General features: G+C 72.1%; 45 protein-coding genes, 1 pseudogene and 1 riboswitch (1 of these 47 only partly in view). Of the genes and pseudogenes, 19 read left to right on the top strand and 27 right to left on the bottom strand.

The window, feature by feature from the left end; translation table 11 throughout:
- Positions 1-223 precede the first annotated feature (223 nt).
- Positions 224-1,009, top strand: coding sequence for an NPP1 family protein (locus AB0D59_RS11780; protein WP_362563888.1), 786 nt, complete (start codon positions 224-226; stop codon positions 1,007-1,009).
- 1 nt (position 1,010) lies between these two features.
- Here the strand turns inward: AB0D59_RS11780 and AB0D59_RS11775 are convergent, their stop codons facing one another.
- The 4 genes from AB0D59_RS11775 to AB0D59_RS11760 form a co-directional block, all read right to left on the bottom strand.
- Complete coding sequence (locus tag AB0D59_RS11775) at positions 1,011-1,472, bottom strand: SRPBCC domain-containing protein (protein ID WP_362563886.1); 462 nt, start codon at positions 1,470-1,472, stop codon at positions 1,011-1,013.
- A 73-nt stretch (positions 1,473-1,545) separates the two neighbouring features.
- On the bottom strand, positions 1,546-2,361 hold the full coding sequence (locus AB0D59_RS11770; RefSeq protein WP_362563882.1) for an SAM-dependent methyltransferase: 816 nt from the start codon (positions 2,359-2,361) through the stop codon (positions 1,546-1,548).
- Positions 2,362-2,480: 119 nt separating this feature from the next.
- A complete protein-coding gene (locus AB0D59_RS11765; protein WP_351696756.1) occupies positions 2,481-2,717 on the bottom strand; it encodes a DUF397 domain-containing protein in 237 nt (78 codons plus the stop codon).
- A 1-nt stretch (position 2,718) separates the two neighbouring features.
- Positions 2,719-3,594: a helix-turn-helix transcriptional regulator gene (locus AB0D59_RS11760; RefSeq protein WP_362563879.1), complete on the bottom strand. Its 876-nt coding sequence runs from the start codon at positions 3,592-3,594 to the stop codon at positions 2,719-2,721.
- Positions 3,595-3,923: 329 nt separating this feature from the next.
- Between AB0D59_RS11760 and AB0D59_RS11755 the strand changes: the two genes are divergently transcribed.
- Complete coding sequence (locus AB0D59_RS11755) at positions 3,924-4,532, top strand: ATP-binding protein (protein WP_362563876.1); 609 nt, start codon at positions 3,924-3,926, stop codon at positions 4,530-4,532.
- Positions 4,533-4,828: 296 nt separating this feature from the next.
- Complete coding sequence (locus AB0D59_RS11750; RefSeq protein WP_362563873.1) at positions 4,829-5,560, top strand: DUF6454 family protein; 732 nt, start codon at positions 4,829-4,831, stop codon at positions 5,558-5,560.
- Between the two features lie 44 nt (positions 5,561-5,604).
- Here AB0D59_RS11750 and AB0D59_RS11745 read toward each other — a convergent pair whose 3' ends face one another.
- The 4 genes from AB0D59_RS11745 to AB0D59_RS11730 all read right to left on the bottom strand — a co-directional run bounded on the left by AB0D59_RS11745 (position 5,605) and on the right by AB0D59_RS11730 (position 9,952).
- A complete protein-coding gene (locus AB0D59_RS11745; protein WP_362563870.1) occupies positions 5,605-5,856 on the bottom strand; it encodes a hypothetical protein in 252 nt (83 codons plus the stop codon).
- 21 nt (positions 5,857-5,877) lie between these two features.
- The gene (locus tag AB0D59_RS11740; RefSeq protein WP_362563867.1) at positions 5,878-7,782 is read right to left on the bottom strand and encodes a hypothetical protein; all 1,905 of its coding nucleotides are present in this window, start codon (positions 7,780-7,782) and stop codon (positions 5,878-5,880) included.
- A 345-nt stretch (positions 7,783-8,127) separates the two neighbouring features.
- Positions 8,128-8,586 (bottom strand): NAD(P)H-dependent oxidoreductase, encoded by a 459-nt coding sequence (locus AB0D59_RS11735; protein ID WP_362563864.1) that lies wholly within the window; start codon positions 8,584-8,586, stop codon positions 8,128-8,130.
- 52 nt (positions 8,587-8,638) lie between these two features.
- On the bottom strand, positions 8,639-9,952 hold the full coding sequence (locus AB0D59_RS11730; protein WP_362563862.1) for a lipase family protein: 1,314 nt from the start codon (positions 9,950-9,952) through the stop codon (positions 8,639-8,641).
- Positions 9,953-10,231: 279 nt separating this feature from the next.
- Between AB0D59_RS11730 and AB0D59_RS11725 the strand changes: the two genes are divergently transcribed.
- On the top strand, positions 10,232-10,873 hold the full coding sequence (locus AB0D59_RS11725; RefSeq protein ID WP_362563859.1) for a lipoprotein: 642 nt from the start codon (positions 10,232-10,234) through the stop codon (positions 10,871-10,873).
- Between the two features lie 74 nt (positions 10,874-10,947).
- On the opposite strand, the gene AB0D59_RS11720 is transcribed toward AB0D59_RS11725, so the two are convergent.
- Complete coding sequence (locus AB0D59_RS11720) at positions 10,948-12,873, bottom strand: DUF1996 domain-containing protein (RefSeq protein ID WP_362564173.1); 1,926 nt, start codon at positions 12,871-12,873, stop codon at positions 10,948-10,950.
- A 397-nt stretch (positions 12,874-13,270) separates the two neighbouring features.
- Positions 13,271-13,445: riboswitch (cyclic di-AMP (ydaO/yuaA leader) on the top strand.
- Positions 13,446-15,217: 1,772 nt separating this feature from the next.
- Here AB0D59_RS11720 and AB0D59_RS11715 point away from each other — a divergent pair.
- Positions 15,218-15,571: pseudogene (locus AB0D59_RS11715) on the top strand (C40 family peptidase); the annotation flags it as partial.
- A 15-nt stretch (positions 15,572-15,586) separates the two neighbouring features.
- Here AB0D59_RS11715 and AB0D59_RS11710 read toward each other — a convergent pair.
- Complete coding sequence (locus AB0D59_RS11710) at positions 15,587-16,645, bottom strand: NAD-dependent epimerase/dehydratase family protein (protein ID WP_362563856.1); 1,059 nt, start codon at positions 16,643-16,645, stop codon at positions 15,587-15,589.
- 247 nt (positions 16,646-16,892) lie between these two features.
- Here AB0D59_RS11710 and AB0D59_RS11705 point away from each other — a divergent pair, with 247 nt between their 5' ends.
- On the top strand, positions 16,893-18,257 hold the full coding sequence (locus AB0D59_RS11705) for an FAD-dependent oxidoreductase (RefSeq protein ID WP_362563855.1): 1,365 nt from the start codon (positions 16,893-16,895) through the stop codon (positions 18,255-18,257).
- 98 nt (positions 18,258-18,355) lie between these two features.
- On the opposite strand, the gene AB0D59_RS11700 is transcribed toward AB0D59_RS11705, so the two are convergent.
- A complete protein-coding gene (locus AB0D59_RS11700) occupies positions 18,356-19,363 on the bottom strand; it encodes a hypothetical protein (RefSeq protein ID WP_362563852.1) in 1,008 nt (335 codons plus the stop codon).
- Complete coding sequence (locus AB0D59_RS11695) at positions 19,360-19,737, bottom strand: PadR family transcriptional regulator (protein WP_362564171.1); 378 nt, start codon at positions 19,735-19,737, stop codon at positions 19,360-19,362. Before AB0D59_RS11695 ends, AB0D59_RS11700 begins: the two co-directional genes overlap by 4 nt.
- Before the next feature lie 360 nt (positions 19,738-20,097).
- Here AB0D59_RS11695 and AB0D59_RS11690 point away from each other — a divergent pair, with 360 nt between their 5' ends.
- From AB0D59_RS11690 to AB0D59_RS11670, 5 genes are all read left to right on the top strand, one after another.
- Positions 20,098-21,273, top strand: a complete 1,176-nt coding sequence (locus AB0D59_RS11690) for a hypothetical protein (RefSeq protein WP_362563850.1) — start codon at positions 20,098-20,100, stop codon at positions 21,271-21,273.
- Between the two features lie 39 nt (positions 21,274-21,312).
- Positions 21,313-21,600 carry a DUF1232 domain-containing protein gene (locus AB0D59_RS11685; protein WP_362563848.1) on the top strand — a complete coding sequence of 96 codons (288 nt, stop codon included), beginning with the start codon at positions 21,313-21,315 and terminating at the stop codon, positions 21,598-21,600.
- Between the two features lie 228 nt (positions 21,601-21,828).
- The gene (locus AB0D59_RS11680) at positions 21,829-24,333 is read left to right on the top strand and encodes a SpoIIE family protein phosphatase (RefSeq protein WP_362563845.1); all 2,505 of its coding nucleotides are present in this window, start codon (positions 21,829-21,831) and stop codon (positions 24,331-24,333) included.
- A gap of 182 nt (positions 24,334-24,515) precedes the next feature.
- Positions 24,516-27,152 carry a SpoIIE family protein phosphatase gene (locus tag AB0D59_RS11675; protein WP_362564169.1) on the top strand — a complete coding sequence of 879 codons (2,637 nt, stop codon included), beginning with the start codon at positions 24,516-24,518 and terminating at the stop codon, positions 27,150-27,152.
- A gap of 53 nt (positions 27,153-27,205) precedes the next feature.
- On the top strand, positions 27,206-28,510 hold the full coding sequence (locus tag AB0D59_RS11670; RefSeq protein ID WP_362563843.1) for a hypothetical protein: 1,305 nt from the start codon (positions 27,206-27,208) through the stop codon (positions 28,508-28,510).
- 3 nt (positions 28,511-28,513) lie between these two features.
- Here AB0D59_RS11670 and AB0D59_RS11665 read toward each other — a convergent pair whose 3' ends face one another.
- Entirely contained in the window at positions 28,514-30,349 is a 1,836-nt protein-coding gene (locus tag AB0D59_RS11665; RefSeq protein WP_362563841.1) for a glycoside hydrolase family 15 protein, read from the bottom strand.
- 170 nt (positions 30,350-30,519) lie between these two features.
- Here AB0D59_RS11665 and AB0D59_RS11660 point away from each other — a divergent pair, with 170 nt between their 5' ends.
- The 4 genes from AB0D59_RS11660 to AB0D59_RS11645 all read left to right on the top strand — a co-directional run bounded on the left by AB0D59_RS11660 (position 30,520) and on the right by AB0D59_RS11645 (position 35,060).
- Positions 30,520-30,729, top strand: a complete 210-nt coding sequence (locus AB0D59_RS11660) for a hypothetical protein (protein WP_362563839.1) — start codon at positions 30,520-30,522, stop codon at positions 30,727-30,729.
- A 190-nt stretch (positions 30,730-30,919) separates the two neighbouring features.
- Positions 30,920-32,323, top strand: coding sequence for a Si-specific NAD(P)(+) transhydrogenase (gene sthA / locus AB0D59_RS11655; protein WP_362563837.1), 1,404 nt, complete (start codon positions 30,920-30,922; stop codon positions 32,321-32,323).
- Between the two features lie 292 nt (positions 32,324-32,615).
- Positions 32,616-34,088 (top strand): APC family permease, encoded by a 1,473-nt coding sequence (locus AB0D59_RS11650; protein ID WP_362563834.1) that lies wholly within the window; start codon positions 32,616-32,618, stop codon positions 34,086-34,088.
- 12 nt (positions 34,089-34,100) lie between these two features.
- A complete protein-coding gene (locus tag AB0D59_RS11645; RefSeq protein WP_362563832.1) occupies positions 34,101-35,060 on the top strand; it encodes a hypothetical protein in 960 nt (319 codons plus the stop codon).
- Between the two features lie 10 nt (positions 35,061-35,070).
- Here AB0D59_RS11645 and AB0D59_RS11640 read toward each other — a convergent pair whose 3' ends face one another.
- The 3 genes from AB0D59_RS11640 to efeU form a co-directional block, all read right to left on the bottom strand.
- Positions 35,071-36,249, bottom strand: a complete 1,179-nt coding sequence (locus AB0D59_RS11640; RefSeq protein ID WP_362563829.1) for a HoxN/HupN/NixA family nickel/cobalt transporter — start codon at positions 36,247-36,249, stop codon at positions 35,071-35,073.
- 139 nt (positions 36,250-36,388) lie between these two features.
- Positions 36,389-37,660 carry an iron uptake transporter deferrochelatase/peroxidase subunit gene (gene efeB, locus AB0D59_RS11635; protein WP_362563827.1) on the bottom strand — a complete coding sequence of 424 codons (1,272 nt, stop codon included), beginning with the start codon at positions 37,658-37,660 and terminating at the stop codon, positions 36,389-36,391.
- A gap of 47 nt (positions 37,661-37,707) precedes the next feature.
- The gene (gene efeU, locus AB0D59_RS11630; RefSeq protein ID WP_362563825.1) at positions 37,708-39,960 is read right to left on the bottom strand and encodes an iron uptake transporter permease EfeU; all 2,253 of its coding nucleotides are present in this window, start codon (positions 39,958-39,960) and stop codon (positions 37,708-37,710) included.
- Between the two features lie 240 nt (positions 39,961-40,200).
- Here efeU and AB0D59_RS11625 point away from each other — a divergent pair, with 240 nt between their 5' ends.
- Entirely contained in the window at positions 40,201-40,902 is a 702-nt protein-coding gene (locus AB0D59_RS11625; RefSeq protein WP_362564167.1) for a phosphatase PAP2 family protein, read from the top strand.
- 46 nt (positions 40,903-40,948) lie between these two features.
- On the opposite strand, the gene AB0D59_RS11620 is transcribed toward AB0D59_RS11625, so the two are convergent.
- Positions 40,949-41,896 carry a lysylphosphatidylglycerol synthase domain-containing protein gene (locus AB0D59_RS11620; protein ID WP_362563823.1) on the bottom strand — a complete coding sequence of 316 codons (948 nt, stop codon included), beginning with the start codon at positions 41,894-41,896 and terminating at the stop codon, positions 40,949-40,951.
- Between the two features lie 147 nt (positions 41,897-42,043).
- Between AB0D59_RS11620 and AB0D59_RS11615 the strand changes: the two genes are divergently transcribed.
- Complete coding sequence (locus AB0D59_RS11615) at positions 42,044-42,427, top strand: BlaI/MecI/CopY family transcriptional regulator (RefSeq protein WP_362563821.1); 384 nt, start codon at positions 42,044-42,046, stop codon at positions 42,425-42,427.
- Positions 42,424-43,317 carry a M56 family metallopeptidase gene (locus tag AB0D59_RS11610; RefSeq protein WP_362563819.1) on the top strand — a complete coding sequence of 298 codons (894 nt, stop codon included), beginning with the start codon at positions 42,424-42,426 and terminating at the stop codon, positions 43,315-43,317. The genes AB0D59_RS11615 and AB0D59_RS11610 overlap by 4 nt, the downstream gene beginning before the upstream one ends.
- Before the next feature lie 215 nt (positions 43,318-43,532).
- Here the strand turns inward: AB0D59_RS11610 and AB0D59_RS11605 are convergent, their stop codons facing one another.
- A complete protein-coding gene (locus tag AB0D59_RS11605; RefSeq protein WP_362563817.1) occupies positions 43,533-45,878 on the bottom strand; it encodes a glycosyl hydrolase family 65 protein in 2,346 nt (781 codons plus the stop codon).
- Positions 45,875-46,609, bottom strand: a complete 735-nt coding sequence (locus AB0D59_RS11600; protein ID WP_362563814.1) for a beta-phosphoglucomutase family hydrolase — start codon at positions 46,607-46,609, stop codon at positions 45,875-45,877. Before AB0D59_RS11600 ends, AB0D59_RS11605 begins: the two co-directional genes overlap by 4 nt.
- 77 nt (positions 46,610-46,686) lie before the next feature.
- Here AB0D59_RS11600 and AB0D59_RS11595 point away from each other — a divergent pair, with 77 nt between their 5' ends.
- On the top strand, positions 46,687-47,352 hold the full coding sequence (locus AB0D59_RS11595) for a nucleoside/nucleotide kinase family protein (protein ID WP_362563813.1): 666 nt from the start codon (positions 46,687-46,689) through the stop codon (positions 47,350-47,352).
- Positions 47,353-47,436: 84 nt separating this feature from the next.
- On the opposite strand, the gene AB0D59_RS11590 is transcribed toward AB0D59_RS11595, so the two are convergent.
- The 8 genes from AB0D59_RS11590 to AB0D59_RS11555 all read right to left on the bottom strand — a co-directional run.
- The gene (locus tag AB0D59_RS11590) at positions 47,437-47,643 is read right to left on the bottom strand and encodes a hypothetical protein (RefSeq protein WP_362563810.1); all 207 of its coding nucleotides are present in this window, start codon (positions 47,641-47,643) and stop codon (positions 47,437-47,439) included.
- 291 nt (positions 47,644-47,934) lie between these two features.
- A complete protein-coding gene (locus AB0D59_RS11585; RefSeq protein WP_362563808.1) occupies positions 47,935-49,266 on the bottom strand; it encodes an extracellular solute-binding protein in 1,332 nt (443 codons plus the stop codon).
- A 511-nt stretch (positions 49,267-49,777) separates the two neighbouring features.
- Positions 49,778-51,661, bottom strand: coding sequence for a hypothetical protein (locus AB0D59_RS11580; RefSeq protein WP_362563805.1), 1,884 nt, complete (start codon positions 51,659-51,661; stop codon positions 49,778-49,780).
- A gap of 53 nt (positions 51,662-51,714) precedes the next feature.
- The gene (locus tag AB0D59_RS11575; RefSeq protein ID WP_362563803.1) at positions 51,715-53,433 is read right to left on the bottom strand and encodes a hypothetical protein; all 1,719 of its coding nucleotides are present in this window, start codon (positions 53,431-53,433) and stop codon (positions 51,715-51,717) included.
- A gap of 2 nt (positions 53,434-53,435) precedes the next feature.
- Positions 53,436-54,338: a carbohydrate ABC transporter permease gene (locus AB0D59_RS11570; protein ID WP_362563800.1), complete on the bottom strand. Its 903-nt coding sequence runs from the start codon at positions 54,336-54,338 to the stop codon at positions 53,436-53,438.
- Entirely contained in the window at positions 54,335-55,246 is a 912-nt protein-coding gene (locus AB0D59_RS11565; protein ID WP_362563798.1) for a sugar ABC transporter permease, read from the bottom strand. Before AB0D59_RS11565 ends, AB0D59_RS11570 begins: the two co-directional genes overlap by 4 nt.
- A 123-nt stretch (positions 55,247-55,369) precedes the next feature.
- Complete coding sequence (locus AB0D59_RS11560) at positions 55,370-56,692, bottom strand: extracellular solute-binding protein (protein WP_362563795.1); 1,323 nt, start codon at positions 56,690-56,692, stop codon at positions 55,370-55,372.
- A gap of 276 nt (positions 56,693-56,968) precedes the next feature.
- A protein-coding gene (locus AB0D59_RS11555) for an ROK family transcriptional regulator (protein ID WP_362563793.1) crosses the window boundary here: on the bottom strand, positions 56,969-57,671 show its 3' portion. The gene runs 431 nt beyond the window's last position; only the last 703 of its 1,134 coding nucleotides appear in the window; the start codon falls outside the window, past its right edge; its stop codon occupies positions 56,969-56,971.

The raw sequence follows: 57,671 nt of genomic DNA, 5'->3' as shown, positions 1-57,671 counted from the left end.
CCCTTTTCGGTTCGTGGGGGGCGAGCCGACGAGAAGCCTGACGTCGGGCCGGGCGGCGCGGCAAGCGCAACCGGGCTACTCACAGCAGGTCAACAGGCTCTGACAGCAACAGAGTTGACCGAGCTGTTCAATTGTCTTTGGGTCAAAATTAAGCCGTAAGGGTAGTCTCGACCACTGGCTGACTGTCAGACTCCGCTTCGCCTTTCAGAGACAGGGAGTCGACATGCCCGACCTGCAATCCCCCACCCGCAGACGGCCGCTCCGCAAGGCCCTCGCCGCCGCTCTCGGCGCCCTTGCGCTGGTCGTCGCCGTGCCCGCCACCGCGCACGCCGACGTCCTGACGCTGCTCCCGCAGAACGCCGACGGACTGGAACAGACCTTCTCCCCGGCCTACGACTACGACGGCGACGGCTGCTACACCACCGCCGCGATCGGGGCGGACGGCACCATCAACCCCGGTCTGGCGCTGGGCGGTGACGTCAACGGCCACTGCCACGACTACGCGCAGCTCGCCAACGCCAACACCTACTCCCGCGAGAAGTGCAACAACGGCTGGTGCGCGGTGATGTACGCCAGCTACTTCGAGAAGGACCAGGCGACGCTCGGGCCGCTCGCCATCGGGCACCGGCACGACTGGGAACACGTCATCGTGTGGATCCAGAACAACCAGGTGCAGTACGTCTCGGTGTCGCAGCACAGCAGCTACCAGGTGGCGGCCGCCTCGGCGATCCGGTTCGACGGCACCCACCCGAAGATCGTCTACCACAAGGACGGCGCGTCCACCCACGACTTCCGCTTCGCCAACTCCAACGACGACCCGCCGGAGAACGTGACCGGCGGCTGGTTCTACCCGCGTCTGGTGGGCTGGGACGGCTACCCGGCGGGCTACCGCGACAAGCTGATGAACGCGGACTTCGGCGACGCCACCATCAAGATCAAGGACGGCTCGTTCAACTCCAACCTGTCGTACTCCATGCCGTCCGGGATCTCGTTCGACCCGAACGCCTGAGTCAGGTGGGGCCCTCGACGAGCCGGGCCAGGTTGTCGAGGGCCATCCGGGTGCCCAGTTCGTTGTCCTCGGGGCGGACGCCTTCGGGGATGCCCTCGTGCAGGACCTCGACGTCCGTGCCACCGCCGGCCGCGGTGAGGGCCGTGGTCATCGTCATGGTGCCGCGCACGGTGTCGTCGGCGGTCTCGAAGTCGATGACCTCGACGACGAGGCGGTCCGGGACCAGCCGGGCGAAGTGCCCCTGGTAGGTGTCGGTGCGCCCGCCGGACTTCCCGGCGCGGCCGGGGTCGTCGTAGTCGAGGGACACCCGGAACTCGCCGCCCTCGCGGGCGTCGAAGGCATGGACCCGGGCGGTCATGCCGTCCGGTGCCCGCCAGGCGGCGACCGCCTCCGGGTCGAGCAGCGCCCGGTAGACGGCGGCCGGGGGCGCCTGCACCCGCCGGGTGACACGCGTGCTGGTCATGACCTCACGGTACCCGGGAGACGACCGTGCCGGGGCCGGGAAGGTGAGCCGGGCCCCGGCACGGAGACCTGGGTCACGGCTTGCGGGCGACCGCTCCGTACATCGCGATGTCCTCGTCGCGAATGCCTTCCTCGCCGGTGCCGTCCGGGTGCCACTTGTGCACCTGGACGATGCCCGGCTCGACCAGCTCAAGGCCCGTGAAGAACTGCTCGGCCTCGTCGATGGTGCGCAGCCGCATCGGCATGTTGCGGGCCGCGTACTCGCGGGCGACCCGGCCCACCTCGTCGGGCGCGAACTCGGCGGTGCCGATGGACATCGCCAGATAGCTGCCGGAGGGCAGCGGTTCCAGCAGCCGTCGTACGACACCGACCGCGTCGTCCGCGTCCAGCATGAAGTGCACGATGGCGATCACCGTGAGCGCCACCGGCTCGTCGAGGTCGAGGGTGTCACGCAGCTCGGGGGCGTCCAGGATGGCCGCCGGGTCGCGGAAGTCGGCCTCGATGTACGCCGTCTTGCCCTCGGGCGTGCTGGAGAGCAGGCCCTGGGACAGGGTGAGGACGATGGGGTCGTTGTCCACGTAGACGACCCGGGAGTCGGGCGAGACGGCCTGGGCTATCTCGTGGAGGTTCGGGGAGGTGGGTATGCCGGTGCCCACGTCAAGGAACTGGCGCATCCCCGCCTCCTCGGCGAGCCAGCGCACGGCACGGTTCATCCAGTCGCGGTTGGCACGCATGTGGATCGGGAGCGCGGGCCACTCCCGGGCCATGGCGTCACCCGCCTCCTGGTCGGCGGGGTAGTAGTCCTTGCCACCCAGGATGTAGTCGTAGATCCGCGCGGAGTGCGCGTTCTCGGTGTCGATGCGGTCGGCCGGCCATCCGTTGTCGGGCAACGCCGTGTCTCCCATTCGGGTGAGGGGTGAGGGGGGATGCGGGGGTCTGTGCTCAGCGGGACACAAGTGGGGGGTTGGGTGAACGATCAGCTATAGCAAGGAAGTTCCGGGAAGACGGCTCACATCAGGAAGTCGGCGTCACCCGCCTTCACACCGGACAGGAAAGAGGTCATCTCGCGGGGGGTGAAGACCAGCGCCGGGCCGTCCGGGTCGGTCGACTGGCGTACCGCCACCCGCCCGTCGGCGAGCTTCTTCACTTCCACGCAGGCGCCGCCGGCGTCGTCGCTCCACGGCTTGGACCAGCCGCGCGCGCCGAGTTGCCGGGACGGAATGCCGTTGTGTATCTGGTGGTGCACGTCACAGCTCCTTGCGAATCGCACCGAGGAAAACCTCGGTCTTCCTGGCGGGCGCCGCCTGGGCGCCCAACCGGTCCAGGGCCTCGCGATAGACCACGACATCCTCGCCCTTGTCCAGGTAGACGGCGCCCACCAGGCCGTTGAGATAGACGATGTCGGGCAGTTCGGGCGCCCGGAACCGGAAGAGGTGGTACGCACCCGCGCGCATCGCCGGGTGCGGGCCGTTGGCGAACGGCATGATCTGCAAGGTGACGTTGGGCAGGCGGTTGATCTCGATGAGATGGTCGATCTGGGCGCGCATCACCCCGGCGCCGCCGACCGGCCAGCGCAGCACCGTCTCGTCCATCACGACCCAGAGCCTGGGCGGCGCCTGGCGGGTGAGCAGTTCCTGGCGGCGCATGCGCAGCGCCACCCGGCGCTCGGTGGCCTCGGTCGGCGCGTGCGGGTTGCCGGCACCGAGCAGGGCGGCGGCGTACTCCCGGGTCTGCAACAGGCCGTGCACGAACTCGTTCTCGTAGGCACGGATCTGCAACGCGGCCTGTTCCAGGCTCAGATACGCGGCGAACCAGTCCGGCATCACATCGCGGTAGGTGTGCCACCAGCCGCGCTTGTTGGCCTCGCGCACCGACTGCAGGAAGGTGTCGACCTCCTGGCGGTCCGTCACACCGTAGATCTGCAGCAGCTTCTCGGCGTCGGCCAGCCGGAGCCGGGCCACCTTGGCGGCCTCCATGCGGCGGATCGTGGAGTGGCTGACGCCGATCGCGATGCCGGCCTGCTCGTAGGTCAGGCCCGCCCGGGTCCGCATCTCCTCCAGCTGCCGGCCGAGGATCATGCGCAGGACGGAAGGGGCACCGCCCCAGTCGGTCTCCGAGGTCACGCCCTACCCCCTCGCACCAGGTGTCAGGGTCACCGTCTCACGCGCTCGTGATCGGCTCACGGACTCATTCGATCACTTCTTGCCGGAAGCAGCATGCACTTCACTTCTTGCAATTTTCAACTTGCCGGTTGCGAGGCGATGTTGGCAGATGCCAGAGTGGACCTACTGCTCCGGCCGACCAAGGAGCAGGCGAAGCAGTCCAGTTGGGGGAGACTGAGCTGCGATCCGGTGTCGTCCAGGCACGGGTCGTCGTCTGCCCGCGCGCGGCCCGGGGCGGATGCGACCGCTCAGCCCCCCACGCTGCGAAGCCGGACGAAAGGCGCACGGCGATGGCCCCGCCCTCTCTCCCCCAGCCGCTCGACCGACTGCCCGACGACCGGATACCCGGTCTGCCCCGACCGGCCCTCGCGGCCGCCGCCGAGGGCCCGCACCGCCCGTCGGACCCGACGGGCATCCCCCGACCACCCGGAGGCGAACGCCTCGGTCGACTCCCTGGGCCGCAAGGCCTCGACCGGTTCGCCTCCGGGGACCGACCCGCCCCGCACAGCCTGGCGTTCGACCTGGCGCCGACGCCCCGGGCGGTGGGCAACGCCCGCCGCAGCGTCGGCGAGCTGCTGGCCTCGTGGGGCGTGTGCGAGGAGGCCTGCGACAACGCGGTCCTGGTGACCTCCGAACTGGTCACCAACTCCATAGTCCACTCGGCCGGCCGGCGGATCATCTGCCGGGTGCACGCCGCCTCCGACCGGATCCGTATCGAGGTCGAGGACCAGAGCGGGAGCTTCGCGCTCCCGGCGCCCCGGCAGGCCAGACCCGACGAGCAGAACGGGCGCGGGCTGTTCCTGGTCGACGCGCTCAGCCTCGACTGGGGCGTCACGGTCGCGCCGGAGGGTTCCTCCGCCCGCGTCGTCTGGGCCGAGTTGTCGACGGCACCGGACTGACCTCTTCGCTCTCCCTCCCCCCACATCTCAGGAAGCACGTCCTCTCATGAACCATCCCCCCACCCCTGTCCTCGCCGGCGACCCGTCCTGGACCGGCACCCGTCCCAAGCCCGGCCCCGAACAACCCCACACCGTCCCGGCCGGCTGACCTCGCTCCCTGTCCCGCCCCGCGGCCCGGGCCTCCTGCGAGGCCCGGGCCGTCGTGTGTCCATGGCGGGTGCCCGGCACGGGATGCGGCCGTCGCGGTCGCGCCGCATGATCGGGGGAAGGGGCCCGCGGCGGAAGGCGGCACCTCGATGAAACCGACGGTCGACGAGGCCATCGCCCGCGTGGCCAGGGCCGCCGAGTGGGTCCTCGTGGACACGGTTCCGCTGGACTTCGCCTGCCACCACCCGCAGGGCATGGACCGGGCCGACGGCAGCTTCTTCGTGAGCAGCGCCGAGATCCTGCGGCCGGCCAAGGCCACCACGGGCCCGCACGGGACGTCGTACACCCCGGGGACGGGCCGTGGGCACCTCTTCGAGATGAGCCGGCGGGGGCGGCTGCTGCGGCACTGGGAGCTCGGTGAGGAGACGGTGTACCACGCGGGCGGTCTCACCCACGACGGGCAGTTCGTGTGGGTCACGGTGGCCGAGGATCGGCCCGACTCGCGGTCCATCGTGTATCGCCTGGACCCTGCGACCGGCGAGGTGGAGGAGATGTTCCGGTATCCGGACCACCTCCGCGGCATCGCCCGTGACCCCGAGACCGGTCTGCTGCACGCGGCGACCTGGGGCGGCCGGCGGGTCCTGGTGCTGTCCACGGACGGCGAACCCGTCGGCGGGGCCCCCGTGCCGAGCCGCCACGTCGACGTCCAGGACTGCGCGGCGGTCACCGCCCACTCCCCCGCCGGGCGCGCGGTCACCGTCAGGGCCGTGGACTTCGAGATCGCCGACGCCGACCGGCTCCGGCTGTACGCGCTGCCCGACGACTCCTCGGCGCCGGGCGAAACGTGTCTGCTGGTCCTGGAAGCCGCACTGCGTGGCTGACGCCCGGCGCGCCACGGTGCACCCGGCGTCCGGACGGCCGCCGGTCAGTTCGTCGCGTGGATCAGCAAGGCCGTGGCCGCGGAGCGCAGTTGGGATGCCGCGGCCGCGCAGGCCGTCGCCTGCCGCTCCAAGGTGGTCCCGCTCCACTCCGGTGCCCCGGCGCAGCCGGCCAGGGTGACGGCGGCACCGCGCAGCCGTTGCGCGTAGCCGTCCATCCGGTCGGCGTCCACTCTCAGGTCGTCGACGTACGCGAGGAGTTCGGGGGCGGCGGTGGCGGGACGGGGTTCGGTCACCATGGGGCGCACCTGTTCTCGGGCTCAGCGCGGCAGCGGCGCGCCGGCGCTTCTGTGGGCCACGAAGCGTGGGCTGGTCAGAACGAACCCGGGCCGGACGGTGTCGAGTTCGAGGATCTGGAGGTGGCGGGCGAGCGACCCGTGCCCGCCGTCGAGGCGCAGCCGTACCCGGGGGCGGGCGTGGACGCGCGGTCGGCCGTCGGCGCGGACCAGGGTGCGTACGGTGCTGTCGCCCCGGCGGCCGTAGAGCACCCAGTCCGCCTCCGGACAGCGCACACCGGGGCCGGGGCCGCCCTCGACGCTCAGGCCCAGCTCCGGTGCCTCGACCCGGAGTGCGCGTCCTTGCAGGGCGACCTCGGCGGCTCCGTGCACGGCCGGCTGGGCCCAGAGCTCCTCGGTCACCGCCCGCGCCTCCTCGGTGCCGACGGCGAGCGAGACGACGTACCGCCCGGTGCGTCGCAGGTCGACGCGGCGCAGCAGGTCCCTGGCGAGGTCGTACGCGTGCGGCCGCCACAGGTCGTCGACCAGGACGGACAGGCCGAGTTCGGTGTAGGGGCCGATGGTGGTGCAGCGGTGCTCGTAGAGGGAGAGCACGGCCAGGGCGCGGCGGCCGAAGCGGGCGGGGACCATCCAGGTGACGTCCGGCAGCAGGCTGCGGGCGACGTCGGTGTCGACCGGGTAGCACAGGTGGGCGGCGGAGGAGTCGTAGTAGCGGACCGGCACGTCGACCGGGCCCGCCGAGGTGGGGACGCTGTTGGTGGGGACGGTCAGCAGGGGATAGCCCTCGGGCGGGCGGGCACGGTCCTCGAACCGGTAGACGCGGGTGCGTTCCACCGGGCCCCGGTAGGAGGTGAGGGCCTGGTCGACGTCCTGGGTGACCTGCGGGATCACCGTCTCCAGGTGGTCGATGTAGACGCGGAGCAGGTGACAGTGCGGGAACTCGTGGTCGGGGCCGGTGTAGTCCGCCCGGTACCCGTTGGGGTGCCGGTCGAAGGCGGAGCCCGTGCCGTCGAATGCCGGGACGATGTCGTGCCGGTTGGTGATGCCGGCGACCCAGGTGCGCGGGTCGGCGGGCCTGCGGTCGCCGGTCGGGGAACCGACGGCGACCACGTGGGTGACCCGGTAGGCGCGGCAGAACTCCTCGTCCTGGGCGAGGTTCAGCAGCGCGATCCCGCCCTCGCCGTGCCCGACGAGCGCGAGGTCGGCGCCGCGCGGGACGCCGTGGTCCCGGATCGCCAGCAGGATCGAGCGGGTGTAGGGCGAGTCGGTCATGAACAGGTTGCGCCAGGCGTCGGCGAAGTCCTGCGGGGAGTCGTCGCGGGGGCGGCCGGCGGCCGTGCCGGGTGCCTGGACGACGTACCGGAGCACACCGTCGGGGCCGCGCACCTCCTGGACCAGGACGCGTCCCCCGGCGTCGAGGACGTCCAGGTTGCGCAGGAAGGCGAGCAGGGAGCCCTCGGTGGAGATGCCCTGGGTCTCCCGGGCGGACGGTTCGACGGCCTCGACGGTGCCTTCGTCCCGGTCCCCGGCGGAGGGGTGGGCGGCGCTGATCCCCCGTACCGGGTCGGCGGTCAGCTCACGGCCGGCGGCGAGCGCCCAGGCCGTCTCGTCGTTGACCGGGTCCTCGCCCAACAGGCCGCGGATGGCGAGGAGTTCGGCCAGGATCGGGGCCAGTCCTGACAGGGCCCGCTGGGCGCCCCGGTCCTTGAAGAGGGACCGCAGCGCGCGGACCGCCTCCAGGTCCCGGTCGGCGCTGACCGCGGCCGTCAGCCGGCGCATGCCCGGATCGCGCCCGAACTCGGGGTGGTCGAGCAGGACGGCGGCGATCCTCAGCCGCAGGGAGGTGACCGCCACCAGCGCGGCCAGGCTCTCCCGGCCCAGCGCCTCCCCCGCCGCGCCGAGCAGCCGGCCCATGCCGTCCGGTGCCACGATCGCTGAACCGCCGAGCCCCTGCCGGTTGGTGAGCGCCCGCAGCAGCGCCCAGCGGGCGGCGCAGCCGGTGCGCGGGCGGCGGCGCGCGGAAGCCGGTCAGCGCCGGGGCGAACAGGACGGAGCTGGTCCGTGCGCACACCTCGCGGATGCCCTCGGCGACGTCCACGACGTCACGGGCGCACTCCCGCAGCAGTTCCTCCGTGGGCGGCCCGGAGGCACGCCGGTGCGCTGCCATCCGACGCTCCCTCGGATCGACGACATGGCCTGGTCCCATCGTGTGCCCTGGACCCGGCGCGCGCACCTTCGTCCGTGCGGGTGACGGAGAGCGCCACGCAGAGCCCGTCAGGTGTCGTCGGTGAGGCCGGCGGCGACGGTCGCGCCGAGTTCCCAGCACGCCTCGATGTCGGCCTTGCCGGGCTCGCCCGTCACCGTGACCGGCTGGGCCGCCCGGCGCCAGCCGAGGCCGGTGGTGATGGCGTCGAGGGCGCGCAGGGCGCCGGTGACGTCGTTGCCGCCGTGCACGTAGGCACCGAAGGGACGGCCCCGCGTCTCGTCGAGGCACGGGTAGTAGATCTGGTCGAAGAAGTGTTTGAGGGCGCCGGAGACATAACCGAGGTTGGCCGGGGTGCCGAGGAGGTACCCGTCGGCCGCCAGCACGTCGGAGGCTGTGGCGGACAGGGCCGCCCGCCGCACGACCCGGACGCCCTCGATCTCCGGGGCCGTCGCCCCGGAGACCACGGCCTCGAACATGGCCTGGCATTGCGGCGAGGGGGTGTGATGGACGATCAGCAAGGTAGGCACACCGGCACCCTGCCGTGCGCGGCCCGCCGACGGCAACCGGCGGGACCGCCGGTCAGGGCTGGACGGGCATGCTCCAGCAGTTGGAGACGGCCGGTGTGCCGGACAGCCGGGCCGTGAGCCAGGCGACGGCGTCGCCCTGGTCGGTCAGCAGCGGCCCGAAGTGGTTCAGCAGGGCGCGGCCCGCGTCCGGCAGCACGACCGGCACATAGGTGACGTCCGCGCCCTCGTCGCACCAGTCGACGGCGAGCCGCCGGGCCTGGGCGTGCGGGACGAGGTCGTCGCTGACGCCGGTCGCCAGCCGGACCGGGCTCGCCGGTGCCGTCCTGCCGATGCGCTGTTCGTCCAGGAAGGCCTGGAGGACGGGCTCCTCGCCGATGACGTCGGAGATGGAGCTGCCGTCGGTGGTCCAGGCCGTGCTGCGCTGGGAGCCGTAGGCGAGGATCGCGTCGCCGACGCACATCGTCGACAGGTCGGTGAGGGCGGCCCGGCCCGCGGCGCCGAGGTGGGCGTCGACGATGGGCTTCAGTGCCGGGTCGGACTGGACGAAGCCGTTCACCGCCCAGCCGAGGGCGCCGGCCAGGTCCGTGCCGTCGATGGCCGCGGTGACGGCGGTGAGGTCGGCGGGCGGCGCCCCCGCGTAGGTGCCGGAGAGGGTGACGTCCGGGGCGTAGTCGGGCTGGAGTTCGGCGGCCGCCGCGGTCGCGCCGCCGCCCTGGCTGTAGCCGAACAGGCCCACCCGCGAGGCGGCGGTGACCGAGGCGCCCGGCACGCTTCGGGCGGCGCGTACGGCGTCCAGGACCGCGTGGGCGCCGTCCAGCCGGTTGACATAGGTGTGCGGCCGGTCGGTCGCGCCGAGCCCGACGTAGTCGGTGACGACGACCGCGACGCCCTCGGCGAGCAGCCGGTAGACCGACAGGTCCTCGTAACCGACGGACACCGTCTGGCCGTTGAGGACCAGCGGGTACTCCAGCCCCATGGAGGCGGCGCACTGGTCACCCTGGCCCATGGTGCCGGGCGCGACGGCGACCAGCGGGCGGGCGCCGGAGCCTAGCCACGGCAGCGTCGGTTCGATATAGGCGCCGGTGACCGCGACGGGGTCGCCCGCCGAGTCGGTGGACTTGTACATCAGCCGGGTCGCGCGGCCCGGCAACGGGCCCGGCAGGCTCGGCAGGCTCAGGGCCAGCGGGAGGGGTTCGGTGCGGACGAGGGTGCCGTCGGCCGCGGGGAGGCCGGCGGGCGGATCGTAGAAGGCGGGGATGGTGACGCCCCGGGAGACCTCCGCTTGGGAGGCCGTGGCCTGCACGGTCTGGACACAGAGGCAGGCGGCGACGACAGTGGTGGCCAGCAGGCGGATGCGAACGGGCATGGGGTACCTCCTTGACGTGCGGGACGTGGGAGGTGGTGCGAGGAGCACGGAGCGGCGTCCCCGGTGCGGCCCAGGGGACGGGTGCGGCTTCCTCGACGGTAGCGAGCAGAGTGTTACCCGCGGTAGCAGCCGTCAGGTTACGGTTCAGTAATATGACGGCCAGTCAACAGGTGCTCCCCGGGCGGACCTCCGTGCGGTGGCCCCGACGAATATCCGTCCGGCCTTGTCGGTGCCCTCGATTACAGTGACCCGCCGGGGACGCCGAAGGGGAGGCAACGGGTGGGGACCCTGGGGAGAAGAGCCGTACCGCTCGCGCTGCTAGCGGGGCTGCTGACGGGGTGCGGGGTGTCGGCGCGCGCGACCGATGTCACGGTCTCGGGGCAGGCGTCCAGCGGGGCGGCCCAGCGCGGGGGCACGGTCGGCGCCGCCGGTTCGGCCTGTGCACTGCCGGTCACCTTCGACATCGCCCGCGGCTGGCGGGCGGAGGCGGTCGACGGCCTGGCCGCGGTCGCCTCGAACGGCACGGACGGCGACCTGGCGCAGAGCCTGCTGCGTCAGGGCCCGGTGACCCTGGTCTGCGAGATCGACGCCAAGCCCGCCGGGGCCATCGGCTTTCTGCGGGTGTCGACCGGGAAGCCGGGCAGCGGTGACGCCGGCGCGGTGCTGCGGGCCTTCGTGGCCGCCGAGGACGACACCAGCGAGGCGAAGTACCGGACCTTCACGTCCGGCGGACTCGCCGGGGTGCGAGTCGACTACGTCTGCACGAGCAAGCTGCTGGACGAGAGCAGGACGGAGTCCGCGCTGGCCGTGGTCACGCCCCGCGGACCCGTCGTACTGCACCTGGGCGGGCTCGACAGCGCGGAGCACGACGAGATGCTCCCCGCGTTCGAGCTCGCCCAGCGGACGCTGCGCACCGCCTGACCCCGGCGAAAGGGGTCAGGCGGAGTCGCGTCGACTCCGTCAGGCCGAGGCCGGGCGCAGGCGCGTCGGAGGGGTCAGGACGACCTCCACCGGGTGCGCCACAGCAGCACGAACCCGGCGGCCAGCAGCAGTCCGCCGAAGAGAGCCGGCCACAGGTGGGCGCCGGTCTCGGCGAGATCACCCTGGACGGCCTGCGGCTCGGTCTGGGGTGCGGTGGACGGGGTCTGCTGGCCCGCCGGAGCGGCGCCGGCCTCGGTCGCCGTGCCGGTCGCCGTGTCGGTCGGGGTCTGGGTCTCGGGCCGCTCGGTCGGCCGGCTGATGACACCGCCCCCCGTCCCCGACGAGTTCTTGGGCGAGGCACTCGTGTAGACGTGCGGCAGACCGGTGTTGCCGGAGTCGGTCTTCGTGGCGGACGGCTCGGCCGGCGGCTCGGAGGGCTGGGCGCTCTCGGTCTCGGCCGGCGGGTCGGCCGGGGCCGCCGTGTCGCTCGGCTCGGTGACCGGGCTCGCGGTGTCGGACGGCGGGTTCTCCGGGCTCGCCGACTCCGACGGGTCGGGGTCGGCGCTCTGCGACGGCGGCTGCTCATCGGCCCCCGCCCCGCAGGTGCGGCCGGAGTTGATGCAGTCGACCATCTTCCGCATCAGGCTGTCGTCGAAGACGTTGATGAAGTCGCCGTGGTCGGTGACCGGCTTGTGCAGCTGCTCGGGGAACGAGTCCACCGCGAACAGTGGGACCGTACGGCCACCGTCCTTAAGGCTCGGCGCGTCGACGCCGTAGACGATGCGCTGCACCAGCTGCGGGATCGCCTGGAAACCGGCCGGGCAGCCGCCGTCGGCCGCGGCGAACGCCACATGGGTGCGGTGGTTGGCGCTGTCGATGTTCCGGCCGTCCCAGCAGCTCTGGAATTTGAACGTGCGTACGACGTCACTGCCCGAAGGACAGAGCGGGTACTTGTCCTTGAGCTGCCGGTCCTCGAACCCGGTGCAGCTCCAGGAGGCGTTGGCGTTGGCCGGGCCGTTGACGAAGGCCTTGGCGTCGCCAGTGATGATGCGCAGCAGCCGCGGCATCTCGGTGACCTTGGAGGTCGGATTGCCCTCGAAGGTGAGCGTGACCTCCTTCGCCGTCACGATCTGCCCGGCGTTGCCCTCGGTGCCGCCGCCCGGCTTGTCGGCGTCCCGCTCCTGCTTGCCGTTCTGCAGCCGCAGCACGGGCCAGTAGTACGTGGACTTGTCGCCCTGGTCCGCACAGCTCGTGTCGGCGTTCGCGAGGTCGTCGTCGCTGGCGAAGGCGTTGTTGGACTGGTTGCCGATGTAGTCGTGGAAGTGGTGGGCGCCGTTGGAGACACCGGGCGCGACGATCACGTTGTCCGAGTTGAACAGGCCGTTCGCGTTGACACCGCAACTGGAGGCGAAGGTGCCGGTGGAGCCGCCGGGCCGCTTGGCCGGGGTCGTGACATTGGGCTGGACGGTGGTGATGTCGGCGTAGTCGGCGGCGACGGGGCCGTTGCCGCCCTGGCCGCCGACACCGGCGCTGGCGCCGGCGCTCTGGCTCGGCGTGGCACTGTCCTGCGGCGCCGTCGACTGCCCGGCGCCCTGGTTGGAGGAGCGCAGGGTGCAGGCGGCGAGGTCGTCGAGGCCCTGGGGGCGGTCGCCCTCGCGGTCGATGGCGTCGGCGATGCGCTGGAGGGATTCGGACCGCTTCTCCTTCAGCGGATCCAGGATCGTCTGGTCGGCGAGGCCGGGGTTCTGCTCGATCGCCGCGGCCGACTCCTTGAGCTGCTGGTAGGCGGCCGCGATCTGCTGGTCCAGCTGCGCGAGTTCACCGTCGACGTCGGCCCGGGCCGCGTCGGGCACGTCCGTCAGCCGGCTGCCGACGTCGGGACAGTAGACGGTGGGCGCGGACAGCACCTGGGCGGTGGCGGTCTGCCCGGACTGGTCCGAACCGCCTTCGGTGGCCGAGGCGTAGACGTTCACCGCGACCAGTGTTCCGCCGCCGAGCATCAGGGCGACCGCTGCGAAGGTCGCGCGTTGTGCGCCGGTCGGGCGTCTGCGCCTGTTGGGTCTCAAGGTCGTTCCCCTGCGTGTCGTGGTCGGCCGGACATGGAAATCCCCGGCCCTATACGCGGCGCGGCGCCACCGTGTTCAACGGCCCCGGAAATTCACGGTGACCTCACAGGAACCGGGCTCGTCGGGCGGCCGACGGCACCGCTCCGACGGCCACGCGACGGTGATCGGGGTGCGGCCGAAATGCCGTCCCGCACGGCCGGATTTCGAACGCTACGACGAACATCACAATTACGTATCGGACATTACGCACTTCAACCTTCACACGAGTGACACAAGTTGGCTAAGTTGACGGGCAAGCCGTTCGGCTCCCCCCGGCGAATCCCGTCGGGCCGCGCGGCCTCCGCCTAATCCGGTGCCCAACGGGGCGTCCCGGAGCCGGGGACCCAACCGAACCACTGGGGTGAATCGGCCAACTGCCCTCAGGGGCAAGGGCCGTAGGGCATGCCTTCCGGATCGACCCGCCCGAACCCGACAGCTAACTCGGTAGGCGGAGCACGGAAGGAGCACGACCCCCATGGCGCCCGAGAGCCGTGACGAGGTTCGACAGCGGATCGACAGCCTCTACGACCAGGCCGAGAACGCCACCGGGAACTACAACGCCACACGTGCGATGAACGGGGGCTCGCGCTCACGCGGTGTGCCGCTGTTCAAGCGGCCCCGGCGTGACGACCCGGGACTCGACAGCATCGCCCGGGAGTGGTTCGACGGCGCGCGATCGCGACTGGGGCCGAGCGTCCCGGCGGCCCTGCCCTCCGACCGGCAGCCCGCCCGGCCCGGCCCGCGGCGGCCCGTCAGCGCCATGGCAGCCGACCTGCTGGGCCAGCTGGAGGGCTCCGGCTCTTCCGTGCCGGAGCTGCCCGCGGGGCCGTCCGCGAAGAGCGACATCGAGGTCGTACGTGAGCTGCCGGAGCGTCCGAAGCTGGAACTGACGGCCGGGTCCCCCGCGGCGCTGCCCCCGGGACCGTCGAGCGCGCCCAAGGCGCTGCCCCCCGCCGCGCCGCAGCGTGCCACTCCGGGCACGTCCAAGACCAAGAGCCAGCTGAAGATCGCCAAGGCGCGCGAGATGCTGTCGCAGCGCACCGGGCAGCGCGCGATCGCCGCGCTCGAACCGGCCGCGCCCGCCCCGGCCCCGCAGCCCGCCCCGGCCGCTCAGACCCCTTGGCCCACGCCCGAGGCCCAGGTACCGGCGCAGCAGTGGCCTGCCCCCGCCGGCATGCCCGGCCAGTACGGCGACACCGGCTCCTTCGGGACCGACGCGCTGACCGGTACGGGCGCCTTCCCCGCGATGACCGTGACGGACACGGGTGCCATCCCGGCGGTGCCCGCGACGGACACCGGCTCCTTCCGCGTCATGACCCCGGGCGCCGCCCAGCCCATGTCCCCGGCGGACACGGGTGGCTTCCGCGTCATGACCCCGGGCGCCACAAGCACCTTCCCGGCCGTGACCGCCATGGACGCGGGTGCCATGCCGCCCGCGAGCCCCGGCGACACCGGTTCCTTCCGGGTCATGACTCCGGGCGCCACCGGCACGTTCCCGATGCCGGCCGACACAGGTGCCTTCCCGACGGCCGTGCCCGCGAACACGGGCGCCTTCCCGACCGCGACCTCTACGAACACCGGCGCCTTCCCGAACGCCGCGCCGGCCATGTCCGCCGTGCCCGTCGCGGGCCCGATGGACACCGGTTCCTTCCCGGGTATGGCGACGGCCGCCACCGCCGCTTACGTCAGCGCACCGCCGGCCGCCGCGGAGCCCGTCTATCCCACCGCCGGGTACGCCATGCCGGCCCCCGCCGCCATGCCGTCGGCCGACTTCGGTACCGGCGCCTTCCCCGGCGCGGCCGCCGCCGACCTGGGCGCCTACGCCACCGGAATGCAGCCCGCGGCCGCCCCCTACGCCACCGCCCCGGCGATGTCCGTACCTCAGGCGCCGATGCCCACGGCCGTGATACCCACGGCGGTGACGGACCCTCCGTGGGCGATGATGGCGTCCCCCACGGCGGTGACAGACCCTCCGTGGGCGATGATGGCGTCTCCCACGACGATGCCCGCGCCCCTTGTGGCGATGGCCACCGCAGCCCCGGTCGCCCCGGCCCCGCTTCCCACCGCCCCCGTCCCGACGGCGCCCCCGGTGGTCACCGCCCCCGTCCCGACGGCGCCCCCCGTGGTCACCGCTCCGCTCCCCACCGCGCCCCCGGCCGCCGCCGCGGCCGCCTTCGCGCCCGGCGCCGTCACCGACACCGGCACTTTCCTGGTGCCCGGTGCCGCGGCCGAGCCCGGCAAGGCCATGAAGGCGCTGGCGTTCGCCCGGGCGCAGATCGGGCGGCCCTGTGTCTGGGGAGCGACCGGTCCGGAGTCGTACGACTGCTCCAGCCTCACCCAGGCCGCCTGGCGTGCCGCGGGGGTGTCGCTGCCGCGCAGTGCGCCGGACCAGACCTTCGCCGGCACCCCGCTGACGCTGGCCGCCATCGAGCCGGGTGACCTGGTCTTCTTCTTCGACAACGACAGCCACGTCGGGGTCTACGCGGGCAACGGCCTGATGGTCCACGCGCCGAGCCCGGGGGCCTCCATCCGCGAGGAGTCGATCTACAACGCCGGGGAGTCGGCGATCCACCGGGTGGTCCGCCCGGCCTGAACCCTGCCGCCGGGGTCAGACCCTCCGCCGCCGTGTGCGCCAGCTCTCGTGGTGGTCCAGGAGGGTCTCCTCGACGGGCCGGTAGGTGAGGCCCAGTTCGTGGATGCTCCGGCTGTTGTCGACGCGGAAGCGGATGCCGAGGTGCTTGCGTATGTAGTCCTGGGTGAGGCCGAAGGACGGGCCGAGGATCCGTACCGGCCAGTGCGGGAGCGCGGTGCGCGGCAGACGCGGATCCCAGGGACGGCGGCTGCGGATGATCCTGGACATCTCGTGGAAGGACGTCATCGTCTCGTTGGCCACGATGTAACGGCCGCCCGCCGCCGGGTTCTCCGCCGCCGCGATGTGCGCGTCGGCCACGTCACGGACGTCCGCGGTGGTGAAGCTGAAGTCCGGGGCGCCGTAGCAGAAGTAGCCCTTGAACAGCTCGTCCAGCAGGAAGAGGCTGCCGGACTCGGAGGCGGGCGTGAGCGAAGGGCCCAGAATCAGGCCGGGGTTGACGGCGACCATGCGCCAGCGGTCCTGGGCGGCCTCGGCGTCCCAGGCGGCTCGTTCGGCGACCGTCTTGGCGTAGTGGTAGGGGTTTCCGGCCACCGTGCTGGTGGTGTTGAAGTACTTCTCCGTCAGGATCTCGCCGGCCATCTCGCGGACGTCGGAGTAGTCGCCGAAGATCGCGCCCACGGTGGAGGTGAAGACCAGGGTCGTCACGTCCGGGGTACGGTCCACGCTCGCCAGCACGTTGCGGGTGCCCAGCAACGCCGGGTCCACGACGTCGCGTTGACCGTCCTTGATCCGCTCCGGCATCAGGAACGGCGAGGCCACGTGGAAGACGGTCGCACAGCCGCGGAACGCCTCGTCGAAGGAGCCGTCCTTGAGCAGGTCGGCCTCGAACAGGGCGAGTCGGCCGGGGAACGCCTCCTGGAGTTCCCACAGGGGCCGGACCTTGGCCGCGGCGGAGCCGCGCCGGACGGTCGCGTGCACCCGGTAGCCCCGCTCCAGCAGCCTGCGCACCAGATGGCTGCCGACGAATCCGCTGCCGCCGGTGACCGCGACGGTCGTCTCCTCGCGTGCGTCCACGCTCTCACCCCTCGCCCTGTGGCCACCGCGCCTCGGTGCGCCGCACAGGACAGGTTGGTGCACGCCCGGGGCGCCCGCCAAGCACCGGGAGGAGAGCTGTACCGTCTCCTGGCCATAAGCGGGACCCGACACAAGCCATAAGGTCGGCTTATGAGGTCATAGACCGGACCCGCGTACTAACTTAGGACTGCCTTAGCTTAGGCTTCCCCTTCGAGATCGATTGTCCTCACTCGAAGGGAACCTGATCATGCCGCGCCCCCTGCGGGTAGCCATCGTCGGAGCCGGCCCCGCCGGGATCTACGCCGCCGACGCCCTGCTCAAGTCCGAGGTGGCCGCCGAGCCCGGCGTGTCCGTCGACCTCTTCGAGCGGATGCCCGCCCCCTTCGGCCTGATCCGTTACGGCGTGGCCCCCGACCACCCGCGTATCAAGGGCATCATCACGGCCCTGCACCAGGTGCTCGACAAGCCGCAGATCAGGCTCTTCGGAAATGTGGACTACCCGACCGACATCAGCCTCGACGACCTGCGCACCTTCTACGACGCGGTGGTCTTCTCGACCGGCGCGACGGCCGACCGCGAACTGCGCATACCCGGCATCGAGCTGGACGGCTCCTACGGCGCCGCCGACTTCGTCTCCTGGTACGACGGCCACCCGGACGTGCCGCGCACCTGGCCGCTGGAGGCCGAGAAGGTCGCCGTCCTCGGTGTCGGCAACGTGGCCCTGGACGTGGCCCGCATCCTCGCCAAGACCGCCGACGAGCTGCTGCCGACCGAGATCCCGCCGAACGTCCACGACGGCCTGAAGGCCAACAAGGCCCTCGAGGTGCACGTCTTCGGCCGCCGTGGTCCGGCGCAGGCGAAGTTCTCCCCGATGGAGCTGCGGGAGCTGGACCACTCCCCCAACATCGAGGTCATCGTCGACCCCGAGGACATCGACTACGACGAGGGCTCGATCGAGACCCGGCGCGGCAACAAGCAGGCCGACATGGTCGCCAAGACCCTGGAGAACTGGGCGATCCGCGATGCCGGCGACCGCCCGCACAAGCTCTTCCTGCACTTCTTCGAGTCGCCGACCGAGATCCTCGGCGAGGACGGCAAGGTCACCGGCCTGCGCACCGAGCGCACCGCCCTGGACGGCACCGGCAACGTCAAGGGCACCGGGGAGTTCAAGGACTGGGAGCTCGGCGCGGTCTACCGCGCGGTCGGCTACCTCTCCGACAAGCTGCCCAAGCTGCCCTGGGACATCGACTCGGGCACGGTTCCGGACGCGGGCGGCCGGGTCATCGAGGAGAGCGGCAACCACCTCCAGTCCACGTACGTCACCGGCTGGATCCGCCGGGGCCCGGTCGGTCTGATCGGCCACACCAAGGGCGACGCCAACGAGACGGTCTCCAACCTGCTGGACGACTACGCGGGCGGCCGGCTGCACACCCCCGAGTCGCCCGCGCCGGAGGCCGTGGACGCCTTCCTCGCCGAGCGGAACGTCCGCTTCACCACCTGGGAGGGCTGGTACAAGCTGGACGCCGCCGAGCGGGCGCTGGGCGAGCCGCAGGGCCGCGAGCGCGTGAAGCTCGTCGAGCGCGAGGACATGCTCCGGGAGAGCGGCGCGTGACGCGACGCTGAACCGCTCGGAGGAACTCCTCGAAGGAACCTCTCGAAGAACCTCTCGAAAAGGGGGGCCGACGATCGCCGTCGGCCCCCCTCCGGCGTTCACCGGCGGGCCGCGAGGTCGCGCCCTCCCACGATCGCGAGCGCCGCCGTCAGCAGGGCCAGCGCGCCCGTCTGGACGAGTCCGCCGCGGAGGAACTCGGCGGGCACGGGGACGCCGATCCACAGGGCCAGGGAGGCGGCGCGCACCCCGAGGATCAGCAGGCCGAGCGCGGCGAGGGCGAGCGCACCGCCGGGTGTGCCGGAGCCGGGCCGCCGGGTGCGCAGCAGGAGCCAGGCGAGCCCGCCCGCCAGGAAGCCGGTGGCGGGGCTCCAGGCCAGATCGGTGACGGTGGTCACGAGGACGTTGCAGGCGCCCATCACCACACAGCAGGCCAGGAAGACCAGTCCGGGCGAGCCGGCGGGCAGCCGGGCGGGCGGTGCGTCGCGGTGGTACGCGGCGCACAGGGCCAGGGCCGACAGCCAGGCCAGCAGTCCGGAGGCGGTGGCGAACGCGGGGTCCGGCCGGGCCGTCTCGTCCATCAGGGGGACGGCCAGGGGCCACAGCGTGGGCAGCGCGGCGAGCAGTGCCGCGGTCCGGGCGAGCCGGTGCCGGTCGTGCAGCAGCGCGAAGTAGGCGACCGCCCAGAGCAGCGGCAGTGTCCACTGGGCCGCCGCGACCGCCCCGTGCAGCAGCCCCTGATCGGTGAACTGGGCGAGGAACCAGTGCCGTTGGGTCGGCCCCCGGGTGGTCGACGAGGTGAGGTCGAGGGCGTCGTCCACGACGGCGGCGGCCGCCTGGACGAGGACGGCGGACAGCGCGAAGAGCCGGACGGCCGATCCGAGCACCTCGTAGCTCCGGGGCGACCCGGCCGCGCCCATCCGGCTGCGTACGGCGAGGGCGGCGATGCTGGCCACCTCGCCCAGGGCGGGCCGGCTCTGGTCCTGGGTGTCACGGTCGATGTCGCACAGATAGGTCTCGACCATCTCCTCCTCCCGCTCGCGCCGGTAGTAGGCGGGCAGCAACCTCAGGACCGTGCGGTAGCGGGTTTCGAGCAGCGAGGGGGTCATGCCAGGCCTCCCGCGAGTCCGGGTGCGGTGGGGGGTTCGGGGGCGGCGCCGGCCGGCTTCGCGGCCCGGCGGCCCTCGGCGATACGGCGCTTGGCGGCGCCGGCACCGGCCGCCATCCGCTCCGCCTCGGCGTCGAGGGCGGCCACGCCGTCGTCGGTGAGCCGGTAGTAGCGCCTGAGGCGGCCCTGCTGCACCTCCTCCCGGTCCAGCACGATCAGGCCGTCGGCGGTGAGCCGGTCCAGCACGCCGTACAGGGTGCCGACGCGCAACTGCACCTCGCCGTCGGAGAGTTCCGCTATCTCCCGCAGGATGCCGTAGCCGTGCCGCGGCTGGTCGGCGAGCGCGGTGAGGACGAAGAACGCCGCCGGGGTCATGCTCTTCGATGCCATGAAGCCAGAATATATCGGCTGCCGATATATATCGAGCCCATGCGGCATCGGCTGCTACGGACGGCTCACCGTCAACCCGGTGAGGAAGTCCCGCACGGTGAACAGGACCGGCACGGTGAACGGGGCCCGCCTCTAGGCGGATGGACGAGCGGGCCCCGTTCGCCGCACCATTGTCCGGAATCCGCCTGGTCAGGGACACGGGTGAACCGGAGTCGTACGACGCACACGGTGCACACCCCGGGTGCGGGGCGCATTCGCCGTGCGCGGGCGGCCCCCGCCCTGTGGGACACGCTCCCGGGCGGTGATACTGGAACGCACACCTTGCTCCCATCAGCAGATTGGCCCATGTCGAACTCCGCCCCCGACCGCGCCGTCCTTCCGCCGACCGTCTGGCCCGCTCGCGGCCGCCACACGGGCCCGGACTCCGAGGAGGTGATCCGCCGGATCCTGCGCCGCCGCAAGGAGACCGGCGCCCTCGACGACTTCGCCGAACCCACCGTGCCCGCCGAATCCGCCGTGCCCGGGGAGGCCACCGTGCCCGGGGAGGCCGGTCCGCGGATCTTCGAGTCTCGTTGGCGCGTCGACGACGGCACGGTGACGGTGCGCGCCCGGCTGACCCTCGCAACGCGGCAGGCCGGACGGGAGTGGCGGCTCGTCGCCGAGGCCGAGCGGCCCTGGGACGAGGCGTGGCCCTCCCCGGCGACGATGTTCTGGCCCGACGGCGACGAGGCCGGTGACGGGGGCGAGGCCGCCTGGGACTACCACCCGGCCGTCGCGGGCCTGCGGCTGCGCACGGTCAACCCGCTGCCCGCCGACGACAAGGACATGCGGCGGGTGCTGCGCGACGCCGCGAAGGACGCCTGGTGCGTCAACCTCGTGGTGCACGAGGCGATGACGCCCGACGCGCTCGGCCGGCTGCCGCTGGTCCGGCAGCTGCCGCCCGGTCTCGCCCACCGTGTCGTGGAGCACCGGGCGACACCCCAGCAGTTCCGTGCCGTCAACTGGGCGGTACGCGACCTCGGCGTGGAGGTGCCGCGCGGCGGTGCCGTCCTGCTGCCCCCGGACCCGGCACCGTCCGGCTACGACGCGCGGGAGTACGCGGTGCGCAGCGTCTTCCTGGACGGCTCGGAGTCCACCGAGCTGATCGCCGCCCTCAGCCGGTTCGCCGCACTGCCCAAGCCCGCGCCGCAGGGCGCCGGGGAGGCGCTGGCCGATCTGCGCGACAACTGGACCCTGATGACGCTGGAGGAGGAGCTCGCACGCGAACGCGAGCGGGTCGCGCAGTACGCCGAGGCCCTGGAGGCCATGACCAGGTCCCGCGACCTGTACCGGGAGGCCGCCGAACGGGCCGACGAGGCGCTCGCCGCCCTCCGCGACACACCGTCCCCCGCCCTGCCCACGGCCCAACCCGCCTCCCCCCTGCAGCAGTTGACCCGGGTCTTCAAGGGCCTGCGACCGCCGAAGGAGAATGCCGAACCGACGGCCATGCCCGACGACGAAACCGGGAAGACGGACCAGTGAGAACCCCGGGCCGGACCGGGGCGGGACGACAGGACAGCCATGGACACCACCCCGACCGTGCTCGTGATCTGCGCGATCGTCGCGGCGGCCCTGCTCGCCGGGGCGGTCACCGTGCTCGTACGACTGATCCGTACCCGGCGCACGCTGCGCCGGGCCGGGCTGCCCACCGGACCGCGCTGGGTGTTCTGGGGCGCCGTCCTATATCTGGTGCTGCCGACCGACCTGCTCCCTGATCCGATCTACCTGGACGACATCGGCGTCCTCCTGCTGGCCCTGCGCTCGATGCGCGCCGCCCGGGTGCTGCCGGCGGAGGATCCCGAACTCTGAGCCGCCCGGGGCACGACGGGGTGATGCGGGCCGCGTGCACCGGTGTCCGCTCCCTCCACGACCGCCCGGGAGGACGACCGCCCGGGAGGACGACCGCCCGGTCGGCGGGGCCGGGCCGGCACTCAGCGAGGACCGACCGGTCGGTGCCGCCCGGGTGCGTTCCGTGGGCGTCGTGGCGCATTCTTGCTGTGTCCCCCACCCGGCGGTGCACGGACGAGGTAGGACCGGATGACTGGGAGCGGCGAGCACCTGGGCCGGGCGCGTGAACGGCTGACCGCGCTGCTGGTCGACGCCTCGACCGGCGCCCTGGACGCGGCGGGCGGCCACGTCGCCGGGGTGTACCTGCGCTCCGGCACCCCCGGTCTGCTGCGGCTCGCGACGCTGGTGGGGCTGCCCGGCCCGCTGTTCAGGCCCTGGTGGCGGCTGCACATGGACCGGCCGTTCCCGGTCGCGGACGCCTACCGGCTCGGGGTGCGGGTGGTGCTGCCGAACGCCACCGAAATGGTGCGCCGCTATCCCCAGTTCGCGGCCGGTCTGCCGTTCCAGTTCGGGTCGGTGTACACGCCCGTGCCCGGGGCGGCGCCGTCCTTCGGGGTGCTGACGGTGCTGCGTCCGGCGGTCCCGGACACGGAGGACGAGCTGCCCGGCCTGGACCACCTGGGCCGGCTGGCCGAGGACCTCGGGGCCGGGCTGCGCGAGCTGGTGGCCGAGGAGGGGGAGGCGGCGGTCGCCTGGGAGGGCGAGCCGGTGTGCGTACGCCCGCCCGCGACGTGCCCGGGGACGGCCCGGGCCGGCCGTTTCACCTGGAACCCGGCCACCTCGGCGGTACGCGCGGACGACCGGCTGCACGCCCTGCTCGGCGTGGCGCCCAAGGACTTCCCCGCCACCGGCGCCGAGCTGGCGGCGGCCGTGACGCCCGCCGACGCCCACCAGGTGCTGACCGCGCTCCGTGAGACCGCGGCCGGCCGGCCGCCGGAGTCCCCGCTGCGGGTGCGGGCCGCGGACGGCGCCACGCGCCTGCTGGAACTGTGGTCGCCGCCCGGCGCCGCGGACCCGACCCTGGTCTCCGGGATCGTCGTGGACCCGGGCCCGGTCGGGTCCGCCGACGGAGTGGCCGATCTGCTCCCCCAGGGCGTGTTCTGCCTGGATCGCTCGGGGCTGCTCCACTACGTCAACCCGGCCGCCGCCCGCCTGACGGGCCGGCCGCCCGCCGAGCTGCTCGGCCGGCCCGTGTGGGAGGCCATGCCGTGGCTGAGCGGATCGCCGTACGACGACCACTGGCGCGGTGCGCTGCTCGCCCCCGACCCGGTGCACTTCCAGGTCCGCCACGGGGACACCGGGGAGGGCGACTGGCTCGCCCTGTCCCTGCACCCGGGTCCCGACCTCATCACCGGCACGGTCGTCCCCGTCAACCGGATCGACCCGGCCGTACACCTGCCCAGCCCGCCGGAGCCGGGTGCGGCGGGCGGTCCGGCCTCCGTCGGCGGCCCCTCGGCGGCCCCGCTGTACCGGCCGATCGCCCTGGCCATCGCGCTGACCGACGCGGTGACCGCCCGGCAGGTGTCGGCGGTCGTGATGCAGGAACTGCTCCCGGCCTTCGGCGGCGGCCGGCTGGCCATCTACCTCCTCCAGGACCGGCATCTCTACCTGGCCTGGGAGTACGGCTTCCCGCAGGGCTTCCTCGCCCCCTTCGACGGGGTCGGTCTCGACGCCCGCATCCCCGGCGTCGAGACCCTCACCACCGGCAGACCGCTGTTCTTCGAGTCGATGCGGCAGCTGGCGGACACCTACCCGGACCTCGCCCTGGACGCCGCCGTGGGTGCCCGCGCCTTCCTGCCGCTGATCGCCTCCGGGCGCCCGGTCGGCACCTGCATCCTCGGCTTCGACGTCGAGCGCGGCTTCACCACCGAGGAGCGCACCGTCCTCACGGCGCTCGCGGGCCTGATCGCCCACGCGATGGAGAGGGCCCAGCGCTACGACACCGAGGCGGCCCTGGCCCGCGGCCTCCAGCAGGCGCTGCTGCCCCGTCGGCTGTCGGTACACCCGCAGGTGGAGACCGCCGGCCGGTATCTGCCGGGCACCCAGGGCATGGACGTGGGCGGCGACTGGTACGACGTCGTCGAGGCCGGCGACGGACTGGCCCTGGTCATCGGGGACGTCCAGGGGCACGGGGTGCAGGCGGCGGCCACCATGGGACAACTACGCAGCGTGGTACGGGCGTTCGCGTTCGGCGACCGGCCGCCCGACGAGGTGCTGAGCAGTACCAACCATCTGCTCATCGACCTCGACCCGGGCCAGTTCGCCAGCTGCTGCTATCTGCGCCTGGACCCCGCCACCGGGCTGGCCCGGGTCGCCCGGGCCGGTCATCCGCCGCCCCTGCTGCGTGCCCCGGACGGCCGCACCCGCGTCGTGGACATCGCCGGCGGCGTCGTGCTCGGCGTGGACCCGCGCGCCCGGTACCCGGTGACCGAACTGGAGCTGGAGCCGGACGCGATCCTGGCCCTGTACACGGACGGGCTGGTGGAGCGGCCGGGCGAGGACATCGACGACGGCATCACAGCGCTGCGGCTGGCCCTGGCGAGAGCCGGGTCGGCGCCGGGCCGGCGCGGCGGCCGCTCGCTGGCCGGGGTGGCCGACCGGCTCACCGCCACGGCCCGGCACGCCGCCGACCGCCCCGACGACGTGGCACTGCTGCTCGCCACCCGCCGCCGGACGTCCCGGGACCGCCGGTGACACGGCACGACCGGCAATCGAGCCGGATACCTCCTGAGACCCTCTCGCCTCGCAGGGCCGGGCAGTGTAGACATGGGCTCATGGTCCGTCTGCCCGGCCGGTCCGACACTCGGCCGCCCCCTTCCGGGACTCCGCGCGCGCCGCTCGCAGAGCGGGAGCAGACGGCGACCCGGCCCGGGCACATGCCCTCCGGGCGGCGGTGGTCGGCGCACAGCGGTCGCACCGTGGCCGGGCAGGTGTTCATGCTGCAGGTAGTGATCGTGCTGCTGCTCGTCGTGTCGGCGGTGGTGGCACAGGTCCTCCAAGTGCGGCACGACAGCACCACGGAGGCCCGCAACCGGTCCCTGGCCGTCGCCCAGTCCTTCGCCAACGCGCCCGGCACCGCCGCCGCGCTGCGGCTGCCCGACCCCACGGCCGTGCTCCAGCCCAAGGCGGAGGCGACCCGCAAGGCGACCGGCGTGGACTTCATCGTCGTCATGAACACCGAGGGGATCCGCTACACGCACCCCAAGCCGGACCGCATCGGGAAGAAGTTCGTCGGGAACATCGCGCCCGCGCTGGCCGGCGGCACCGTCACCGAGGAGGTCAAGGGCACCATCGGGGAGCTGGTGCAGGCCGTGGTCCCGGTCAGGGACGCCGACGGCAAGGTGGTGGGGCTGGTGTCGGCCGGCATCACCACCGCGCACGTGGGCGGCGCCGCCGACCAGCAGCTGCCGCTGCTGCTGACCTCGGCCGCCGCCGCGCTGGCCCTGGCGACGGCGGGCACGGCACTGGTCAGCCGCCGGCTCCGGCGCCAGACGCACGGTCTCGGACCGGACGAGATGACCCGCATGTACGAGCACCACGACGCGGTGCTGCACTCCGTGCGGGAGGGGGTGCTGATCGTCGGCGGCGACGGCCGGCTGATGCTCGCCAACGACGAGGCACAGCGTCTGCTGGACCTGCCCGCGGACGCCGAGCGCCGCCGGATCCGGGACCTCGGCCTGGACAGCGACACCGCTGAGCTGATCGCCTCGGGCAGGATGGCCACCGACGAGGTGCACCTGGTCAAGGACCGGCTGCTGGCCGTCAACCAGCGCCCCATCGAGGTGCGCGGCGGCCCGCCCGGCAGCGTCATCACCCTGCGTGACTCCACCGAGCTGCGCGCCCTCTCGGGGCGCGCCGAGGTGGCCCGCGAGCGCCTGAACATGCTGTACGACGCCGGGGTGGGCATCGGTACCAGCCTCGACGTCACCCGCACCGCCGAGGAACTGGCGGAGCTGGCCGTGCCCCGGTTCGCGGACTATGCCGCCATCGACCTGTACGACGCGGTCCTCAGGGGCCAGGAGCCGAAGCCGGGGGACGCGCTGCGCCGGGTGGCGTTCAGCGGGCTCCACAAGGACGCACCGCTGTACCAGGTCGGCGAGCGGATCCGCTTCGTGCCGTCCTCGCCGCAGGCCCGTTCGCTGGACACCGGTGAGTCCGTCGTCGAGCCGAGGCTGCGGGACGCGCCCGGCTGGCGGGCCCAGGACGTGGAGCTCACCGGCCGGATCCTGGAGTTCGGCATCCACTCGCTGATCACGGTGCCGCTGCGGGCCGGGAACCTGGTGCTGGGGCTGGCCAACTTCTGCCGTTCGGAGAAGCTCGCGCCGTTCGACGCGGAGGAGCTCGCCCTCGCGGAGGAGCTGGTGGCCCGGGCCGCCATCTCCATCGACAACGCCCGCCGCTACACCCGCGAGCACAGCATGGCGGTGGCCCTTCAGCGCAGCCTGCTGCCGCGCAGCCTGCCCGAGCAGACCGCCCTGGAGATCGCCTACCGCTATCTGCCGGCGCAGGCGGGCGTGGGCGGCGACTGGTTCGACGTCCTGCCGCTGTCCGGGGCCCGGGTGGCGCTGGTGGTCGGGGACGTCGTGGGCCACGGGCTGCACGCGGCGGCGACCATGGGACGGCTGCGCACCGCCGTGCACAACTTCGCGGCGCTCGACCTGACCCCCGACGAACTGCTGAGCCTGCTGGACGAGTTGGTGGGCCGTATCGACCAGGACGAGACGCCCACGGACAGTACCGCCCCGGTCACGGGCGCGACCTGTATGTACGCGATCTACGACCCCGTGTCCCGGCGCTGCACGGTGGCCCGGGCCGGTCATCCGCCGCCGGCGCTGCTCAGGCCCGACGGCAGTGTGGAGTTCCCGGAGGTGCCGGCCGGTCCGCCGCTGGGGGTGGGCGGGCTGCCGTTCGAGACGGCCGACCTGGAGCTGCCCGAGGGCAGCAGCCTGGTCCTGTACACCGACGGGCTGGTCGAGGACCGGCAGCGGGACATCGACGAGGGTCTCGAACTGCTCGCCGGGGCCCTGGAGTCGGCGGCCGGAGGCACTCCCGACGAGACCTGCGCGGCCGTCCTGGAGCGGCTGCCGGCCCGTCCCAGCGACGACGTGGCACTGATCGTCGCCCGCACCCGGGCGCTCGGCACGGACCAGGTCGCCGAGTGGCAGGTGCCGGCCGACCCGGCGGCCGTCTCCGAGGTGCGGTCCAAGGTGACCCGTCAGCTCGCGGACTGGGACCTGGACGAGCTGTCGTTCACCACCGAACTGATCCTCAGCGAGCTGGTCACCAACGCCATCCGCTACGGCCGCGCGCCCATCGGGGTACGGCTGCTCCGCGACCGGACGCTGATCTGCGAGGTCTCCGACGCCAGCACCACCTCGCCGCATCTGCGGTACGCGGCGAGCACCGACGAGGGCGGCCGGGGCCTGTTCCTGGTCGCGCAGATGGCCGAACGCTGGGGCACCCGGTACACGCCCGCCGGCAAGGTCATCTGGGCGGAGCAGCCGCTGCCCTGACCCCTCGCACAATTGTGTTGAGGACACGTCATCCGTGGGTGATGATCTCCGGTATGTTCTCGCGCCGCAGCCGCCGCCCCAAGTCCGCCGACCTCGTCAAGGCCTGGGAGTGCCTGGACTCCGGGGATCTTCCCGGAGCGGTACGGCAGTTGCGGGCCGCCGGGGAGGACGCGCCGGTCGTCGAGGTGGCCCTCGTGGTCGAGCGGGCCGCCCGGGCGGCCGGCTTCGACGACCTCGAACAGGCCGCCGCCGCGCTCGCCGCCCGGCCCGACCATGCCAGGAACCTCTTCGACTTCGGGTACGCGTGTGTCGAACGCGGCCTGTCCTTCCTGGCGATCCCGCCGCTGCGCACGGTGCTGAACCACAACCCGGGTGCGCCGGCGGTCCTGCGGGAGCTGGTGTCGGCGTACGAGCGCGAGGAGCGCCACCAGGAGGCGATGACCGAACTGGCCCGGCACGAAGGCGAGTTCGCCGACTGGCCGGACCGGTATCTGCTGGTGTACAACGCGCTCATGGCGGGCGAACTCGACTTGGCCCGTCGTCAGCACGCGCTGCTGGCCGAGCCGGAGGACGCGCAGTGGCTGCCCACGCGGGACCGCCAGACCCGGATGCTGGAGCGGGCCGCCGCCCTCGGCGAGCCGTCGGGGCTGCGTGACTGGCAGTACGTGATCGGCGGCCAGGTGCTGGGCACGCTCTCCCCGTTCGGCTTCGCCGCCGGCATGGCGGGCCGCTACGCCTGGCTCCAGGACAGCCCCGCGCTGTGTCTGGCCGGCCTGCGCCGGCTGGCGATCCTGCTGTCCACGACGCGGGTGAACCCGCGCTCGGTGTCCCTGCTGCCCGACCGCGGCTCGCGGATCCTGGGCCTGGCCGCAGCCGAGGTGCTGGACCTGCCGGCGGTGCCGTTCGAGCCGGACCGCCCGGACACCGTCGTCGTGGCGTACGACCTCAACGAACTGGCCGGACATCCGTCGGGCCCGGAGATCATCGGCGCCCTCTTCGAGCGCGCGCCGGGCCAGGTGCTGCACGAGCACGCCAGCTGCTGGACCGACACCCCGTCCGTCACGGCCGACAGCATCGGTCTGCTGCACCAGTCGGTGGTGCCCCCGTGGGGCGAACGGCTGCGGGTCGGCGAGAACGGCGAGGCGGAGCGGGAGCCGGCCGACGAGCGGCCCGAGGAGGAGCCGGCCGCCGAGATCGCCCGGGCCAAAGCGACACCCGACGAGGGCGACGGCGAGGGGCCCGCCGACACTGACGAGGCGTTCGCCGCGTTCGCGGAGTCCGTCCGGGACAGCTGGCTCATCGGCGACCGGGCCCGCGTCAAGTCATCGGGCCCGGTGCGCAGTTCACGTTTCGCGTGACCGTCAGCCGAGCGCCCGGTCCAGGTTGAAGGCGGCGCTGATCAACGAGAGATGGGTGAACGCCTGCGGGAAGTTGCCCTGTTGCTCGCCGGTGCGGCCGATCTCCTCGGCGTACAGGCCCAGGTGGTTGGCGTAGGTGAGCATCTTCTCGAAGGCGAGCCGGGCCTCGTCCACGCGTCCGGCGCGCACCAGGGCCTCGACGTACCAGAAGGAGCAGATGGAGAAGGTGCCCTCGTCGCCGCGCAGGCCGTCGGGGCTGGCCTGAGGGTCGTAGCGGTAGACGAGGGAGTCGGAGACCAGGTCCTCGCCCAGGGCGTCCAGGGTGGAGAGCCACTTGGGGTCGGTCGGGGCGATGAACTTGGCCAGGGGCATCATCAGGAGTGAGGCGTCCAGGACGTCCCCGCCCTCGTACTGGACGAAGGCGTGGCGCCGCTCGGACCAGCCGCGTTCCATGATCCGCCGGTAGATGGCGTCCCTGGCACCCTGCCAGTGGGCCAGGTCGGCCGGCAGGCCGCGCCGGTTGGCCAGCCGGATCGCCCGCTCGATGGCGACCCAGCACATCAGGCGCGAGTAGAGGAAGTTCTTGCGGCCGCCGCGGGTCTCCCAGACGCCCTCGTCGGGCTGGTCCCAGTGGTCGCAAACCCAGGCGACGAGCCGGGTGACATCGTCCCACTGACCGCTGGAGATGGGTTGGGCCCACTTGTCGTAGAGGTAGATCGAGTCGATGAGGGCGCCGTAGATGTCCAGCTGGAGCTGGTCGGCCGCGGCGTTGCCGACGCGCACCGGGGCGGATCCGCAGTGGCCCTCCAGATGCGGGAGCTCGCGCTCGGGCAGGTCGGTGCGGCCGTCGATGCCGTACATGATCTGCAGCGGCCCCGAGGCGGCTCCGTCGCCGGGGGTGATGCAGGTGGTCAGGAACTTCATGAAGGCCTCGGCCTCGCCGGTGAAGCCGAGCCGCAGCAGGGCGTAGACGGCGAAGGCGGCGTCGCGGACCCATACATACCGGTAGTCCCAGTTGCGTTCGCCGCCGAACTGCTCGGGGAGGCTGGTGGTGGGTGCGGCCACGATGGCGCCGGTGGGCGCGTAGGTGAGCAGCTTCAGGGTGAGTGCGGAGCGGTGCACCATCTCGCGCCAGCGGCCCCGGTAGCGGGACCGGGACAGCCAGCGCCGCCAGTAGCGGACCGTGGCCTCGAACTGCCGTTCGGCCTCGATATGGGCGCAGCCGCGGGGCGCGATGTGCTCGCCGGCCTGATCGAGGGCGAAGACCGCGGACTCGCCCTCGCCGAGTTTGAAGTCGGCGTGGGCGTCCGCTCCGTCGCTCTCCATGGCCACCGTGGCGGTGAGCGCCAGGGACAACGTCTCGGACTCGAACAGGGCGGTGCCGTCGAGCAGGCGCAGGGTGTGCGGGTCGGCGCCGTAGTTGAAGCGGGGGGCGACCCGGACCCGGAAGGGGACGGTGCCACGCACGCAGATCACCCGGCGGATGAGCCGGTGCCGCTCGCAGTCCCCGGAGTCGCCGGCGACCGGCATGAAGTCCTGGACCTCGCCGACGCCCTCGTCGGTGAAGAACCGGGTGATCAGCACGTTGGTGTCGGGGAAGTAGAACTGCTTGGTGCGGGCCGGTACGGCCGGGGCCAGCGCGAAGTGGCCGCCGCGCTCGGCGTCCAGCACGGCCGCGAAGACGCTGGGGGCGTCGAAGGCCGGGCAGCAGTACCAGTCGATGGTGCCGTCGCTGCCGACCAGGGCCACGGTGCGCAGGTCGCCGATCAGCCCGTGCTCGGCGATCGTCAGGTAGCGGGGGCTGCCGGGCGCGTTCTGAAAGAACCGCTGTTCGATCATCGAGGCGGCCTCCCCTGGACGGATGTATAGGCACATTACATCTTAAAAGGGATAATTTCCTTTCCGTGTCGGGTACCCGGTGCGGCAAGGATCCCGGGCCGCTCGGGATGCGGGGTGCGGCCGGGCGGGCAATTGTGAGAGTGTGCACCCCGCTCCGCGAAGGAGGGACCATGTCGACCACCTCAGAACCCGAAGCGTCACGGTCGTCCGACGACCGCGCCACCCCGGACTCGCTGCTGCACAGCGCCCCCGGCACCGGGGTGGCGCCCGAAGACCTGGTGATGGCGTCGGGCCGGGACGTCACCCCGGCCACCCTGGAATGGGCCAGGAAGAAGATGGAGCGCGAGGGGCCGAACTGCATCGAGAGGCTCCTGCCCTGAGGAGAGTCGGTTGACGTGGGGCTCGGGCCGGGTCCAGGGCCGAGGGGGGAACACCCCGGCCCAGGACCCGACGCCCTGAGGCGGCCGGGGCCCGCCGGATGCGCAACGGCGCAGGTCCGTACCGGATTTCACGCGAAGGTTGCCCGTTCTCTCTTTCGAAGCGGCGGTGCCTGCTGACAGACTCCGCAAGGTGCCAGACTTCGACATGCTCGTCATCGGATCCGGACCCGGCGGCCAGAAGGCCGCCATCGCAGCGGCCAAGCTGGGCCGCCGGGTCGCCGTGGTCGACAGCCCCGAGATGGTCGGCGGTGTGTCCATCCACACCGGCACCATCCCCTCCAAGACCCTGCGCGAGGCGGTCCTCTATCTGACCGGCCTCACCCAGCGCGATCTCTACGGCCAGAGCTACCGGCTCAAGGAGGACATCACCGTCGCCGACCTGACCGCGCGCACCCAGCACGTGGTCAGCCGCGAGGTGGACGTCATCCGCAACCAGCTCTCCCGCAACCACGTCACCCTCTGCTCCGGCACCGGCCGCTTCGTCGACCCGCACACCGTCGCCCTGCGTGAACCGAGCGGCAACGAACGGCTGTTGACCGCGGAGCACATCGTCATCGCCACCGGCACCCGGCCGGCCCGTCCGGACAGCGTCGAGTTCGACGGGCGCACCATCATGGACTCGGACAACGTGCTGTCGCTGGAGCAGGTGCCGCGCTCCATGGTCATCGTGGGTGCCGGCGTGATCGGCATGGAGTACGCCTCGATGTTCGCCGCACTCGGCAGCAAGGTCACCGTGGTGGAGAAGCGCGCGGGCATGCTCGACATGTGCGACATCGAGGTCGTGGAGTCGCTCAAGTACCACCTCAGGGACCTGGCCGTCACCTTCCGGTTCGGCGAGACCGTCGCCGCCGTCGAGCGGCACCCCCGGGGCACCCTGACCGTACTGGAGAGCGGCAAGAAGATACCGGCGGACACGGTGATGTACTCGGCGGGCCGGCAGGGCCTGACCGACGGACTCGACCTGGACAAGGCGGGCCTGGCCGCGGACCGGCGGGGCCGGATCAAGGTGGACGAGCACTTCCGCACCGAGGTGCCGCACATCTACGCCGTCGGCGATGTCATCGGATTTCCGGCGCTCGCCGCGACCTCGATGGAACAGGGCCGGGTCGCCGCGTACCACGCCTACGGGGAACCGGTCGGGCAGATGGACAACCTGCAGCCGATCGGGATCTACACCATCCCGGAGATCAGCTTCGTCGGCCGGACCGAGGACCAACTCACCGAGGACTGCGTGCCGTTCGAGGTCGGGGTGGCCCGCTACCGGGAGCTGGCCCGGGGGCAGATCATCGGCGACTCGCACGGGATGCTCAAGCTCCTGGTCTCCCCCGACGACCGGCGGCTGCTCGGCGTGCACTGCTTCGGTACCGGAGCGACAGAACTGATCCATATCGGTCAGTCGGTGATGGGGTGCGGCGGCACGGTCGACTACCTGGTGGATGCCGTCTTCAACTACCCGACGCTCGCGGAGTCGTACAAGGTGGCGGCCCTGGACGCCACCAACAAGCTGCGGCAGCTCGACCGGCTGGAGGACTGAGGGGCTCGGGGAACCACCGCTTCCGGAGTGGGGGGTTGGCCACCCCAAGTGGCATATGTGATTACCGGTCGGTCAGCTTGAAAGGTCAAAGGGTGCCGCTATAGTCACACCCACACACGCGGTGTGACCGTTCGCCGACTCTCGGCATGCGGCCTTCACCACCCCTTTGTCTCTTCCGACCGGCCCCCTGCCCGAGGCCATCCCTCACCGGCTGCGAGGCGGGTCGTGCACCCCCGTACCACCGCGGGCCTGCACTCCCGTGCGCCCTGCACGACCGGAAAGCAGCACAACCATGAGCAACAACAGGGGCAGAGGGCTGCAGGCCAACGCCCTCGGCACGTTCGACACCGTGGTCATGGCCGTCGCGGGCAGCGCACCGGCGTACTCGTTGGCCGCGACGACCGCGGTCCTGGTGGGGGCGGTGGGGCTGGCCAGTCCGGCCGCGCTGCTGTGGTGCGCGATACCGATGCTGGGCATCGCGCTGGCCTTCAGCTACCTGGGCCGCATCGATGTGAACGCGGGCGCGAGCTACTCCTGGGTGGGCCGCACCCTGCACCCCTTCCTCGGCTTCGTCAGCGGCTGGGCGCTGGTGGTGTCCGCGACCATCTTCATGGTGGCCGGTTCCCTGCCCGCCGGCTCGATGACGCTGTCCCTGTTCGACGCGGGCCTCGCCGACAACGTGGCGCTGTCCACGGTGGTCGGAGCCGCCTGGTTCCTGGTCATGCTGGCGGTGGTGCTCGGGGGCGCCCGGCTCACGGTCCGCGCCCAGCTGCTGATGTCCGGCATCGAGCTGGCGATCCTGCTGCTCTTCGCGGTGCTCGCCCTCTTCCACACCGGCAACGCCCGCGCCTTCCACTGGTCGTGGCTCGGCTTCAGCCACTTCGACGGTGTCTCCGGCTTCGCCTCGGGCGCGCTGATCGCCGCGTTCTACTACTGGGGCTGGGACGTCACCAGCAACCTCAGCGAGGAGACCCGCAACTCCCGCCGTACGACCGGACTCGCGGGCCTGATCGGGGTGGGCATCGTCTTCGCGCTTTTCGAGGTGTTCACCATCGCCGTGAACGTCATCCTGTCCGCGGACCAGATCGCGGAGAACGACGCCAACGTGCTGGCCGTCCTCGGCGAGGAGATCTGGCCGGGCTGGGGCGGCAAGCTGCTGATCGTCGCCGTGATGCTGTCCACCATCGCCACCCTGGAGACGACCCTCATCCAGGTCACCCGCTCGCTGTTCGCCATGGGCCGCGACCGCACGATGCCGGCCGCGCTGGGCAAGGTGCACCGCACCTGGAACACCCCGTACGTGGCGATCGCCGTGGTCGGCGCGGTGGCGCTGGTGATGTTCGTCGCCTCCAACGCGTTGGGATCGGTGGGCGAGATCCTCTCCGACGCCATCTCGGCGATCGGCCTCCAGATCGCCGTCTACTACGGTCTCGCGGGCCTGGCGGTGGTCGTCGCCTACCGCAAGATGCTCTTCAGGTCCGCGGGCAACTTCCTGCTCGGCGGGCTGTGGCCGCTGCTCGGCGCGGTGTTCATGTTCTGGATCTTCGTCGAGTCGCTGAGCGAGCTGAGCAGCGCGGCGATCACGATCGGCGTCGGCGGTCTGGCCGTCGGCCTGATCCCGATGTTCTGGTACTGGAAGCAGGGCAGCGACTACTACCGGCCCGCCAGGCTGGACGCCACCCACACCGTCGAGGCCGACTACGTACCCGACGACCATGCCACCGCACAGGCCCAGGCTTACGAAGGCCTCCCCACGGATTTCTGAGGTACGAGCCCGATGGCGAGAGACCGCTTCGTCCCCGATTTCGACCCGGACTGCGGGGACACCGCCCTTACCTCGGCCCGTCAGGACATCGTCATCGGCCGCTGGCAGGGCCTGAGGGACCTGCTGCGGGCCACCGGCCCGGACTGGCTGGTCCGGGGACACCGGGTGCGTCTCCTTGCGCAGGCCTGCGCGGGCAGTTCGACGGCGGAGTCCTGGCTGGCCGCGGAACCGCACGGCGCCGACGCGCTGGCGCTGCGGGCGGCGACCGAGACGGCCCGGGCGTTCACTCTGGCCATCTCGGCGGGCCGGGGTGCCCCGATCGACCGGTCCAGGATCGACGCCGCCGTGCTGGCCTGTCTGGCGGCCACGGAGGCCTACCCACAGGACCCCACCCCCTGGGTCTCCCTGATCTCGGTGGCACGGCTGTATCCGACCGGGGTGCGCCGGCAGGAACTCGCCCGCTGGTGGGACGAGTTGCACCGACGCGACCCGTACAACGTGGAGGGCCATCTCCAGGTGCTCCACTACTACTCCGCGCGCTGGCACGGCACGCACGGCCTGATGTACGACTTCGCCCGGGACGCGGCCGGGGTGGCCCCGCCCGGCTGCCCACTGCCGGTCCTGGTGCAGTACGCCCGCGTCGAGGAGTTCCGCTTCGCCCTGGACGAGTTGAAGGGACAGCAGACCTCGGTGGGGCACGGCCAGCACTGGAAGCACGACGGCGCGGTCAGCGACGTACGGCGCACCTGGGAGCGCTGGATCACCCAGCGCGGCGACGGACCCGTCGCTCCCGGCGAACTGCGTGACCTCAACTACCTGACGCACGCGGCCTGCCAGGCGGGGGTCACCGACATCGCCTCGGCCCTGCTGCGGATCCAGGGGCGGCGGGTGACCCGCACCCCGTGGTCGTACACCGGTGACGCGGAGAAGCAGATCGCCAAGTGGCGGGCGGACCTGAAGATCCGCAGCTGACGGCGGCGGGCTACGCCTCGGTCCGCTCGGCGGACGGCGCGAGGCCCGTCGTCCACTTCTCCTCGATGCGGGCCGCCTTCCAGACCAGCAGGGCGATCACCCAGGTGACGAAGAACAGGCCGACGATGACGAAGCCGACGGTGTTGAGGTCGAGGCCGGAGACCCAGTCCCAGAAGGCGCCGTGCAGGTCCAGCTTGTCGGCGAGGAGGCCGAGGAGTTCCACCGTGCCGATGATGAGGGCGACGGCGACGGACAGGCCGGTGATGGTGAGGTTGTAGTAGACCTTGCGGACCGGCTTGGAGAACGCCCACTCGTAGGCGAAGTTCATGAACGAGCCGTCGATGGTGTCCAGCAGCGACATCCCGGCCGCGAAGAGCACCGGCAGGGTCATGATGGCGTACCAGGGCAGTCCGGAGGCGGCGCCGGAGCCGGCGAGGACCAGCAGGGCGATCTCCGTGGCGGTGTCGAAGCCGAGGCCGAACAGCAGGCCCAGCGGGTACATCTGCCAGGGCTTGCTGATCGAGCCGGTGACCCGGCCGAGGAACCGGTTCATGAAGCCGCGGTTGTTCAGCTGCGTCTCCAGGGCGGCCTCGTCGTAGGCGCCGGAGCGCATCTGCCGGAAGACCTTCCAGATGCCGGCCAGGATGACGAGGTTGATGCCGGCGATGAGGTAGAGGAAGGTCCCGGAGACCGTCGTACCGATGAGGCCGGTGACCTCGTGGAGGTGCGAGCCGTCGTCCTGGACCGGTCCGGCCAGGGCCTTCATGCCGAGCGAGAGCAGCAGGGAGAGGCCGAAGACGATGCTGGAGTGGCCGAGGGAGAACCAGAAGCCGACCGACAGCGGCCGCTGCCCCTCCCCCATCAGTTTGCGGGTGGTGTTGTCGATGGCCGCGATGTGGTCGGCGTCGAAGGCGTGCCGCATGCCCAGGGTGTACGCGGTGACGCCGATGCCGATGCCGAAGTCCGCCGATTCTCCGGCAGATGCGGTGCCGACGCTGAAGTGCTGCGGGGCGATGATCCCGACCAGGGTGCCCCAGCCGATGACGTGCAGGGCGAGCACGAAGGCGGCCATCCCGCCGACCCTGATCCACTCCTGCCGTGTCATGGAGCCCCGGACACGGCGCCAGGCCGAGCGCTTGGTCTCGGCCTGGGCGGGGAGGGACGGAGCGGAACCAGGGGCGGCCGTCATCGGGAGGTGCGTCCTTCGGTCGAGCATCTTGAGCAGCTGCGGTCGGCAGCCTTGTGTCATCTTCCCGTACTTGCAAATCGTTCGCACTAAAGGCAGCGGCAGACCTTTGTCATGAGAAGGCAAAGGGAAGGTAAGGCGCTCAGGCGGCCAGCAGCCCGCTGCCCAGCCAGTCCTTGCCGCTTCGCACGCCGGGCAGTGCGAAGAAGTAGCCGCCGCCGGTCGGCGAGATGTAGTCGACGAGAGGTTCGTCGATCAGCCGGGTCTGGGTGGCCTCGAACTGGCGCCGGACGTCCTGCTGGTAGCAGCAGAAGACCAGGCCCATGTCGAGGTTGCCGACGCCGTCGACGCCCCGGTCGTAGTTGTAGCCGCGGCGCAGGATGCGGGAGCTGTCGGTCCTGGCGGTGCGCGGGTTGGCGAGCCGGATGTGGGCGTCCAGCGGGATGGCGTTGCCCTGCGGGTCCTTGGCGTAGTTCGGAACGTCGGTCTCCTTCGCGCCGTCCAGCGGGGCGCCGGTGTCCTTGCGGCGGCCGAACATCAGCTCCTGCTCGCTGAGCGAGACCCGGTCCCAGAACTCGACGAGCATCCGGATGATCCGGATGACCTGATAGCTGCCGCCCGCCGTCCAGGCCGGCTCGCCCTGCCCCTCGCCGACCCAGATCAGCCGGTCGGTCTCGCGGGCGGAGTTGACGTCCGGGTTGGCGATGCCGTCCTTGAAGCCGAGCAGGTTGCGCTGGGCGCCGGTGGGACGCGGGGCGTTCTGGAAACCGTCGATCCGCCACTTGATCTGCATGGCACCGCGGGTGTGCTTGGCGATGTCGCGCAGGGCGTGCAGCACGGTGTCCGTGCTGTCGGCGCAGATCTGCAGCGAGAGGTCGCCGTGGCACTCGGCGGGCCTCAGGTTGTCGTTCGGGAAGGTCCGCATCGGCGTCAGCCGGGCCGGCCTGGCCTTCGCCAGGCCGTAGCGGTCGTCGAAGAGGGAGGCGCCGACGCCGACGGTGACGGTCAGCGCGTCGGAGGGGACCTCGGGGCCGAGGATGCCGTTGTCGGCGGGCGGCGCGCCGACGCCGAGGTCGGTGGGGGTGCCGCCGGCGGTGAGGAAGCGCGCCCGCTCGGTGATCGTCCTCAGCAGGTCGGCGAGGTCCTGCCGGGTGTCGGCGATGACGTCCAGGGAGACGAAGGTGGCGGCGGCCGGGGCGGGGGTGAGGATGCCGGCCTGGTGGATGCCGTGGAAGGGGACCTCGGCGGTGCCGCTCGCATCGCTGGTCGCGGCCTCCGCGCTGCCGCCGGCCTGGCCGAGCGCGAAGCCGCCGCCGGCCAGGACCGCGCCCGCGGCGCCGGCGCCCAGCGCCGTCCGCACGAACGAACGGCGGCCGGCGCCCCTCGGGCAGGACGGGGTCTCGGCAGCGGACATCGGAGGGTTCCCTTCATCGTACGAGTGCTGGTGCGGTGCGGTGTTCATCAGGCGGACTTCCTGATCTCCAGGAGGTCCGGCACCGGGGAGAGGTCCTCGAGGAGCTGGCCGGTGGCTCCGCTGATCCGCTGCCGGGTGACGGTGTCGAGCTTCTCCACCGGGGTCCAGCTCGCCCCCTGGTGCTCGGCGTCCAGGAGCTTCTGCAGGCGGGCGATGTCGGCGTCGACGGTCGGCAGCAGCTTGGGCGCACGACTGGTCAGCAGCGGCCTGAGTACGGTGAGCAGCTCGCGGGTGCCGGCCAGGTTGGCGTTCGCGGTGGCGAGGTTGGTGCCGCTGCCCTCGTCGGTGTCGGCGGTCAGCTCGAACTGGAGGGTGTTCTCCAGGATCTCGTGGGCGCGCAGCGGCAGGTCGCCGGGATCGAAGTCCTGGGCGGGGAACGCCTTCCGGAGCCCGGCCGCCGCGTCCGCGAGCGCCTGGGCGGGAGCCTTCAGCTCAGCAGCGGACTGCCCGTGCCACAGCCCGTACTCGACTCGGTGGAACCCGGCGAAGTCCTTGTCGGCCACCCCGCCCGCCAGCCCGTCGGCGCGGCCGTTGATCTTCTGGTCGTAGTCCTCGAAGGTCCCGTAGGCGGCGCCGAGGGAGGCGTAGGTGAGGTGGGCGGTCAGCCAGTCGGTGCGGGCCTGGTCGAGGTGGTTGCCCGTGATGTCGGCGTCGAGCGTGCGGGTCTGGGCGACGAGGGTGGCCAGCCCCTGCTCGACGTACGCCTGGTAGGCCTTCAGGGGCGCCGCGAGGTCCTGCCCGGAGACCGGTACGACCGCCTGGGCGCCGCTTCCGCCGCCGGTGACCGTGACCGACGCGGAGGTGACGGCCCTGCCGCCGGAGGGGACGCAGCGCCAGGCGTAGGTGCCGCCGGCGACGGTGGCGACCAGGGCGCGGGTGGTGCCGGGGGCGAGGCCCTCGACCTCGCCGTAGACCGCGTTGCTGCTCGGGTCGATCAGGTACACCTCGGCGGTCTTGCTGCCGGTGTTCCGCATCTGGAAGGTCTGCCGGCCCGGCTCGGGCGCGGTGAAGCCCTTGCCGCACTCGGTCTCGGAGACGGCGACGGTCTCACCGCCCGTGGACTTGGGCCGGGCGAAGGTGACGACGAGTCCGGCGACCACGGCGGGGACGGCGACCACGGCGACGGGGATCACCCAGCCGGGCCGACGCCACGGGGGCCTGGCCGGCCGAGGCTCCGACTGCGGCTCGGGGACGGGGCTGTCGGCGGCGGGCGTCGGTTCCGGCACGGACTCCGGCTCCGGCCCCTCGGCGGCGGGCGTCATTTCCCGCACGGACTCCGGCTCCGGCCCCTCCGCGGCGGGCGTCATTTCCCGCACGGACTCCGACTCCGGCCCCTCCGCGGCGGGCGTCATTTCCCGCACGGACTCCGACTCCGGCCCCTCCGCGGCGGGCTGCGCCCCGGGCTCGGCGACGGTCGGCCGCGGCGCCGTGGCCTGCACTCCGCGCCCGAACAGCGTCATCACGACGGCGAGATAGCCCGCGTACCCGATCACCTGGAGCCAGGTCATGGCCGGCGTGATGTTGAGGACGCCCTGGAGGAGCGTGCTGTACCAGGAGCCGGCGTCGATGCTGCCGCTCAGGTCGAAGGCGTAGGCCGTCCGGCCCGGAAGCACCCCGCCCTCCTGGAGGTCCCGCAGCCCGTAGCCGAGGACGCCGGCCGCGATCACGATCAGCACGGCCCCGGTGTAGGTGAAGAACCTCGTCAGGTTGATCTTCAGGACGCGGCGGTACAGCCCCCAGCACAGGGCCGCCGCCAGGACCAGGCCGATCCCGGCGCCGGCCAGGGGGCCCACGGACTCGCCGGCCGCCTGGGCGGTGGTCCACAGGAACAGCGCGGTCTCCAGTCCCTCGCGGCCGACGGCGAGGAACGACGTGACGACCAGCACGCCCGAGCCCATGGCCAGGGCGCCGGTCACCTTCTCCTTGATCTCGCCGGAGAGGCTGCGGGCCGAGCGGCGCATCCAGAAGACCATCGCGGTGACGAAGGCGACCGCGATCACGCTGAGGGTTCCGCCGAAGGCCTCCTGCGCGGTCGCGGAGAGGGAGGCGGCGGTGAAGGTGAGGACCGCGCCGAAGCTCATCGCCAGCGCGATCGCGGCCAGGACACCCGTCCAGACCTGTGGCAGCCGGTTCCTGGCGCCGGCCCGCACCAGGGTGGCGACGAGGATCGAGACGATCAGGCCGGCCTCAAGGCCCTCCCTCAGTCCGATCAGGAAACTCGGAAACGCGTCGTCCCACATCCGCCGCAGCCCTCCCCGGCAGGCCCGTCCCCGCCCTGTGGCTCGAACTTAGTGAAGGCATGCCTTACTTCCGCCGACCATGATGACTACACCCATGTAGTCAGTCGGTCATGAACCGGCAATGGTGCGGCAAAAGTCGCGAGCACACCCGAACTCGCGCGCACGGGAACACAGCTCGGCCGACGATCGTCTACATTCCAGTAGACCGTCACCGTGCACGAAAGGGCCGCCACCGGGGTCATGAACCACAAGAGGACCGCGGAGTACGCGGCGAGCGTCGGCCTCGGCGCCTGGGCGGCGTTCGCCGTGCTGGCCCTGGTCGTGGCCGGCCACCACGGCGCCCCGCTCGCCGTGGACCGCTCCCTGCTGGCCTGGTCCCTCGGTCACCGCCCGGACGTGGCGGTGGCCGTGGCCCGGGGGCTCACCGCGACCGGCACCGGGGTCGTGCCGTACGCCCTGGCCGTGCTGGCCGGGCTGCTCGCCGCCCGCACCCCGCGGCAGCGGCCGGCCGCCGCGCTCCTCTGCGTGGCCTGCCTGGCCCTGGGCCAGGCGATCCGGTTCGGCGTGCTGGAGCTGATCGCCCGGGCCCGGCCGCCACAGGCCGACTGGCAGACGCATGCCTCCGGTTGGTCGTTCCCGTCCGGCCACAGCACGACGTCCGCACTGGCCGCCGGGCTGGTGGTGCTCGCGCTGTGGATACGGGCCCCGCGCGGCCGTACGGCGTGGTGCGTGGCCGTCATCTGCTGGGGACTCGCCGTCGGGGCCACCCGGGTGTTCCTCGGTGTGCACTGGTGCACGGACGTGCTCGGCGGCTGGCTGTTCGCGGTCGGCTGGCTCGGGGTCTACCGGTGCGTGGCCGCCCGTTGGATGCCGGATCCGAGGGCCCCGGACGACGTACCGGAGAGTCCGGCGACGGAGAGCGGCGGGAGGACCGGCGGCTGAAGTCGGGGCCGGCGCCACCGAACCCCGCCCGGCGCGGGCCGCCCGGTCACAACGCCCGGCGCCGGACCAGTAGTCCGAGGACCAGCAGGCCCGGCAGCAGCGGCAGCCACACGGTCAGCAGTCGGTAGCCCAGCACGGCGGAGGCGGCCGCGGCGGCAGGGGTTCCGGAGACGGTCAGGGCGAGGGCGAGGGCCGCGTCGAGCGACCCGAGGCCGCCTGGGGTGGGCAGCAGCGCGGCGGCGCCGCTGGCGGCCAGGTAGAGCAGCGCCACCCGGGCCGGGGACAGCGGGAGTTCGACCGCCCGGGCCACCGCGATCAGGACCAGGGCGTGCAGCCCGGCGAAGGCGAGGGAGCCGCCCCACAGCGCGGCCGCGCGGACGGGGCGGGCGTGCAGGGCCCGGATGTCGGCGGCCACCGCGGTCACCGCATCCCGGCAGCGGGCCCACACCCGGACCCGGATCAGGACGACGAGCAGGACGGCCGCGGTGGTCACGGCGAGGAGCGCGGCGACGGACAGGTGCGGGATCCGCAGCAGCCCCGGACAGGCGGGGGCGAGGGCGGCGATCAGGGCCAGGCGGACCACGACACCGGCGGCCGCCTTGACCGCGAGGGCCGACGCACCGCGGCCGGCCGGGAGTCCGCAGCGCATCAGGAAACGCAGGTTCACCGCGCCCGCGCCGAGCCCGGCGGGCAGCAGATGGTTGGCGGCCGAGGCGGCGAACTGCGCCGCGACCAGGCGCCCGCCCGGCAGCCGGCGGACGACCGCGCCCTGCTGGGCGAGGGCTGAGGACGCCCAGGTCCCGACCGCCGCCAGGGCCGCCACGAACAGCCAGCCCTGGTCGGCGACGGCGAGCCGGAGCGCCCCGTGCTCCACGGTCGGCCAGTGCCGGCGGACCAGCCAGCCCGCGCCGGCCAGCAGGGCGAGGCAGAGACCGGTCTGCCAGTAGACGCCCCGGCGGCCCGTGACGGGCGTGGCGTTCACGTTCGGGACCATGGCGGCACCCACCCCTGTTCCCCTAGAGCTCGCAGGACCGTTCTTGGGCTTCAGGGACAAACAGTGACAAATTAACCGCAATTACTCGCGTAGGCCGCGCAGGTACGTCCATACGAACGGCGGCACTACGCGCTGTAAGGTTGTGCCATGGCTGGCACAAGGTCCCGCGGCAGGGCGGAGCGGCGCAGCGCCGGAGAGCTGGAGAGCGAAGTGCTGGCAGCCCTGTGGGCGACCGCACGCCCGTTGACCCCGGCCGAGATCCAGTCCGAGATCGGCGGCGGACTCGCCTACAACACGGTCCACACCATCCTCAAGCGGCTGTACGACAAAGGGCTGGTGCTGCGGGACGCCGACGGGCGGCGCGGTGCCTACCGGCCGGCGAAGAACGCGGCCGAGCTGACCGCCGAGGCCATGCACGAGGCCCTGGACCGAGGGCCCGACCCGATCGCCGCCCTCCAGCAGTTCGTGTCCGGGCTGAGCGCGGAGGAGGAGCGGGCGCTGCGCAATCTGTTCGCCGGGGGCGGGGCATGAGGTTCGACGTCTACACCCCGCTGCTGGTCTCCCTGCTGCTGCCGTCGGTCAGCGCGCTGATCGCCCGCCGGGTGGCCCCGGCCCTGGCAGCGCGCGTGCTGACCGCCGCCGCCGTACTGACCGCCGCCGCGACCACCTGGTCCCTGGTGCTGCTGACCACCGCCCTGCTGGGCGATGCCCCGCCGGTGATCCGGGAGGCCCGCGAGGACGGCCGCCCGCTGACCGACCCGGTGCCCGAGGTGATCGGCGTCGCCGCCTGCCTCACGCTGGCCGTGGTGGTGTGGCGGGTGCAGCGGGCGGTGCGCGCCGAGCGCCGGACCCGGCGGGCACTGCGCCGGCTGTGCGAGGGGCATCCGGGCGACACCGAGCTGGTGGTGGCCGCCTGCGAGGTGCCGCAGGCGTTCGCGATCCCGGGCCGGCCGGGCCGGATCCTGGTCACCTCGGCGATGCTGAGCGCGCTGGCGCCCGCCGAGCGGCGGGTGCTGCTGGCCCATGAGCGGGCCCATCTGACGCACCGGCACGGCCGCCTGGTGACGGCGGCGACCCTGGCGGCGGCCGCCAACCCGCTGCTCGGACCGGTCCGTGCGGCCGTGACCTTCCTGGTGGAGCGGTGGGCGGACGAGCAGGCGGCTACCGAGGTCGGGGACCGCGGGACCACCGCCCGCGCTCTGGCCCGGGCGGCGCTGAGCGCCGGCCGGGCCCGGCCGGCCTGCGCCCTCAACTTCACGGACCGCGCGGTCACCCGCCGGATCGCGGCGCTCCAGACCAGCCCACCGCCCTCCCTGTGGCCGGCCGCCGCGGCCGTACTCGCCCTGGGCGCACTGGCGGCGCTGTTCGCGGCCGACGCGACGGGCGACCTGGTGGGACTGCTTTCCAACGCGCTCACGTGAAGCGCCCCCTTCAGGGGCGCGGGGAACTGCGCGCCCAGCCACGACGACGGCGCGGGCAACCGATCGCAGATCGCGGCACTTCCAACGCAACGCTTATGGAACAGCGCCGTGGGGGTCCGGATGCGTTGCGAAGTGCCGGTGGGTCGTGGCTGGTCGCGCCCGCAGCGGTAGCCGCACATTGGCACAGCCCCGCGCCCCCGACGGGACGCTGAGGCTCAGCTCGGCCGGGTCGGCGCCCGGTGCAGCGGCTGGCCCGGCGTCGGTCCCGGCCTGGCCGGTGGCACCGCGCGCACGGCCGGGCTGTCCGTGCCGACCGTGACCGGCTCCCCGTGGTGGTGGACCGTGAGCGGCGGGCCGTCGAGGAGGGTGTAGGTCGCCTTGTCGGCGCCGATCTCCACGCGCAGGCTGCTGCCCCGCAGTTGCAGGGTGAAGGCCAGCCGGCGCAGTCGCTCCGGCAGCCGGGGTGCGAACCGGGCCCCGTCGTCGTAGTGGCGCATTCCGCCGAAGCCGGCCACCAGCGCCATCCAGGTGCCGGCCAGGGAGGCGATGTGCAGTCCGTCGCGGGTGTTGTGCTCCAGGTCGTCGAGGTCCATCAGCGCGGCCTCGGCGGTGTAGGCGTGGGCCAGCGTCAGATGCCCGGCCTGGGCGGCGACGACGGCCTGGCAGCAGGCGGACAGGGAGGAGTCACGCACCGTCAGCGGCTCGTAGTAGGCGAAGTTGCGGGCGATGTGCTCCTCGTCGAAGAAGGGCTCGCAGGTGTACATCGCCAGCACCAGGTCGGCCTGTTTGACGACCTGTTTGCGGTAGAGGTCGAAGTAGGGGAAGTTCAGCAGCAGCGGGTACTGCTCGGGGCGGGTGTTCGCGAAGTCCCACCGCTGGTAGCGGGTGAATCCGGCGTGCTGTTCGTGGACGCCGAGTTCGTGGTTGTAGGGGACGTGCACGGACTCGGCGGCGTCCCGCCAGGCGGCGCTCTCCTCCGCGTCGACGCCGAGCCGTGCCGCCTGCCGCGGGTGACGTTCGACGGCGTCGGCGGCGGCCAGCAGGTTCGCCCGGGCCATCAGGTTGGTGTACGTGTTGTCGTCGGCGACCGCGCTGTACTCGTCGGGGCCGGTGACGCCGTCGATGTGGAAGGCGCCGCGGCTGTCGTGGTGGCCGAGCGACCGCCACAGCCGGGCGGTCTCCACGAGCAGTTCGACGCCGGTGTCCCGTTCGAAGTCGGTGTCGCCGGTGGCGGCGACATAGCGGACCACCGCGTCGGCGACGTCGGCGTTGACGTGGAAGGCCGCGGTGCCGGCCGGCCAGTACGCCGAGCCCTCCGAGCCCGCGATGGTCCGCCAGGGGAACGCGGCCCCGTCCAGGCCGAGTTGGGTGGCGCGTTCCCGGGCGGCGGGCAGCGTGTTGTAGCGCCAGCGCAGCGCCTCGGCGACGGCGTCGGGGGCGGTGTGGGTGAGGACGGGCAGCACGAACATCTCGGTGTCCCAGAAGGCGTGCCCGTCGTATCCGGAGCCGGTCAGGCCCTTGGCGGGTATCGCGCGCTGTTCGGCGCGGGCCCCGGCCTGGAGCACGTGGAAGAGGGCGAAGCGGACGGCCTGCTGGACCTCCTCGTCACCGTCCACCTCCACGTCGGCGCGGGACCAGTAGTCGTCCAGGTAGCCGCGCTGTTCGTCGGCGAGGCCCTGCCAGCCCTCGTGCGCGGCGGCCGCCAGGGCCGCGTCCACCTGGTCGGCCATGGCGGGCAGCGAGCGCACCCCGGACCAGCCGTGGGCGACGAACTTCTCCACCCGCAGCCGCTCCCCCGGCTCCAGCACGGAGGTGACGGTCAGCCGGGCCACGTCGGTGTCGCTCTCGGCCTGTGTGGTGGTCCGCCCGGGACCGGCGACCGTGTGGTCGGCGGCGACCGCGACCCGCAGGCCGCTGCGCCGGGTGCGGTGCACCAGGCGCAGCCGGCGCCCGGAGGCGAAGTCGTCCTCCTGCTCCAGCGGTGACTCCAGCGCCACCGCGGCGCGCGGGTCGCCGTTCGTCCCGGGCAGCTGCTCGTTGGCGACCAGCTCGGACTGGATCACGATGCGGCAGCGCCGGTCGACGGCCTCGACCTCGTAGGCGACGGCGGCCACCGCCCGCTGGGTCAGCGACACCAGCCGGGTCGAGCGCACCCGAACGGTGGACCCGGCGGGCGAGGTCCACTCGCAGGTCCGCTCCAGCACGCCCCGGCGCAGGTCCAGGACCCGCTCGTGGGTGACCAGCCGGCCGTAGCGCAGGTCGAAGGGCTCGTCGTCGACGAGCAGCCGCAGGATCTTGCCGTTGGTGATGTTGATGACGGTCTGTCCGGACTCCGGATAGCCGTAGCCGGCCTCGGCGTACGGCAGCGGGTGCACCTCGTGCACGCCGTTGAGGTAGCTGCCGGGCAGACCGTGCGGCTCGCCCTCGTCGAGGTTGCCGCGCCAGCCGACATGTCCGTTGGACAGCGCGAACACCGACTCGCTCTGCGCGAGCACGTCGAGGTTGAGGTCGGTCTCGCGGACCGCCCAGGGCTCCACGGCGTACGACCGGTGGGTGATCACTCCTTGCCTCCCAGCTCGGCGAGGTCCTTCACGACGGTGTCCGCGCCGTGTGCGTACAGGGCGTCGGTCTGCCCGACGCGGTCCACGCCGACGACGTACCCGAATCGGCCGGCGCGACCCGCGTCCATGCCGGCGAGGGCGTCCTCGAAGACGGCGGCGTGGGCGGCCTCGACGTCGAGGTCGTGGGCGGCGGCCAGGAAGGTGTCCGGGTGCGGTTTGCCGGGCAGATGGCGCTCGGCGGCCACCACCCCGTCGATGCGGACGTCGAAGAAGTGCTCGGCGCCGATCGAGCGCAGCACGTCACGGCAGTTGGCGCTGGAGGAGACGATCGCGGTGCGCAGCCCCTGCGCGCGGACCGCCTCCAGATAGCGCAGGGTGCCGTCGTAGGCCTCGACGCCGTCGGTGCGGATCTTCGCCAGGAGCAGTTCGTTCTTGCGGTTGCCGAGGCCGTGCACGGTGGCGGCGTCCGGCGGGTCGTCCGGGGTGCCCTCGGGCAGGTGGATGCCACGGGAGTCGAGGAAGGCGCGGACCCCGTCGGCGCGGGGGCGTCCGTCGACGTACTCGTCGTAGTCGGCGACCGCGTCGAAGGGCCGCTGGCCGTCGTAGCCGCGCAGGAACGCGTCGAAGGTCTCCTTCCAGGCCGCCGCGTGCACGACGGCGGTCTTGGTGACGACCCCGTCGAGGTCGAAGAGACAGGCCTGGATGGTGTCGGGCAGACCGAGTGCTGTCATGTCCGGCATCTTCCCCACCGGACGGCTTCCAGGGGGTGGTACACACCACATCCCGGGCCCGGTGTCACACTTTTTGCGTGCCGCTGACTTTCGACGACCTCCTCGACCGGGCCCGTTCACTCACCGGACGGGGTCCGCGCGCGATCCTGGGCATCGCGGGCAGCCCGGGCGCCGGCAAGTCCACGCTCGCCGAGCATCTGGTGCGCGCGTTGAACGGCGCCGGCGAGCCGTGGGTGGCGCAGGTGCCCATGGACGGCTTCCATCTGGCCGACGTCGAACTGGACCGGCTGGGCCTGCGGGACCGCAAGGGCGCGCCCGCGACCTTCGACGCGGCCGGGTACGCCGCGCTGCTGCGGCGGCTGCGCGAGGACACCGGCGAGGTGGTGTACGCGCCGGGCTTCGAGCGGGTCCTCGAACAGCCGCTGGCGGGCGCGATCCCGGTGCCGCCGACGGCCCGGCTGGTGGTGACGGAGGGCAACTACCTGCTGCTGGCCGAGGGCTCGTGGGCGCGGGTGCGGACGGCCCTGGACGAGGTGTGGTTCTGCGAGATCGACGAGGCCGAGCGGATACGGCGGCTGGTCGCCCGGCACGAGGAGTTCGGCAAGGGGCACGAGCAGGCGGTGGCCTGGGTGGCGGGCACCGACCAGCGCAACGCCGACCTGGTCGCGGCGACCCGGGACCGGGCGGACCTGGTGGTGCCGGAGACGGCGCTGCCCGCGCCGTACGACGCGGGCAGCCGCTGAACCAGCGGGCGGTGACGGCGAGTTCGGGCACTCCGTGGGCGTCATCGGGCCCGATGACGGCCGTGAACGCCTCGGTGCGCACCGTCAGATCGCCCTCGAACGACGCCATGAGGTCACCGCCGGGTCCGTACCGTACGGCGAACACATGCAGGTTGCGGTCCGCCCGTGCCGTTGCTGGACGATGTGGGGGCGCGAGGGCGGGCAGAAGGCGGCCCGGTGGAAGCCGATGCCCAACAGGTCGCCGTTGAGGACCATCGCCACGACCGGCGCCATGCCCGGCTTCAGGGGCACGGACAGGAGCACGGAAGGTGAGCAGGTCGGAGTCGGTGAAGGACAGGTACAGCGAGTCGAGCCTCGGGTAGACGGTCAGCCCGAACAGGCCGATGAACCAGGGGGCCAGGAAAGACGTACGGCCACCACCCGCCGCCTCGCTTTCACGCGAGGCGGCATCGCGTGCGGTCGCGCTCCCGCTGGTCGGACGGGGTCGCCGGAACCGGCGGCTCCGTCACGACCTCGTCGGGCCACGCGGTGATCGTACTCGTGTCTCCCTGGCTCTCTCCCGATGATTCCCTGTGCCGGCGCCTACTGCGCCAGGATGCTCGACGCCTGGTCGAAGAACTCGCTCAGCTGGGACTTGATGGTCTTCTTGCCGAAGGCGATGGCGAGGTTGGACTGGAACAGCAGGTCCCAGATCTGGTCGGCGCCCTGCGGCGGCGGCTGCGGGGCATCGAGCACGTCGGTGGCCTTGGCGACGCGGTTGGAGATGTAGTCGGCCATCGCCATGTTGCGCTTGTCGGTGTCGGCCAGACCCGCCTTGATGAGGTTGCGGGCCTTGCTGGTCGGCGGGATGCCGCGCTGCAGCTGCATGTCCTTGATCGCCGTCGTGTCCTGGGCGAAGAACGACATGATCTTCACCGAGTCGGCGACCGTCTCGCTGGCCTTGGTGGCGCTCAGCAGGACACCGCCGTTGACGAAGTTGCCCTCACGGGCGCCGGACCAGTCGCCCTGCGGAGTGGGCAGGAAGTCGAGGGTGGCGCTGGTGATCGAGCCGCCGGCGCCGTAGACACCGCTGTCGAAGGTGAAAAGCGCCTTGCCTATGACGACCGCGTTCTTGGTGAGGTCGTTGTGAGCGGGGGCGGTGATGGCGGCGGGCGGGCACGCGTTGGACTTGCGCATGTCCTCCCAGTACTCCCACCACTCCTGGAGGACGTCCGAGGTGAAGCCGAGCTTCTTGCCGTCCGCGGAGAGGAGCTGGCTGCCCTTCTCGCGGACGAAGATCTCGAAGGCCTGGAGGGTGCTGCCGCCGCCGTCGTCGGTGCCGTAGACCTTGCCGCCGCTCTTCTTGTGGACGTCGGCGGAGATGCTCTTCAGGTCGGCCCAGCTCCACTCGGGGTCCGGGTAGGTCAGGCCGAGCTTCTCCAGGCCGCTGCGGTTGACGGTGAGCTGGTTGACACCGATGCCGGACGGCACGCCGTAGAGCTTGCCGTCGACGGTGCCGGCGGCCAGCAGCGTCTTGGAGAAGCCGGTGAGGTCGAGGTCCTTGCCGACGTAGGAGTCGATCGGGGCGAGGACTCCCTTGCGGGCGTACTGGGCGACCAGCGTGGTGTCCATCTGGAGCAGGTCGGGGGCGCTGCCGCCGGCGACCAGGGCGTTGAACTTGTCGAAGTACCCGTCGTAACCGGAGTACGTCTCCTGGATCTTGATGTCCGCGTTCTGCTTCTGGAAGTAGGCCAGGGACTTCTTGTACGCGGCGTGGCGCTCGTCGCTGCCCCACCAGGTCATGGTCAGCTCGCCGCCGCTGCTGCTGTCGGCGGCGGTACCGCCGCAGGCGGTCAGCGACGTGCCGAGTGCGCCGACGACGGCGATCCCGCTCGCGGTGCGGAAGAGGGTTCTGCGCGAGATCTGATGACCCAACGGGTCCTCCCTGAAGGTGCGTGACGGATCCCCCGGCCGAGCATTATGCGGCGCGGGTGCCGTGTGTTCGAAACGTCGCTTCCCGGGTGACGGCCTCGCCCGGCCGTACCGCCCTTCTCGGGTGGGGACCCGGCCTCGGTGACTGCCGCCCGCGAGCACGCCCTCGGACTGCGGTACGTCCACGTACGGCCGGGACGCACACCCCAAGCCGACGTCCCGGCCGACTTGGAAAGCGTTTGTCCGGACGTTGACAGACCGAGTCGGAGGCCGTCAATCCTTCAACTGCGCGCCTGCGGTCACGGTTTGGACTCCCTTGGCCACGGCGAGCCGGGCGGCAGCCACGACTTTCGATGACCTCCTCGACCGCACCCGCTCCCTCGGGAGTCGAACGGCGCCGGTGAGCCGTGGGCGGCTCAGGTGCCCATGGACGGCTTCCCTCCGGCCGACGTCACGGATCTGGTGGTGCCGGAGACGGCGCTGCCCGCGCCGTACGACGCGGGCAGCCGCTGAACTAGCAGGCGGTGAGGGCGAGTTCGGGCACTCCGTGGGCGGGCGGGGGGGCGGGGGCGGGTCCACACCGACCGACTGCCACAGCGTCGAGGAGTAGTAGAACGCGATCATCGGGCCCGATGACGGCCGTGAACGCCTCGGTGCGCACCGTCAGATCGCCCTCGAACGAGGCCACGAGGTCACCGCCGGGTCCGTACCGTACGGCGAACACGTGCAGGTTCTCCGGTGCGCCCGGTGCCGGTTGGGCCTCGTAGGCGCTGGAGGTGACCAGGTGGCGCCAGCCCTCGTCCGGGTTGCCGTAGCCGCGCGGGTCGACGGCGAGTGCGAACGCGGCCTGCTCCTGGGTGAGTTCGGCACGGGCGTCGAAGTGGTCTGCGCCCTGCTGTGCGGGGTGGGTGAGGCGCAGCGCCCCCGCGGCGGCGATCTCGCCCTCGGCGACGCGGCGCACCCGGTCGCCGTCGTCCGCCGCGTACGGCAGCCCGGCCAGCAGGTACGGCGTTCCCTCGAGGCGCTCCAGGGCCACCGTCACCCACAGCCGGGTGCCGTCCGTGACGTACAGGGAGCGCAGGTGGCGCAGCACGTGGTCGCGGCCCACGACCGGCTTGCTGACCAGCTTGGCGGTCAGGCCGTCGGCGTGCAGGTCCCGCACCCGGACCTCGCCCATCGGCCGGCAGTACAGGAAGCCGTCCAGGACCGGGCCGAAGCCGTGCTGCCGGTTCACCGCCGCCGGGAGGTGGTAGGTGCCGGCCGCCTCGATCAGCGCCGGGGTCATCCGGTGGTCGAAGGCCACCGAGACGGTGCCCGCGCGGAGTTGGTGACGGGCCGGGACGGTCGAGGGGGTGCGGTGCCAGGGTGTGGTGTCCTGGGTCTGCCAGACCAGCATCCAGGCGAAGTGCCCGTCGACACCGCCGTCCGCCTTGACCGCGTGCCGGCCCCAGTTGGTGTCGCCCCGGTAGCGGCCGAGGTCGGAGCCGATCCGGGCGCCGAAGTAACGCAGCCCCAGGACGGACTCGAAGCCGGAGTGCTGTTCGCTGTAACGGGGGCCACCGTTGTCGAAGCCGCCGCCCGGCAGGCGGGCGTCGAGGTAGCGGGCGAGCGCGTCGCCGTCCTCCGCGAACATCGGCTCGCCGCTGATCCGGTGGGCCTGGGCGAGGAAGGACAGGGAGATCGGGCCGTAGTTGTTGTCGTAGGCGCCGCCGTGCTCGGGGGGCAGCAGGGCACCCCGGTCCAGGACGCGGTGGGCGCGGATCTCGTCGGCGTACAGGGTCAGCGCCCGCCTGCGGACCTGCTCGCCTTCCCCGGCGGGAAGGTGGCGGGCCAGCATCAGCCCGCCGACCACGCAGCCGATCGCCTGGTTGCCGGCCTCCTGCGGGTTGAAGAAGGTGGCCTCGGTCAGCCAGCGCCAGTAGCCGCGGCCCACCTCGGTCAGCGCGGTGCGCTGTTCGTCGTCGACCAGGCCGTCCGCGAGGTCGAGGACGTTGACGGCCTGGAGCAGCGCCCACACCGTGCTGGGCCAGTCCCCGATCGGGTGCGCGCCCGGCGCCAGCACGTAACGGGCGTACGGGAGACCGGAGTCGCGGACCGTCAGGTTCGGGTAGCCGGGGTTGTCCTCGGTGTAGACGCGCTCGCGCAGGTGGAAGGCGAGGCTGCGGTGCACGGCCTCCGGCAGCCGCGGGTCCTTGGCGCGCTGCCAGGCGAGGGCCAGCAGCGAGGTGACGCCGAGGGAGGTGTCGCCGATGTCGTCGTCGGCGTCGGGGTGTTCGAGGTTGCCCTCGGGCGTGAGGCGGGCCAGGGCCTGCTCCGCGACGCCGGCGAGGACCGCGTCGTACGCCTCGGGGGTGGACGGCAGGTCGTGCAGCGGGCCGAGCTGGCGTGGCAGGTGCATGGGTGGATCAGCCCTTCATGCCGGAGGTGGCCATGGTGTGGTTCCTGTCGGGGTCAGACGACAGGCGAGCGACGGCGGGCGCGCAGTGCGACGGTCAGTGTGTGAGGGCCGTGGCCGCCGATGTAGACGCGGTTCCCGGTCGTCGCGTCGGTGCCGCCCACCACGGTGTGGTCCTGACCCGGGTCGTACCGTAGTACGTCGCTCCGGTCCGGCCCGGCGAGCGGTTCGCCTGCCTCGACGTGGACCTCGATCCGGATCTCGTCGGCACCGACCCGGTAGGTCATCGGCCCGGTCGTCAGGCCCCACTGGCCGTCGCCGATCGGTACGGCGCCCTCTGGCACGCCGCCCGGCCGGAAGGTCAGTTCGAGGGCCCAGGGGACGCTTGGTCCGCTGATGTCGATCCGCAGGTCGGCACCGTCCTCCCGCAGATCCGCTGCGACGCGGGTCGTGTGGGAGACCTCGTCCCGAGGCCGGTCCGGGAAGGCCATCGCGGCCGAGAAGCGTCCTTCGTCCGCCATGCGGTAGGCGCCGTCGTCCCGTCGCCGGTCCGGCGGGAGCGGCTGGTAGTAGGCGGCCGTCAGGGTTTCGGTGAGCCGGTACTGGTGGTCGGCCGGCTGTTCCATGCCGGCGGCGCGGAACGGGCCCAGGTCGAAGAATCCCCGGGAGAGGCGGACCGCGTCGAGGACGGCGTCGCCGGCGAACAGCCGCAGGAAGGTGGGATTGCACGCGAGGCCCGAGCGGATGCGCCGGTGTTCGGGCACGTCCGAGCCGCCGTACAGGACGCTGTGCGCGGTGGCGGAGGCACGTGAGGCGAGGCGCGCCGTCGTGATGTACCGGTCGCGGGGAAGGGGTTCCGGCGCCGGTGCCGGCAGCGCGCGGCACAGGTCGGGGGTGAGGATGGTCTCGGCGAGCAGGTGGGGGTCGTCGATGCCGCCGGCGGCAGCCAGCCGCGCCGCCCGGCTGAAGTCGCCCCGGCCGGTGCGGATCGCGAGCAGCCGGTAGTGCGGCAGGTAGGGCGCCAGCGGGAAGGGATGGTTCTGGTCCTGCCGCCGCGAGTGGACGGTCTCCACCGTGCCGTCCGGTCTGATGAGGTCCAGGGTCGCGGTGAGGTTGCGTTCGACGGCGTCCCGCAGGTCGGTGCGGCCGAGGACGTCGGCCAGCAGCAGCAGCGACGGGTTGGACACGTGGGTCGCGTAGTTGGCGCTCCGCTCCGAGTACAGGCCCTCCGCGTCGATGTCGACGCCCTCGGCGAGCCACGCGTCGACACGGTCGAGCAGCCGGCCGTCCGGGAATGACCGGTGCAGTCGGGCCAGCGCCGCGCACAGCTCCCAGCGGTGGTTCGGGGTGTGCACCCCACCGGTCAGGAGAGGGCCGGAGGCGGCGTCGGCGATCTCGGCGAGCGCGGCCGTGACGTCGCCCAGTTCCGGCCCCGCGCCCGCGGCGAGGAGGTGCGCGTCGCACACGTCGTTGACGGTGAACGCGGAGTCGGGCGGTGACTGCACGTTGTCGCCGCCGGCGAAGAGGCCGGTGGCGGTCTGCGCGGCCCGCAGGGCGCCCAGGTGGGTCATCGCGGCGACGATGACCTGCCCGCTGCCGTGCAGTGCCGAGACCGGGGAACGGTACGCCGCGACCAGCGTCTTCACCCGGCGGGCCAGAACGCGGTGGGCCACACCGGCGGGTTCCTCGTCGGGGCCGGCCGCCAGCGGGGCGGCCAGCCGGTCGGCGGCGCCGGCCACCGCGCGGACGAACTCGTGGTCGAGCGGGGTGGGCACGGTCAGTCCTTCAGTCCGGCGTTGATGTCGGCGCCCATGACGTAGCGCTGGAAGACCAGGAAGATGACGATCAGCGGGATCATGGAGATGACCGATGCGCCGAGCAGGACCGACCAGTTGATGTTCTGCGCGCCGACGATGCTCTGGATGCCGATCTGCACGGTGAACTTGTTGGGGTCGTTCAGCATCAGCAGCGGCCAGATGTAGTCGTTCCACCGCCACTGGAAGGACAGGATGGCGAGGGTCAGCATGATGGGCCGGGAGAGCGGCACCATGATCCGCAGGAAGATCGCCAGTTCGCGGGCGCCGTCGATGCGTGCGGCTTCCACGAGTTCGTCGGGGACCGTGATGAAGAACTGGCGGAACATGAAGCATCCGGTCGCGGTGAGCACGGCCGGGAGGATGATGCCGGCGAACGAGTTGTAGAGGCCGAGGTTGCGGACCACCAGGAACTCGGGGGCGAGCATGACCTCGCCCGGCAGCATCGTGGTGGCCAGGATGCAGATGAAGAACGCCTTGAGCCATCTGTTGTCGTACTTGGCCAGCGCGTACCCGGTGCAGCAGCTGACGCCCACCGTGAGGATCGTCGTGATCACGCACACGAGGGTCGTGTTGATGAAGTACTGCGAGAAGTTGGCACTGCGCCACGCCTGGAAGTAACCCGACAGGGTGGGGTGGTGCGGAACCAGCGTCAGCGGATAGGAGAACAGGTCCCCGGCCGGCTTGAGGGAGCTGAGGATGAACCACAGCACCGGCAGCCCGTAGAGGCACGCCATGACCCACAGCAGTGTCGTCGCGGGTACCGCCCGCCGGAGCCCGCCACTGCTCGCACCGCGGGACCGCTTTCTGGAAACGGCCCGTCCGGGACCGGCGTCGACCGGGCGTGGCGTGTCTGTTGTTGTCATCGGTTCTCCACCCGCCGGTTGACGATCAGCTGGATGATCGCGACGGCCATCAGGATGAGCATGAGCACGAACGACGCGGCGCTCGCGTAGCCGATCTGGCCCCGTTGGAAGCCGGTCTGATAGATGTACTGGACAAGCAGGTTGTTCGACGTTCCGGGTCCGCCGTTGTTGAGGGAGACGAACACCGGGTATTCCTTCATCGCGTTGATCGTGTTGAGCAGGATCACGATGAACGAGGTGGGTGCGATGCTCGGCAGCGTGATGCTGATGAACTGGCGCCAGGGGCCGGCGCCGTCGAGCGAGGCCGCCTCGTAGTACGACACCGGTACGTTCTTGATCGCCGCGATGAAGAGCAGCATCGAGAAGCCCGTCCAGGCCCAGGACGCCGCGAACACCACCACCAGCAGCGACAGGTCCGCGTTCGACTGCCACGGGACGGCGGACCCGCCGAGCTTCTCGATGACGTAGTTGACCAGTCCGAAGTTCTCACCGAACAGCCACCGCCACAGGACACCCACGACGATGGGCGACAGCAGCCACGGGATGAAGAAGATGACACGGGCGACGGACGCGCCCTTGGCGTGCTTGCTCACCAGCAGGTTGGCGGCGAGCAGTGAGAGCGCGAAGTTCAGCGGAACGAAGAGGACGGCGTACAGCAGCGTCCGGGTCAGCGCGTCGTAGAAGGCGGAGTCCCCGAACAGGTTGTGGTAGTTGTCCAGTCCGATGAACTGGAACGCCCCCACACCGGTGTAGTTCGTGAAGGAGTAGACGAGCCCGATCACCGCCGGCCACGCGAAGAACAGCGCGAAGAGCACGACATTGGCCGCGATGAGGACGAGCGGCGCGAGGGTGTAGGTACTGCGTCTCCTGGGCGGCCTCACGGACACTGCCGCGGCACTTTTTGTCATCTTCCTGACTTCCGTGCTGGTGGAATGGATTGCTGTGGGCTCACGCCATGAGCCCGGCATCACGTGGGCGCCAGGGCCGGGCGGCGGTGTCTGGACCCCGCCGCCCGGCCCTGTGGCCTACGATCAGCCGCCGACCTGCTGGTTGTAGCCGTCCACGATGTTCTGCAGGGCCTTGTCGGCCGACTGCTGGCCGTTGATCGCCTTGCCGAGCTCCGTCTTGGTCGGGTCGGTGGCGAGGCTCTTGCCCTTCAGCACCCAGTTCGTCTGCGCGCCGTTGAAGTAACCCGAGATCGGGGCGTAGAGCGGGATCTCCTCGTTGTACAGCTTGAACGCCGACTGCGCCGCCTCGGAGGTGAAGGGGTACTTCGGGTTCAGACCACTCTCGACCGGGAGGAACCCGGAGGTCTCGACCAGCTCGGTGTACTGCTTCGGCTCGTACACCCAGGACAGGAACTTCTGGGCGGCGGTGGCCGCGGCGCCGTTGTTGTTGAAGCCCACCATCATGCCGCCGCTGTTGACGTCACTGGCCTGGACCGGCTGGGCGGGAGTCGGGACGCTCGCCCAGTCGAACTTCTTGATGCTGTCGGCGAAGGAGGCGACCTGCCACACGCCGGACCAGTAGGCGACCACGTCACCGCTCTGGAACATGGCCGACGGGTCGGCGCCGCTGGTCCACACCGACTTCGGCATGGTCTTGTCGTCGTTCAGTCCGACGAAGTACTTCACGGCCTTCTTGGTCGCGGCGTCCACCGAGAACTTGCCGGAGGAGTCCGCGTGGACGTACTGCCCGCCCATCTCGTACACCATGGCGCGGAGCCGGGACGGCGACTGGTCGAACGTGAGGGAGTACTTGGCGCCGGTCTTCTCCCGGACCTTGTTCGCCGCCGCGATGAACTCGGTCCAGGTCCAGGTCTTCTGGGGCGAGGTCGGGACGGCGACGCCGGCCTTCTTGAACAGCGTCTTGTTGATGAACAGGCCGGACGCGGTGACGTCCGAGGGGATGGCCAGCACCTTGCCGGACGAGTCCTTGGCGAGGAAGTTGGCGTTGATGTTGTAGCTCTTGTCGTTGGCGATGGAGCTGAGGTCGATGAGCTTGTTCGACCAGATCGGGTCAAGGGCCGGCACGTCGGCAACATCCGGCAGCGAGTTCGCCTGCGCGGCGTTGTGCAGCTTCGTCGGGTACCCGTCGTAGGGGATGTTGACGAGCTTGACGCTGACGCCGGTCTCCTTCTTGTACTGCGCCACCAGCTTCTTCCAGCCCGCGTCCTGCCCCGGGACCGTGGAGATCCAGAACGTCAGCGACTTGGAGCTCCCGCCCGAGCCGGATCCCGACCCGCAGGCGGAGAGCAGCAGGACTCCTGCCGTGGCCACGGCAGCGAGAGGAACCAGGCGGCGCATGCCGCCGCGGCCGAGTCGGCGAGAGCGCCGCACACCCACAGTGGTCATCTTCGATCCCATTTCGTCGTACGGACGGAGCACGGCGCCGGCTGAGGCGGCACGGGTGCATTTTGAAGGAAAAGTCGCTTTCCGGGGGGCGCGGCCTCGCCCGGCCGCATCGTCCACGCGGGGCGAGATCCCCGGCCGTCCTGGCCGTCACCGCACGGGCACGCCCTCGTGCGGTTGCCGTACGTCGTGTACGGGCTGGGAGGCTCACCCCAAGCCGGCGTCCCGGCCGACTTAGAAAGCGCTTGTCCGGACATTGGCAGACCGATAAGGAGGCCGTCAATCCTTCACCTGCGCGCCTTCGGTCACGTTTTGGACTCCCTTGGCCACCGCGAGCCGGGCCGCACCCACGACAGTACCGAGATCCCCGATCTGGCTGCTGACCACCTCGGTGGGCCAGCTCAGCCGCCCCAGCTCGGTCCGCACCCCGGGCAGGAGCTGCGGGTCCGCGCCGGTGCTGCCGCCCAGCACGATCAGCCCCGGGTCCAGTACGGCGGCCACGGCGGCGGCCAGCCGGCCCACGTCGGCGGCATGCCGGGCGACGAGGGAACGGGCCGGTTCGCGGCCCTCGGCGGCCAGCGCGAACAGCCGCTCGGCGGTACGGGGGCGCGGGCCGTCGATATCCCGCCAGACCTCGGCGGCCCGGCGCAGCAGGGCCTGCGAGCCGACGTACGCCTCCAGCGCCTCCTGACGGGGCTCCCGGTCGTCGTCCCAGGGGTAGGGCAGCCGGGCCAGCTCACCGGCCGCGCCGTTGGCGCCGCGCAGCACCTGGCCGCCGATCACGATGCCCAGACCGATACCGACGCCGATCCGCAGGTAGCCGAAGGTGCGGCGGCCCCGGGCGGCGCCCTCGTGGAGTTCGGCGAGGGCGGCGCAGTTCACGTTGTTCTCCAGGTGGACCGGGACCCCCGGCGGCAGGGCGACCGAGACCGCGTCGAAGACGGGCCCGGCCTTGGCGGTCGCGGGGCGCATCCCGGTGCCC

The organism is Streptomyces sp. NPDC048417, assembly GCF_040651615.1.
Taxonomy (GTDB): domain Bacteria; phylum Actinomycetota; class Actinomycetes; order Streptomycetales; family Streptomycetaceae; genus Streptomyces.
This window is presented reverse-complemented; position numbering and strand designations above follow the sequence as displayed.

Bases quoted from the DNA above. Each gene is read 5' to 3' on its own strand.
- AB0D59_RS11600 (WP_362563814.1), bottom strand. From the start codon at position 46,609: ATGACAGCACTCGGTCTGCCCGACACCATCCAGGCCTGTCTCTTCGAC.
- AB0D59_RS11700 (WP_362563852.1), bottom strand. From the start codon at position 19,363: ATGACCCCCTCGCTGCTCGAAACCCGCTACCGCACGGTCCTGAGGTTG.
- AB0D59_RS11780 (WP_362563888.1), top strand. From the start codon at position 224: ATGCCCGACCTGCAATCCCCCACCCGCAGACGGCCGCTCCGCAAGGCC.
- AB0D59_RS11615 (WP_362563821.1), top strand. From the start codon at position 42,044: ATGGCTGGCACAAGGTCCCGCGGCAGGGCGGAGCGGCGCAGCGCCGGA.
- AB0D59_RS11570 (WP_362563800.1), bottom strand. From the start codon at position 54,338: ATGACAACAACAGACACGCCACGCCCGGTCGACGCCGGTCCCGGACGG.
- AB0D59_RS11745 (WP_362563870.1), bottom strand. From the start codon at position 5,856: ATGGTGACCGAACCCCGTCCCGCCACCGCCGCCCCCGAACTCCTCGCG.
- AB0D59_RS11730 (WP_362563862.1), bottom strand. From the start codon at position 9,952: ATGCCCGTTCGCATCCGCCTGCTGGCCACCACTGTCGTCGCCGCCTGC.
- efeU (WP_362563825.1), bottom strand. From the start codon at position 39,960: ATGTGGGACGACGCGTTTCCGAGTTTCCTGATCGGACTGAGGGAGGGC.
- AB0D59_RS11560 (WP_362563795.1), bottom strand. From the start codon at position 56,692: ATGACCACTGTGGGTGTGCGGCGCTCTCGCCGACTCGGCCGCGGCGGC.
- AB0D59_RS11675 (WP_362564169.1), top strand. From the start codon at position 24,516: ATGCCCTCCGGGCGGCGGTGGTCGGCGCACAGCGGTCGCACCGTGGCC.
- AB0D59_RS11665 (WP_362563841.1), bottom strand. From the start codon at position 30,349: ATGATCGAACAGCGGTTCTTTCAGAACGCGCCCGGCAGCCCCCGCTAC.
- AB0D59_RS11690 (WP_362563850.1), top strand. From the start codon at position 20,098: ATGTCGAACTCCGCCCCCGACCGCGCCGTCCTTCCGCCGACCGTCTGG.
- AB0D59_RS11705 (WP_362563855.1), top strand. From the start codon at position 16,893: ATGCCGCGCCCCCTGCGGGTAGCCATCGTCGGAGCCGGCCCCGCCGGG.
- AB0D59_RS11720 (WP_362564173.1), bottom strand. From the start codon at position 12,873: ATGCTCGGCGGCGGAACACTGGTCGCGGTGAACGTCTACGCCTCGGCC.
- AB0D59_RS11640 (WP_362563829.1), bottom strand. From the start codon at position 36,249: ATGACGGCCGCCCCTGGTTCCGCTCCGTCCCTCCCCGCCCAGGCCGAG.
- AB0D59_RS11660 (WP_362563839.1), top strand. From the start codon at position 30,520: ATGTCGACCACCTCAGAACCCGAAGCGTCACGGTCGTCCGACGACCGC.
- AB0D59_RS11620 (WP_362563823.1), bottom strand. From the start codon at position 41,896: ATGGTCCCGAACGTGAACGCCACGCCCGTCACGGGCCGCCGGGGCGTC.
- AB0D59_RS11695 (WP_362564171.1), bottom strand. From the start codon at position 19,737: ATGACCCCGGCGGCGTTCTTCGTCCTCACCGCGCTCGCCGACCAGCCG.
- AB0D59_RS11645 (WP_362563832.1), top strand. From the start codon at position 34,101: ATGGCGAGAGACCGCTTCGTCCCCGATTTCGACCCGGACTGCGGGGAC.
- AB0D59_RS11755 (WP_362563876.1), top strand. From the start codon at position 3,924: ATGGCCCCGCCCTCTCTCCCCCAGCCGCTCGACCGACTGCCCGACGAC.
- AB0D59_RS11750 (WP_362563873.1), top strand. From the start codon at position 4,829: ATGAAACCGACGGTCGACGAGGCCATCGCCCGCGTGGCCAGGGCCGCC.
- AB0D59_RS11685 (WP_362563848.1), top strand. From the start codon at position 21,313: ATGGACACCACCCCGACCGTGCTCGTGATCTGCGCGATCGTCGCGGCG.
- AB0D59_RS11680 (WP_362563845.1), top strand. From the start codon at position 21,829: ATGACTGGGAGCGGCGAGCACCTGGGCCGGGCGCGTGAACGGCTGACC.
- AB0D59_RS11775 (WP_362563886.1), bottom strand. From the start codon at position 1,472: ATGACCAGCACGCGTGTCACCCGGCGGGTGCAGGCGCCCCCGGCCGCC.
- AB0D59_RS11650 (WP_362563834.1), top strand. From the start codon at position 32,616: ATGAGCAACAACAGGGGCAGAGGGCTGCAGGCCAACGCCCTCGGCACG.
- AB0D59_RS11625 (WP_362564167.1), top strand. From the start codon at position 40,201: ATGAACCACAAGAGGACCGCGGAGTACGCGGCGAGCGTCGGCCTCGGC.
- efeB (WP_362563827.1), bottom strand. From the start codon at position 37,660: ATGTCCGCTGCCGAGACCCCGTCCTGCCCGAGGGGCGCCGGCCGCCGT.
- AB0D59_RS11580 (WP_362563805.1), bottom strand. From the start codon at position 51,661: ATGCACCTGCCACGCCAGCTCGGCCCGCTGCACGACCTGCCGTCCACC.
- AB0D59_RS11610 (WP_362563819.1), top strand. From the start codon at position 42,424: ATGAGGTTCGACGTCTACACCCCGCTGCTGGTCTCCCTGCTGCTGCCG.
- AB0D59_RS11670 (WP_362563843.1), top strand. From the start codon at position 27,206: ATGTTCTCGCGCCGCAGCCGCCGCCCCAAGTCCGCCGACCTCGTCAAG.
- AB0D59_RS11565 (WP_362563798.1), bottom strand. From the start codon at position 55,246: ATGACAAAAAGTGCCGCGGCAGTGTCCGTGAGGCCGCCCAGGAGACGC.